Genomic DNA, 57,671 nt, shown 5'->3' on the forward strand with positions numbered 1-57,671 from the left:
AAAAGGGGTTATTTTCTTAGATATCGACAGTGGATTAAGAGAATATCCGGAGATCTTTAAAAAGTATTTTGATACGGTCATTCCTTATAACGATAATAAGTTTTCGGCATTGAACGGGGCAGTGTGGTCGGGAGGCTCATTTATTTATGTTCCGCCAGGAGTCACTTTAGAAAAACCCTTGCAGTCTTATTTCAGAATTAACTCTGAAAGAATGGCGCAGTTTGAAAGAACGCTGATTATTGTTGATAAAGGATCGGATATTCATTATGTAGAAGGGTGTACAGCACCGTCTTATTCAAAAGATTCGCTGCATGCCGGAGTTGTGGAAATTGTTGTTTTAGAGGGGGCAAAGTGCCGCTATACAACGATTCAAAACTGGTCAAAAAACATTTATAACTTAGTGACGCAACGTGCTAAAGTATATAAAAACGGCTCTATGGAATGGGTGGATGGAAACATTGGTTCCTTGGTGACCATGAAATATCCGACATGTATTTTAGCCGAAGAAGGGGCTAAAGGAACATGTATTACCATTGCCGTAGCGGAAGACTGCCAGATTTTGGATTCAGGATCAAAGATGATTCATCTTGCACCGCATACATCAAGTCAGATTATTTCTAAATCGATTTCAAGAACAGGCGGAAAAGTGAATTATCGTGGTTTGGTTCATCATGGCAAGAATGCATATGATGCGAAAAGTAAAGTGGAATGTGATACTTTGATCTTAGATGCCCTTTCAACAAGTGATACTGTGCCAATCAATGCCATGATGAATAATGATTCGATTATTGAGCATGAGGCAACCGTATCGAAAGTATCGGAAGATCAGTTATTTTATTTGATGAGCCGAGGATTGACCAAAGCTCAGGCAACGGAAATGATTGTGATGGGCTTCATTGAACCGTTCAGCCGTGAATTGCCAATGGAATACGCAGTTGAACTTAACCAGTTGATTAAATTGGATATGGAAGGCAGCGTTGGATAAAAAGATAATTCGTCAAGCGATGATCAAACAGCGCTTGGAAGTTCATGAGGAAGAATATCAGTCATACTCTTTGAAAATTATAGAGTCATTGCTGACTTCTTCCTTTTTTAATATGGAACAACCATTGGGAATATACATGCCAATCCGTCAGGAAGTGGATACTCTCCATCTAATTCATTATTTATTGGCATCGGGCAGTCGTGTTGCTTTGCCTAAAGTGGAACCGGATGGGATGCACTTTTATTATATCGATCATTTAGACCAGTTGGTTTTAGGGACTTTTGGGGTCATGGAACCTCAAAGCAATCATTTAGCGGAAAAAATTTCCACCTTGATTGTTCCTTTGGTCGCTTTTAATGAAAAAAAAGAACGGATTGGTTATGGCAAAGGTTATTATGACCGCTATATCGAAAAATATCATCCTCAAACGATTGGCATTGCTTTTGATTTTCAAAAACAGGAATTTGCTGGTGAAATACATGACCAGCCATTAGATTATATCATTACTGAAAAAAGAATTTATGAGTGAGCGGGGAGAGGGATTCCTCCGCTTTTTCTTGCTTAATCGGGCAACTTTCTTTATAATGAATGAGAAGAAAGGAAAATTTATGGGAAAAGATAAACAATTAATAAAAAATACCCTCATACTTGCAATTGGGATGGTGTTGCCAAAAATTTTCACTGTTCTTACGATCCCAATTTACAGCTCATACTTAAATGTTGAGGAGTTTGGTGGGGTAGATTATGTAACGACAATCATTTTAGGATTAGTCGTTCCGGTATTAACTTTACAATTGGAAAATGGGGTTTTCCGCTATCTGATTGACGCTAAAAATGAAGAACAGAAAAAGCGTTATATTTCTACAGGCTATTTTCTGGTTTTGCTTTTGTCATTGATATCGATGGTAGTGATGTATTTCATTCCGATTAATGGATTGAATACCCCAATGTTAAGAATCGTGCTTTCCGTTTACGTGGGGATTGAGACCCTGATTTTATTTTTTAGGAATGTGGTCCGTGGTTTAGGAAAGAATGCCCAATATGCATTAAATAGTATTATTTCGGTTGTTGTGAATTTTATCATGATGGTGATCACGATGATGGTATTAAAAGCCGGTGTAGATGGTTATATGCTATCTTTACTGGTGCCGGATATTGTTGCTTTGGCGTATCTGATCTGGCATGAAAAACTGCATCGTTATATCCGTTTGCGTTATTTTGATCAGGAATATCTTGGAAAACTGCTTCGTTATTCTTTACCGTTGATTCCCAATGCTATTTCTTGGTTTGTGATTAATTTTTCTGACAAAGTCATTATCGTGGCGATATTAGGTCAGGCGGCACAGGGTATTTATGCGACTGCCTATAAAATCCCGAATATGTTTAATATGTTTTATCAGGCGTTTAACTTAGCTTGGACAGAGTCGGCTTCAAGGAATGCCAATAAAAGCGGACAAGAAAAGTATTATTCACGGATGTTTGCCCAGTTGTTTAAATTATTATCCGGCGGGGTGCTGCTTTTGATTGCTTTTTCACCGTTTGTGTTTAAAGTCTTGGTAAGAGGTGCTTCTTATTTTGAAGCAATCAATTACATGCCGTTACTGATTGTATCCACCTATCTCTCTTGCATTGCTGCGTTTTATGGCAGTGTTTATGTCGTATGCAAGGAATCGAAAAAAGCGGGAGTAACTTCATTTATTGCCGCAGCTGTCAATCTGGTGGTGCATTTTGCTTTGATTACTTGGCTGGGTCTGCATGCCGCCGTTATTTCTACGTTTGTATCATTTTTGGTACTGACACTCTATCGTGCGTATGATATCAATAAACATTACTACAGAATTAAATATAATTATCGTCTGATTATTTTTGTGGCGATTATGACGATCTTACAGGTATGTTTGTATTATGTCGACAATCTTTATGTCATGCTTTTAAATATGCTGTTATCTGTCATTGTGGCATGGTTTATCAATCAGAAATTAATTAAACAAATATTAAGAAAACTAATACATCGATAATGTGTATTAGTTTTTTATTTGACATCATATACTTTAAAGGGAGGTCATATGAAAATAAAATTACTGATTGTTGTTATTATTATCAGTTTATTTGGTTATTATTTCTATGGACAATACTTGCAAATGATTCCTAAAGCAAAAGATTACGGAAAAATGGAAGTTGAAAAATTTGTTAATGTCGTTGTTAATCATGCCACTTTAAGCTATAAGGATGTCGATGAGGAAAGTTTGATCATTGTCGGACGTAATGAAACCGGAGATATCAGCAGTGTTGATTTTAACCTGGCGGGAGTCAATGAAATTGCCAATGAGCTGGTTTATCATATTGAAACAGATTTGAATTATATTATGCGAGGGACTTATGAGGATGATGGAGAGGATACATACAGTAGGATCATCAAAGAAGTAAGCGAGAATAAGGGAATCGTTTCCTATATTCCGGTGGCAAGCTTAATGGATGTACCGATTCTTTCTTATCTCAATGTCAAAGTTCCGCTAAAATATGAAATGATCTCTAATGTAAAATCAGAAGTAAAAACAGATGTCAAAAATTATGGAATCAACCATGTTGTTGTAAAAATCGTTATTGAAATCAGTGTTCAGCAAAATGTGGTCTCGCCATTTTTCAGTGAGCCTTGTATTTTTACTTATCAATATCCTTTGGTAGTAAAATTAGTGAATGGATTGGTTCCGGGGTATTACAGTGTTTATCAAAATCCCAATCAGAATCAGGGACAATACCAAAATAATATTTTGAATTAGGAGGACTATGAAAAATTTAATCTATGATTTTTATGGAATCTATGTCGAATATATCAATGGAAATTATTTTGAATATGAGAATATGCATTACTTTTGTTTGGAGTGTAAATTAGAAGAAGCGGCTTTCATCAAACAGTATCAATTGTATGAGCAGAGTTTTTTGAGTACCGGAGGGACACATCATCTTTATTTAGTTCAAAATCGTTATCAGCATTATATCTCTTCTAATAGAATTTTACTTTGTTCCAAGGAGAAAGAAGTGTATTTGACAGAATTGATCGAACAAAGCTTATTTCCTATTGAAACAGGTCGTTATGAAGAGATTATCAACAAGTGGATCAAAGAGATGGATGTTGTTGAAAACCGTGTTCTGCCGGCAATTATGGGGCAATCACATCAGTTTGAATATCTTTATGCACTGACAATCTACTATTTAGGGATGGCAGAAAGTGCATTGGCATATTTACAGGATAGTTTTAGTAAAACCATGACCTATCAAAAGTCTTTATCGCTGCATGCCAGACAGCTCGATACCTATTTAGACTGGCTGAATCCTTTTTGCTACAAAACCGATCATTATCTCAATTTCTTAGTCAGAATGTACGGACGTTCTTATCTAACGATCGATCAGATCAAGGAATATACGATTTCATTCCAGCCGGCGGATTTGATTTATATGTATAGTGCTATGTTGTATCCGGAAGATTTCTTTAGTGATATCCTATTATATGTTCAAGATCAAATTGATGAAAAGGCATTTGTTAAATATTACCAGCATATTGAAATCAATGAAAAAAGACTGAAAGATTTTTATACATTCATTGCTGAACCTACTCAATTAAGACCGTTAGAATGGCTTTAATGCTTAACAACATCCCTAATTTATGCTATGATTACAAAGAAAGTAGGGATGTCATGAAGAATATACAAACATTGATTGAGGCAATCAAAAATCATCAGGATACTAGAGCGATGGTCACTTTACTAAAAGATGCCGTAAAAGAAAATCCAATTGAATTGGAAACGGATTTTATTTTCAATCTATTAAAGAATGACGATAATAAAATAAGAAAAAATGCGGCGGTAATCGTACGCTGCTGCGGGCTTGAAGATCATGAACAGGAATTTATTGAGCTGTTTTTAAAGGAAGAAAACTGGATCGTAAAAAATGAGATGATCGAAGCGATTAAAACTTTTTCACTAAAAGATCATTTGTTGCAGTTAGAGGAATTTTACCAAAGTTTAAATACAACATTGGAAGATCCGAACTGGCGTCATAAAGAAGAAATGAAAGGACGTTTAATGGAAATTTTTCATTACTATGGAAGTGTTAAACACCCGCAGTTCATTGACTTATCTAAAAAGACGAAAGTGATCTTAACCACACTGAATACAAATCGCGAACTAGTATTTGATAAATTAGAAACAAAGAATAAAAAAATGACATCGATGGGCATTCTGCTGTTGGCAGATTCTGTTCGTGATCTTGAAAAGATCCGTGATTATAATGAATTATTATTGGTGCTGAAAGGTTTTAAGGAAATTAGCTTTGATATTGATGCAATTGCTAAACAGGTCATCAATTCGGGATTGGTGGAACAATTAAATCAGATGCATAAAGGAGATGGGCTTTATTCCTTTAGAATCGAAACATCTTCTTTAAAGAAAGATACGTTTAAAAATGATGAAATCAAACGCTTAGGACTCAGGATTCAAACGCTGTCAGAGGGAAAACTAATTAATAATGCCTCAGACTATGATATTGAATTAAGATTAAGAGAAACCCCGAAAGGGTTCTGTCAAGTCTTTTTAAAGCTTTATACGTATCATGATCCACGCTTTGAATATCGTAAGCATGCCTTGGCTACTTCTATGCAGCCTTATGTAGCGGCAAGTATTGCTGATTTGATTTTGCCTTTTGTAACGCCTAAGGCGAAAGTCATTGATCTTTGCTGTGGCAGCGGAACGCTGCTGATTGAACGTGATCATATTGAACCTTGTAAGTTTTTGATGGGAATCGATGTCTTTAATGAGGCTATTAAGATGGCAAAAGAAAACAGTGAACTTGCAGGCGTTAACATTCATTTCGTACAAAGAGACCTGAATCGTTTTACCCATGCTCATCAGTTTGATGAGGTGATGGCAAACTTGCCGATCCAATCTGCCAATAAAGATCGCAAAAGCATTGAAACACTCTATATGCAGTTTATGAAAAAAGCAATCGAGCTGACCGTTCCCGAAGGATTTATTTTTGTGCATACGAGTGATACAGAAATTTTTAAGAAAGCCATGCGTTTTTATAAAGATCAGATTGAACTGATCGATGAAAAGAAAATGACAATACGCAGAGGCCGAAGCGCACTCTTCATCATTCAGGTGAAGTAGTGCTTTTTTTGTCGATTTAATCTTGCTATAATGGGGATAAGAGATAGGGGATAGGGATATGAATGACGTGAAAGCAGTCTATGAAACGATGAGTGAACAAAAAGCATCACGCTATGCTTTTGTAGAAATGAATATTAAAAACTGGGACTATTTTGTTGCCGCTCATGGTTTAGAGACAGGAAATGAAGTTTTAGAAGAAATAACGAAAACTTTAGAACAATTTTTAAAGAATCGAGGATATCTGCAAAGAACTTATCGTGAAACTTATCATTTTTTTATATTATGTAAAGAAGATCCAAAAAAAGAATTGGATGATAAAGTGCTGGATACTTTTTTGATGGATTTAGTCGATCTGTTATTTGAGATCCCTCATCCACTGTTATTACATAATTTTTATACGTCATTTGGAATTCTATTGCCAAGCGAAGTAAATGGGCCCTATGATTTATTGGTCAACAAGGCATCGATGATGAGAACGAACTGTCCGGAATTAGCTAAACGCTCTTTTTGTTTTGAAGTTTATACGAAAGAAAAATATGATCGTTATATAAAGAAAATGGAACAAATGCGTAGTATTACTTTTGCCAGAATCCATGATCAGTTTACTTATTATATACAACCGAAGATTGATATTGCAACGGGTAAAATCATAGGCGGTGAAGTGCTTTTAAGGTGGAAAGATGAAACCGGCAATATTATTCCAACAGGTGAGTACATTCCGTATCTCAATACCTTTGGAGAAATCTATTTAATTGATTTAAAAACGTTTAGAAGTGTATGTACCTATCTTAAAGAGGGATTGGATCAAAAACAGGTACGTGTGCCGATGAGTTTTAATATTTGTGCGAATAACTTTGGTGACCATGCATTTGTAAGCGATTATTTAAGTATTACAAAAGAGATTGGGGTTCCTCATTCATATATAGAATTTGAGTTTATGGAAGATATAAAATTTGATCAAGGCAGCCGTGTCTTTGATATTATTCAAGGTTTTAAAGAGGAGGGATTTTGCTGTTCCATCGATGATTTCGGCAGAGGGAATTCTTCGTTTGCGGTGCTGATTAATTCTGCTTTAGATATCATTAAACTGGATCGTCTCTTTTTTAAAGAACCACTGAATGATAAAAGAAAACAGATGATTAAGCATCTTGTGAGCATGATTCAGGAAATGGGCATGAAAGTGCTGGCTGAGGGAGTGGAGACTCAGGAGTATGTCGATTTTCTAAAATCGATTGCCTGTGATTATATTCAAGGGTTTTATTACTATAAGCCCATGCCTTTAAAAGCGTTCCAACAGCTTTTGGACCGGCAATATGAGCAAGAAATCCTTTAATCAAGGATTTTTTATTTAAACAACAAAAAAAGATATCTGGCAGGATATCTTTATTTAAAGGTATTATTAAATTTGGAGCGGGTGATGGGAATCGAACCCACGTAGTCAGCTTGGAAGGCTGAAGTTCTACCATTGAACTACACCCGCATCTCATATGGTGCCCAGGGCCGGAGTCGAACCGGCACGGATTTTAAGGTCCGCAGGATTTTAAGTCCTGTGCGTCTACCAATTTCGCCACCTGGGCGTTCTTTTTTATATGAAATGGTGACCCGCAGGCGACTCGAACGCCTGACCCTCTGATTAAAAGTCAGATGCTCTACCGACTGAGCTAGCGGGTCAAATTTATATTGGCTGGGCCACCTGGATTCGAACCAGGGGAATGACAGAGTCAAAGTCTGTTGCCTTACCGCTTGGCTATGGCCCAATAAAAAAATGGTGGGGAGGGACGGATTCGAACCATCGAACCTAAAGGAACTGAGTTACAGTCAGCCGCGTTTGGCCACTTCGCTACCTCCCCAAGAAATATGGTGCCGACTAAAGGACTTGAACCCTCAACCTACTGATTACAAGTCAGTTGCTCTACCAATTGAGCTAAGTCGGCAAAAAAATGGTGGAGGTTAACGGGCTCGAACCGCTGACCCTCTGCTTGTAAGGCAGATGCTCTCCCAACTGAGCTAAACCTCCAATTTCTAGTGCCCATTTATAATACCATAGCTTTTTTTATACGTCAATGCCTTTTTTACAATTTTCTTTAAAAAAGAAACATGTCGGATCTTTGGCGAATTTGGTAGGTTTACTCTGATCATTGTATAGTTTGGTCGTATTAAAACGAAAATATACGTTTATTTTTTTCTGATTTTAATTATATCATTTTCATGAAGATGTCCGATCAATAAGGAAGAATCAGGATCATGACGAGCATAATGGTGAAGGACTTGTGCTTCATCATAATTTGCATAGCAATATTTACAGAAATGAAGACAGGTATTATAGGCAGAAATATCAACGGTTTGTAAACAATTACACAGCGGACGTTTGGTGTTGAGTGGATACTTTTTTAAAACATGCGTCAGTTGATACAAACTTTCATTGCTCGTACAGCCTTCATTTAAAAAGCCAAGATCACTAAAATCATATTTCTCTGCACAGGTTAAGATCTGCATCTGATGCTTTTGGGTAATCGTGACAAAAGCTTTGGCAATCTGCCACGCTTTTTCATCAGTGATCTCTTCTAAGTTTAAATCATAACTGTTTTTTAAGGTGTTCTTTTTTAAGTCAATAAAACTGATAATAAACTTTTCTGTATATCCTTCCAGCATGGTGCATAGTTTCTCAAACATTTTAATGTGATGTTCAATCGTATAAATCGGATTGAGCAAGATCGGATCATAACGAATGACAACACGTTCTTTCCCTATTTGATTCGAGAGTTTTTTGACTGCTTGAATAATCGTTCCCTTAGCCGGTACGTGGGGTTCAATATCTTTTAGATAAGGTGTGATCGTCACTTGAAACTGATAGGCAAAATCTTTTAAAAGGTACAGTCGATCCATCATTGGAATGGGATTTTTTGTGCAGAAAATGATAGCATCAATATGATCTCTATCAAGCAGGATCGTGCTGACTTGTTCTTTGTAAAAAGGATTACGTACCTGAACATAGCCTTCTTCTATTCGTTTGTAAAACCAATCTGCATAAAAGGCACAGATATCCGTACGTTCACTGACACTTAAAATCATAGCTTATTCCCCCTTTTATCATGTATAATGTAGTTATACTATACTAAATAAAAAAAGACCAGTATTTTGTCTTGAGGAGGGACTATGGACGATTTAAACTTGATTAACACCATAACAAAAGAATATGAATTAGGACCTCTGACTAAAGAACCAGAGCGATTGTATGGCGGTTTTATGCATAAAAACTATTTAGTTACAGCCAAACAGTCAAAATGGGTAATCAAATTCTTAATCCACAAATCATGGAAAGAACAGAAGCAAAGACTAATTTTGACATAGCAGAACAGTTGGAGGGAATATTAGAAGCAAACCATCTTCCAATTGTAAGTGCTCTTACGTTTTATCAACAAAAGCGTCAATGCCTGAATGGTTTTTATTTTTATATCTTTCCTTATTTTAATGGCAGTTCTCTACCGTTTAATGCCATTACAAAAAAGCATTGTTCTTTAATCGGACAAACATTAGCTCATATACACTCATTAAAAACAATTCATGAACCATTTTCGAAAGCAGAATTGTCGATAGATTGGCCGTTGTATATTCAGGATCAGCAAGCTTTAGCTAAACTTGGTAAGTGGCAGCAAGACTATGAAAAATCTTCAGAACTGCCGCCTTTAAAGACCATTTGTCACAATGATTTAGATCCAAAAAATGTACTTTGGCATAAATGGGATTTTAAAATTATCGATTTGGAATGTCTGCAAATGTCTTCCCCTTATCTTGAACTGTTGGAGACGGCTTTATGCTTTGCTGGTTATGAAGACACTTTTAAAGTAGAATTATTCGATCAGGTTGTGAAGGCTTACTATGAAATTCATCGATTGCCTATAATTGATTGGGAACATATTTATCATTATAATTTTAAAAATAAGTTGGAATGGCTTGCTTACAATCTGACTCGCCTGCAAAGTGACGAGCAAGAAGAAAGAAGCATCGGCAAATTGGAAGCAGAAAAAACATGGAATAATCTTCGTCGCTATGAGATATTAGAGAACACACTATTGATGCATTTAAAAACATTGACCCAATGATCAATGTTTGATTTTGCCGGCTAAACGAGACATGTCCCGATAAAGCCCTTTTTCTAGTTCTAAGCGGTATTCTTCAGGTTCCAAGTTCATTTCCAAATCATTCAATTCTTTATGGACAGCATAAGGCAGACTGACAAATTGGAAGCTAATGGCTCCATCGGAAGGCATTAAATCGCCCTCTAATATCAAATAATGGGCATGAACTGTTTCTTCCGTTTTTCCATCAAGGACAGGATCACGTATAAGGTCAAGCGAGTTGCCGACACTTCCAACGTTAATAAGAGTACGGCAGTATAGCTTTTCCATGATTTGATAATGGGTGTGCCCAAACAATACGATATCGGCAGTATTTTGCGATAAAGTATGAGGACTGGCTTCAAATTGCGTTCTTTTTACTGACAGGGGGTCTAAGTGGGAGATCGCTAAGTCATCTTTTAAAGGAGAAGCGTGAAAGAGACGGACTAATTGACCGCTCATATAAAACTCATAAGAAAAAGGCAAAGATTTTAGGTAAAGAAGATTTTCTTGTGTGAGTAAATGACGATTCCATTCTATTCGCTTTTTTGCTAAGTCATTTAAAGTAGATTCGTCGTGATCATCGCTAATGAAACGGTCTGTATTTCCACGCAGGACCACCTGACAATGTGCCTTTATCAGATCAATGCATTCATTGGGGTGACTGCCTTTTGTGACAAGATCACCTAAACAATAGATATCGCTGATACCGCGTTTTTTAATATCGGTCAATACGGTTTGAATGGCTTCTAAGTTGCCATGAATGTCAGAGATGACAGCTATTTTTTTCATTTATATGCCCCCATTTCATTATTATTTTAACATATTAAATACGATTATAGTATAAAGAAACAAGGAGAGTTTATGAGATCGTTAGATAGTTTAGCTTTAAAAGAGAAGAAAATATTTATTTTTGATATGGACGGAACATTGATTGATTCTATCGGTGTTTGGAACATCACCGACCAAAAGCTGATTGAAACTTTAGGAAAGCAAAAAATAGCGTTGGATATAATTCAGCAAGAACGTGACCACTTTTTACAACAGCACCAAAAAGAGGATATTTATCTTGCCTATTGTGGTTATTTAAAGCAGAAATACCATTTTAGTAGGGATGAGAAAGAAATCTTAGCACTAAGATGGGAAATCTCTGAAAACTATTTAAGGGAACAAGTCGATTATAAAGTACAGGCTGAACAGGTACTAAAAGAATTAAAAAAGCAGGGGAAAATATTAGCTTTGGTAACGGTCACGACACGACTTCAGTTAGATATTTATGAACATCTAAATCATAATATTCGCTCAAAAGCCATATTGTCCGAGACCTTTGATGTTATCCTTTCAAAAGAGAATCTGATTCATAAAAAGCCTCATCCGGAGATTTATCAGAGAATTCAAAAACATTTTCAAGTGAGTGAAAAAGAATGCCTGGTATTTGAAGATTCTTATTTAGGGGTTTTAGCGGCAAAGAATGCCGGGATGGAGGTAATCAATGTGTATGACCGATATGCCGATTTAGATCGAGAAAAAATTGATGCCATTGCGGATTATAAGATAAATCATTATGGTGAATTTTTAAACTGTTTGGAGTCCTTGTATAAAAAGTAAGACCGTGCTATAGTAAAGTAAGAAAGAGGCAGGAGGGATAAGATGAAAAAAAGCATGACTTATCTTTTTACTAATATTATGGTTATTTATCTTTTACCGTTATTGCTGTGTGATCGTTTTGGTCAGCCAAAATCTGTACTTTGGCTGATACTGCCTGCAGTGATTGTCTGTATCAGTTTCTATTTTTCAAAGCATTATCAGTTAAAATATGGATATTCTTTTTTGATTGCGGTCATCACCTTGCCAATGTTGATGCTATTGTTTTCCAGAACGAATTATCTGATTGTCCATCTGCCATTGTGTTTTATATATATGGCAAGTGCTTTGAGCGGACATCTTTTAAGTCTGGCATACCCTAAAATAATAAAAGATGAATGATGTAAACTGTGCTTGATGAAAATCAAGCCTTTTTGTTTTCATAATATAAAAACGGAGTCGAAATCTGTATTTCATAGTTGTATTTGTCATTAAACTATGCGATGATTTACTTATAGAAAAGTTAGACTTCTCAAAACTAACAATCCATACATGAAATTTAATACATATGATCATGAGTTCAAATACAAATCAGCATCATCATATTTTTTATTCATAATAAAGATGACAAAGCATTTATTTTAATATATACAGGGTTTATTGATTTGCTTTTTAAGCAAGCGGGAGGGAGTTAACGATGTATCATTGTAAATTAAAGATTCATATATTCAGCCATTCTTTTTTGTTGGAAGAAGTGTTAAAGAAAGTACCTGCAAAGGAGCGTTTTGAGCATGAATTTGAAACATTCTCAAGTATATCTTTAAAAAAATTAGGAGAGAGCGATATTGCGATTATTGACTTACCGTTATGTTATTTACCCTCTGAGTTGCGAGCAGCTTGCAAAAAAGAAGGTCGTTTGGTGTATTGTCTTAAAAGGGAAGAACATGAATCTGATTTAGATGCTATCTGCCAGTATTTTGATGATGTGTGGGAAAGCCCGTTCAATGAAGTTTTAACCGCTTTTTATTTTGAACGCCTGCTTGCTTTCATAAAGAGTCAAAAAGATCTCTGGCTGACGGAAAACTATTTAGAATCTGGGATCAATAGTATACCGGATTTGGTTTGGTATAAAGATATCCGTGGGGCTCACTTAAAGGTCAACGATGCATTTTGTCAAGCTGTGGGCAAAACCAAGAAAGAGGTTGAGGGAAGAGGACACTATTATATTTGGGATTTGAAGAAAGAAGAATATGAAAAAGGAGAGTATGTCTGTTTAGAGACGGAGGAAATCGTTCTTAGAGAACGTAAAACCTGTTTGTTTGACGAAAAAGTGAAAAGTAAACATGGGCTGCGTCAATTTAAAACGTATAAATCCCCTATTTTTGGAGATGATGGGGAACCGATCGGAACGGTTGGAGTTGCTCATGATGTGACAGATTTAGAGAATATGGGAACAGAAATGGAGATTATTCTTCGCAGTATGCCTTTTTCCATTTTAGTGGTTGACAGTGAAGGACTGATCATTAACGCAAATGAAAGATTTGAGGATTATTTTAAAGTAAAACGTGATGAAATTATTAACCACAATTATCAGGAATGGCGAACTAAAACATTAGTTGATTCGGTTTTGTCAGAAGATGGAAAAACCAAGGAAGTGACCATCTGTAATGATGGAAAAGAAAGCCTGCTTGAAATTCGTGAAGAACCCATTTATGATATTTTCTATAATCTAGTCGGCAGAATTTACATTTATCGTGATGTGACAGCAGAAAGGGCATTGGAAGAGCAGATTTTATATAATTCCAATACGGACTTTCTTACAGGACTTTACAACCGCCGTTACTTTTATGAATATGTTAATCAGTATCGAAATAATCAGCCTGTAAGTTTAATTTATTTGGATCTTGATCATTTTAAAGGCATCAATGACAGTTTTGGACATCAGACCGGAGATGAAGTATTGATTGCGACAGCAGAGCTGTTGAAAATTTGTTTCCCAGAAGCGTTTTTGACCCGTTTGGGCGGAGATGAATTTCTTATCATGATTCTTGGCAAATGTGATCTAAGGCAATTATCACAACGTGTAGAAGACCTTTTAAATGAGATTGATAATAAATTTCTGCAAGCCGAAAAAACTAATCTGCCGACTGCCAGTGTAGGAATTGCCCAAACTGATGATCCTCATCTTTCCATTGATCAACTGATGCGTCAAAGTGATTTGGCATTATATCAGGCAAAGGAAAGCGGGCGTAACCAATATCAGATCTATACTCCGGAAATGATGGAAAAGTAAAAACAAATAAACAAAACACTTCATTTTAGGTGAAGTGTTTTTATGTATTTGGGTTTATATTTTTAAATAGATAAATAATCATTGCGAATAAAAAGAAAATCAAGTTGTACACTATTTGAATGCTTAAATGTGTGTTTATATAACATTATATAAACATAATTGAGAAGTAAAGTCAAATGCTATTTATATAGGTGAATATCCTGGATTTTTATAAAAAACAAGTTAAAAAGAATTAAAATATGCTCGTTCATAAAGTGTACTATACGACCTTTATTTATGACAAAATGAAACCATCCACACAACAAGGGGAAAACTTATGAGAACTTCAAAACATTTAATAGAACAAATCGTCAATGACTTGGGCTGCGAATATATTTCTGATTTACATCGTCCGATATTTCTTATTGAAATTCAAAGATTGATTTATGGTTATGACAGTCAAAATTACTCACTTAAAGAATGGAGAGATGCGGCTGCCTATATAATCGGAAATCGTTGTGAACTGCATGAAGGCGAAGAGATCAAACAATATTTAATTTCATATAAAAAGAAGCAAACAGATGAAAATCAGCGCTAAAATTTGGCTTTAAATCAATAATAATACTCAAACAGCAAGTAGACAGTAAAAGCAGATTATGGTACGATATTAGAAATGGAAACGATAAAATAGCTAGATTAATTCTTAAATTATAAGAGTGAGGGGTAGCTGTTCGATCAAAACAGATGAATGGGGAGGATAGAATGAGACGTTATCGTTTGCGTGCAGATGTCTGGCTATGCTTATGTGTCGCTTTTTTTGCGGCTTGGGGAACGGGAAAAGCTGCGGATGTAGTGACGGAGCATACCTATGATAGTTATGTAGAGAGACATACAGTGGCTGCCGGGGATATTGGGGGAGTGGCAGATGACAGCATCTATCAGGCATATAGTGTAGAAGACGTGCTGTCACATCCTACTTTTACCGTAGTGTCGCCGGGGATTGAATATCGCAATAGAGGAGCCGGTTATTATAAATCCTATTATTTATATAGTTTAACCCTTCCCTCTGGGGAAAAAGTGGCGGCAGCGATTAATATGGATTCAGTTCAAACAGTGGGAGAGAATATTTATTTAGGGCTCTCCGTATTACCCGTTGGTAAAGTGGTGTATGAAGATTTATCGCAAAATCAAACGTTTTTGAATCAAATTGAGTTTAGTGAACCGTTAACACGTACCGATTTTTATATTGATATGCGTGGAAACGGCGGTACGATGAGCATGGAATCTTATCAGGAGCCATATCGGGATATAGTTCAAGTGGTAACTGTCTTGATTTGTTTTCCGTTATGTCATGCATTGGGAGCTAAAATTGGAATTTTTCCATATTTCTTTAGATTTAAAAAGAAAGAAACTGTATCAGAGTGGGATTAACTAAGAGTATGAAGGGGGAATATATTGATGGAAGAAGATAAAAAAATGAAAAAAGTAAATATTGGATACGTATTGGCTTATATATTTATTCCGGTTTTGATCGTCATAGCGTGTGGTGCTGTGGCGGCGGCAATGGATACTACAGGGAGTCTTGCAGTAGTCTTGTTGTTTGTGCCGATTGTGCTGGCAGTAGCTTGGTGGTCATTTGGCGGGAACTTTTTCTATGACAAAAAGAAAGAGGCGTTTGAAAAATCGTTGGATGCTCAGGGGTTTGTCCGTAATCAAACTTTCAATGGAGGGAATTGCTTGGTAGCTGTAGATATCGAGCATGGAAAGATTGCTGTTTTATTCCGCTGGAATATGTTTCAGCCTTATATTTTCTCCGCTAAGCGTATTCAAAAAACTTGGGTAGATGATGGCAGAGGGGGAGCCGGCTTTATGGAAGGAAGCAGCCGTGTAAGCTTTTTGTTTACTGTTGACGATATAAAAATAAGAGTGAATACCTTTACTTCGAATAAACGTTGGCGTATGGATAGCAATTATATTCTGACTGGTATTTCTAAAGCGGATATGATGGTTGAAATTTTAAACAGCGCTAAAGCTAAGGGGTAGTCCATGAGCCTTTTTAAGAAAATGAGAGCTGTCTTTCATGATGATTGGTGCAGTCAATGCCAAGCGGTTATGGAGGTTGTACATAAGCAATTATATGCATTGCCGACTATGACTGTAGGGCATTATCATTCCCATGATGATGCAGATTATTATAAAGCTAATTTAGTAAAAGTGAATAAAAAAGCAGAGATTCCTACAGGGATGTATGCGTGTGGCATGCATGTTTATCGCTGCAAAGAATGTGGACATCGTGCAGTAAAATTAACTGTCTTTCTGCCTGTTCGAGATCAAGAAAAACAAGAACAGCTGCTTTATTTTGATAACGGGGAAATGGATGATTTTATCTATCGTTAAGGATTGTTAGTCTGGTGAGAAGAAGTTTTCTAATCATCAGACTTTTTTTATTGCACATAATATAAAAAGATGATTTTCAAATAGAAAATCATCAATAGATATGAAACGATGGAAATTAGATTTATTATACAGAACCTCTGTTACTCCTATTCTAATTGTTCAATCGTTGTTGTTTTTACTATTTTCAAGAAAAGCAGACTGATGCAGCTGCAGATGATCTCGGTTATTGGAAATGCCCACCAACTGATATTAAGACCAAAAGTCATCGCTAAAATATAGGCACTTGGCAGCAATAAAATCATTTGACGCAGCAAAGTGATGATTAATGATTTCATCCCATGATCTAAAGCCTGAAAAATGGAGCATAAGATCATCGAAATACCGGCAAATACAAATGAATAACTAATCGTGCGCAGTGCTGGAACACCAATGCTTAACATTTCTTCTTCAGCATTAAACAGATACAATAGTTCTTTTGGGAAAAACTGGAATAAAAGCATTCCTGCAATCATAATGATACAGCTGATTTTCAAAGTAAATGAAATCGTAGCGGTTATACGTTCTTTTTTCTTTGCACCATAGTTATAAGAGACAATGGGGATTAAGGCGTTGATCATACCATTGACTGCCATAAATACAAATTGCTGGAGTTTGAAATAAATACTGAATACAGATACCGCTACTTCGGAGAAAGTGACAAGAATCATATTCATGAAGATAGTCATAAAACTCATAATCGACTGCATAAGAATTGCCGGAATTGCAATACGGTAGAAGTCTTTAATCATCTGCCATTGAAATTTGAATTGACTAAAATGAATTTGAACTTCTTTTATTTTTAATCGTGTAATGAAAATACCAAGAAGCATTGCCGCAATTTGACCGATCACAGTGGCAATCGCCGCTCCGGTGACTCCTAGTTTAGGGAAGCCGAACAATCCAAAAATAAAGATTGGGTCAAGAGCAATATTCACCAGTGCACCAAGACCTTGAATGATCATGTTGTAAATGGGGTTGCCTGTTGCCTGCATGATGCGTTCATAAGTAATCTGCATAAATACTCCAAACGAAAAGAGTGTACAGATTCTCATATAGGATATTCCCATTTTCAGAATTTCCTGATCTTGCGTAAACAAACGCAAAAATACATCGGAAAAGAAAATACCGATAATGGAAAAAATTAACCAATTAAAAAGGGCTAGAACAATCCCATGCAAGGCAACCTGATTAGCTTCCTGCTGCTTTTTTTGTCCTAAGTAACGTGACAGTAAAGCATTCAGGCCTACAGCTGTTCCACAGGCTACAGCAACAATAATCATTTGGATCGGATAGCATAAGGAGACAGCAGCTAATGCATTTTGGGACACTTTAGCAACAAACATACTGTCCACAATATTGTATAAAGCCTGTACCAACATGGAAATCATGATCGGGATAGACATTGTCATAATCAGCTTTTTGATTTCCATTGTTCCCATTTTGTTTTCTTTCATTTTCATACCTCTCTTTCACACAGAAAAAAGGAACCCGGGGTTCCTTTTTAAGTTCACTTCGATAGTTTCTTATGTTTTATGCAAAGCGAGATACAGCCGGTATGGGTCACCGCTGTATGATATTATTTTACCATCTCAATAAATAATTTCAAGATAAAATAAATAGAAAGAATAATGTTGTAAAGGTTTATAGGCAGCGGTGTATTAAACACTATTTTTTATCTAATAAGAATGGATTGACAGCGCCTTCTATAGAGGGATTTTATATTTTTCTCTCTATGAAAAGGAGAATGCGGAAAAAGAAACTTGAAGAAATTAAAATCTGCCTCTATATTTGTTTAAAGAAGGAGAGTAGGGGATAACAAATGAGCAATTTGTCGCATTGAAAAATATCAATGAATATATTAAATGCACAGTAAGTCAATAAAAAAGACAATGAAAAGTTATCCTTTGTAACATAGTCCTTGACGATGACATACATTATACTATATAATCTAATTACTCTTTGCACTGCATTACATTCCAAATGGAATGCGAGACCAACAGTACAAACTGAGCAGGCGATGAACCTTTAAGGTCATGGGGCCGGGCCACAATATGTGGCAGCAGAGTGTATGTATGCACCTGTGGGACAGTTGTATGTTCCATAGGTGTTTTTTAGTTTTATGGAACAGTACATCTCTAATGGGGTGCCAATAAGAGAAATCATTATTGCCATTTAAATGGACAAAGGAGGATTCTTTTATGACAACCAACAAAGAAAAACAGACTATTGTAAATACTGCACAATCAGCAGTAGAAGAAAAACGGATTATTCGAAAGTTGTCGCTGGTAAGTATATTTGGAAATACAATTCTATCAGGATTTAAAATGATTGCAGGGATATTTGGTCACTCCGGGGCAATGATTTCAGATGCAATTCATTCGTTCTCTGATGTGCTGACAACGGTTATTGCCTATTTTGGAGTGAAGTTTTCAAAAAAAGAAGCGGATAAAGCACACCCCTATGGACATGAGCGATTTGAGTGTGTCGCTTCATTAATTTTAGGATTGATGTTGTTGCTGACGGGAGTGGGTGTCGGTATAGCCGGCATGAAGAATATTCTCCAAGGACATTACGAAACCCTTGCTATTCCGGGAGCAATTGCCTTAATTGCAGCTGTTATCTCTATTTTTGGAAAGGAAGGAATGTATTGGTATACTCGCTATTATGCTAAGAAGATCAATTCTACTGCTTTCATGGCTGATGCTTGGCATCATCGTTCTGATGCGTTTTCTTCTGTTGGCTCATTGATTGGAATCGGTGGTGCCATGCTGGGATTCCCGGTGCTTGATAGCATGGCAAGTGTTGTAATCTGTCTGTTTATTTTGAAAGTGTCCTATGATATTCTTAAGGATGCTATTTCAAAAATGCTGGATACCGCTTGCGACGAGATCTTCGAAGACCAATTACGCCAGTTTATTGAAAATCAGCCGGATGTTATGCATGTTGATATGCTCCATACTCGAATGTTTGGAAATAAAATTTATATGGATTTGGAGATTGAGGTGGATGGTGATAAACCATTGTGGGAAAGCCACGCCGTTGCTGAACAAGTGCATGATCGTGTAGAGGCGGCGTTTCCTGATATTAAACACATTATGATTCATGTCAATCCGGCTGAATTTGCAGTGGATAAGGGATAAAAACGATGGATCTGAAAGAGCGGATGAAAAGGTTGAAATCGAATATTCCGGTGATATATTTTGCTTTAAAAGATAAAGAAACTCTGTGGTTAGCAAAGCTGTTGGCTGGAGTGACTATTGCTTATGCCTTATCGCCAATCGATTTGATTCCGGATTTTATTCCGATACTCGGTTATCTGGATGATGTTATTTTTCTTCCTGCAATGATTGCCTTAACTATGAAATGTATTCCCAAATCAATATGGGAACGCAGTCGGGTGACGGCCGAGATGCTATGGGCGAATAAGAACCATAAGAAATGGTATTATGCCATTTTGATTGTAGTGATTTGGATTTTGGTTATTTCATGGATAATCAAATGGATCCTTTGTTAATAGGACGTATATTGAAATTTAACTGTCTTAAGTAAATATGCGGCTAATAAAGGGAGACGAGGCACCTTTTATATATGAATATTGAGAAGTAATAACGGTAGAAGATAGTATGAGAGATAGCGTTAGACTATTTAATTTCATAAAGATGTAATGTAAGGAATAAGAGAGTCGAAAGTGTATGTGCTGTTTTGACTCTCTTTTATAATTTGAATAAAAATCGTTGTTTCTGAATCGAGAAATAGCTTTTAATCATGTAAAATTCTTAGAGAAATAGAAATGATAACTTTATAAAGCAATAGAACTCTCTTACAAGAAAAAGTGATTTTAAATACAAATCAACATTTTTTGAGTTTTGTGTGGTTCAGTTTAATGATTCTTTCAATTAAAATAAACTTGTATTAAGAAAGAGGAGGAGTTTTAAATGAATACAAACAAAATTTATGCTGAACATATTGCAAATGAATATTCGGTAAAGAAAGAATCAAAGGTTGTAGCATTAAAAAAATAGACAGAAAGGCAAAATTACCATCTGAGATATTTGCTTATTCCTTTGGGATAATTGCCTCACTTGTTTTTGGTTTAGGCATGTGTTTATCAATGAATATAATCGGTAATGGTAATTTCTTTTTATTAGGTTTGGTCATCGGAGTTCTAGGTTTAATTGGGGCAGGAATCAATTATCCAATTTATAAAAAAATATTAAATAATAGTAAAAATAAATATGCCAGTGATATAATGAGATTAGCAAAAGAAATATCAGAAGAATAATGAAGAAAGGTGCAGTGTGACGATGAATAAAAACGAAAGCAAATATTTTAACACTGCTATTTTAATGGATGAAGCACTTATAAGTTTACTTTATCAAAAAAATATTGAATACATTACAATTAAGGAGATTTGTGAAAAGGCGGGTGTAAATAGATCCACTTTTTACCTTCATTATGAAACTATAAATGATTTATTGAACGAAACTTTAGAATATATTAACAATAAATTTATAAATCATTTTAAAAGTATCCATTCTATTCCAATTGAAAATATTGACTTTATTCTAATAGAATCATTGGATTTTATTAAAGAAGACTATTTAGAGCCGTATTTATCCTTTATTCAAGAGAATAAAATTATATTTAAGGCATCTTTTAGCAATTCAATCGAGATGAAAATACAAGAAAAATATAGAAGTTTAGAAAAATACTTATTAAATCCTATATTGAAAAGATATGATGTTCCAGAAAATAAAAGAAAGTATATAAATAGTTTCTACATACAAGGAATAATAGGAATTGTAAAGCAATGGATTGAACATGAGTGTGAAGATGATATAAAGGATATTATTGACATCATCATTCAGTGTGTTAAAAAATAACGTAATATATTTATGTTATTTTTTTATATAAAAATGAGTCTGATTTTATCAGTATTCAATAATAAAAAAGATTTACTAAAAGAAGATTCAAATTATAAAAATAGAATGATCGTATTGTGTATGGTATGAATACTTAAAATAAAAAAACTTATGAACTTTTTACAGTCCATAAGTTATTTCTTAATTGGAGCGGGTGATGGGAATCGAACCCACGTAGTCAGCTTGGAAGGCTGAAGTTCTACCATTGAACTACACCCGCATCTCATATGGTGCCCAGGGCCGGAGTCGAACCGGCACGGATTTTAAGGTCCGCAGGATTTTAAGTCCTGTGCGTCTACCAATTTCGCCACCTGGGCGTTCTTTTTTATATGAAATGGTGACCCGCAGGCGACTCGAACGCCTGACCCTCTGATTAAAAGTCAGATGCTCTACCGACTGAGCTAGCGGGTCAAATTTATATTGGCTGGGCCACCTGGATTCGAACCAGGGGAATGACAGAGTCAAAGTCTGTTGCCTTACCGCTTGGCTATGGCCCAATAAAAAAATGGTGGGGAGGGACGGATTCGAACCATCGAACCTAAAGGAACTGAGTTACAGTCAGCCGCGTTTGGCCACTTCGCTACCTCCCCAAGAAATATGGTGCCGACTAAAGGACTTGAACCCTCAACCTACTGATTACAAGTCAGTTGCTCTACCAATTGAGCTAAGTCGGCAAAAAAATGGTGGAGGTTAACGGGCTCGAACCGCTGACCCTCTGCTTGTAAGGCAGATGCTCTCCCAACTGAGCTAAACCTCCAATTTCTAGTGCCCATTTATAATACCATAGCTTTTTTTATACGTCAATAATATTTTGCTAATTTTTAGTAGCAAATGATAAGTTTTTTTATAAAATGAAAAGCGATCTTATCAACAGACAGACCGCTTCAACTTTTAAATAAATTATGCCCCAGGTTTTCCTAATAATTTAAACATGTTCTTTTTATAAACTTCTACACCTGGCTGATTGAATGGATTTACTCCTAATAAATAAACGGATAAAGCACATGCTTTTTCAAAGAAGTAAACCATATATCCGAATGAATAAGGTGTCATTTCATCAAGCGTTACTAAGATGTTTGGTACATTTCCTGTATTAGAATGAGCATCAATAGTTCCTTCAGCTGCTTTTTTATTTACATAATCCACTGATTTTCCTGCTAAATAATTTAAGTTATCTAAATTATCTGCATCTTCAGGAATAGTAATGTCAGAAATTGGTTTTGTTACTTGTAATACAGTTTCAAATAATACTTTTGATCCTTCTTGGATAAATTGTCCTAATGAATGTAAGTCTGTTGAGAAGGTTGCAGAAGTAGGCAGTACCCCTTTGTTTTCTTTTCCTTCTGATTCACCGAATAATTGTTTCCACCATTCAGCAAGCATTGCATATTGCAGCTCATAAGTGACGAACATTTCTGCTGGGTATCCTTGGTTGTTCAGCATTTGTCTGGCAACACCGTATTTATAGCAGTCATTTGTCGCTAAATCAGGATTGTTGTAATCTTCTCTCGCTTTTGCTGCTCCTTCTAACATAGCTTCAATATCAATACCGGCAACAGCGATTGGGAATAGACCAACGGCAGTTAAAACAGAATAACGTCCACCGATATCATCTGGGATTGTATAAGTTTCATAGCCTTCATTATCAGCTAATGTTTTTAAAGCGCCTTTTTCTTTATCTGTTGTTGCGATGATACGTGTTTTTGCTTCTTCTTTTCCGTATCTCTTTTCTGCTAACTCTTTAAAAATTCTAAAAGCAATAGAAGTTTCAGTGGTTGTACCAGATTTTGAGATACAGTTGATAGCGAATTCTTTATCTTTAATAAATTCGACAACTTGAGCAATATAATTTGATGAGAATGTATTTCCAACATAAATAATTTTTACTTTATTTGTTGGATAGATTCCATTTAATGCTTCAATTGCAGCTCTTGCACCTAAATAAGAACCACCGATTCCGCAAACTAATAAGACATCTACTTTTTCAATGATTTCTTTACTTTTTGCTTTAATTCTTGCTACTTCGTCTTTATCATAATTCACTGGCCAGTCTAACCAGCCTAAGAAATCATTTCCTTTACCGGTTTTTTCATGAATCATGGTGTGTAGTTCTTTTACTTTATCACTGTATGATAAAATATCTTGATCTAACTTCGCATTTTCTAAGTTCAATTTAATCATGTGTTTTTTCCTCCAGTTTCATTAGTTCCTCTGTTATCCAAATAGGCAACATTTCTTTTAAGGGTTCAAAACCTTTTGGGGTCTCGCGAATTTGCTTCCTTTGATTTTTGTAACTGAGACGACGTTCGCGACGCTTCGATTTACTATCGATAGCTTTGAGACTCAGCTTAGCCTGATTGGTTGTGTTATCAATATCGATGACCTTCACTCGAACTTTTTCACCCTTATGAACAAAATTCTCAATATCTTTAACAAATCCTTCAGAAATTTCTGAAATATGAATCAATCCAGTCAGGTGATTAGACAATGTTGCAAAAGCGCCATAAGGCTGTACACCGGTAATGGTAACTTCTACAATATCGCCGATTTTAATCATTTTCATGATTATCCCCCCACTCCTAGCTATTATAGCATATAATTCTTTAAATGCATTAAAAATATGTTATAATATGAAAGAAATATTAAGCATATTGAAAAGGTGGTTAGAAATAAATTATGGAAAATTTAGAACAAAATATTATTAATGTTATTACTAAAATTCGCCCCTATTTACAGCATGACGGAGGGGATATTGAGTTTGTTCGATTTGCAGATGGTATCGTTTATGTGAAAATGCTTGGAGCTTGTGCAGGGTGCTCGATGATTGATGAAACATTAAAAGACGGGGTAGAGCAAATCCTGATTGAAGAAGTTCCAGGAGTTGTCGAAGTCGTAGCGGTTTAATGGAAAAGAACGAATCTATTACAGCTTTATTAGTCGATTGTGTAAATATAACGTATGATCTGCAAACACAAGAGTTGAAAAAGACAGTATTTTCGAATTTATCTGTTTCCGAAGTCCATGTGTTAGAGGCGGTTTCTTTAGAATTGAAGCCAACGATGACGAATGTGGCAAATCGTCTGCGCATTACGATAGGGTCTTTAACAACAGCAATCAATAAGCTGATTGAAAAAAAGATGGTGATGCGCTCACGTTCTGATGCGGATAAAAGAGTGGTCTATTTGGTATTAACATCAGATGGGAAAAAAGCAGTGGATGTACATAATGAAATTCATGCTAGCATTGATAAAATTGTGATGGATTGCATACCGGAGGAAAAAATGCAGTGGGTATGTGATACGATCAAGGAAATAAGCAGTCGAATGCAAAAAATGGCAAAATAAATTGCGATAAAGATGATACATTTTGTCTGTTAAAACATGTTAAAATAATAAAGTAGAAAATTATTTCTGCTTTTTATTTTACTTTAATTGTATTAAAGCTTGATTTATTCAGGGCTTTTAGTTATAATCAATTGCGTTGAGTTGGAAGTATAGTTTTGACATATTTCGCCAAAATATATTGAGGTGAAAAATATGGAGGACGAATACTTAAAAAAATTAATGGAAGTGTACAAGAGCGTTCATCTGTCTGATGATGTGATTGAAGCATTGGTCCATAATAAGGATAATTCAACTAAATATTGACAAGTAAAATAAAGCTCTTATTAAGAACCACTAGATGAGGATCGATAATGTGGTGGCAACCCTTTTGAAGAAGAAGGTGCCGTACCTAAGCGAGGTGAACTCGAACAATAAGAGGAAAATCTTTAGTATATAAAGCTTTCCTCTAGGAGGCTTTTTTATTTGCAGTAGAAAATAAGAATGGGGGAAAGACAAATGAGTGAAAAAATTTTATTTACATCGGAGTCTGTATCGATCGGACATCCTGATAAAGTGTGTGATCAAATTTCGGACGCTATTTTAGATGCGTGTTTAGCAGAAGATCCATACTCACGTGTTGCCTGTGAATGTTTTGCGACAACAAATCTGCTCATCATTGGTGGTGAAATTACAACAAACGCTGCGGTTGATTATGAAAAAGTGGCAAGAGATACACTAAAGAAAATCGGCTATACATCTGCGGATATCGGTATTGATGCCGATCATTGTGAAATTCGTGTGGTTTTAGATACGCAGTCTGCTGACATTGCTTTAGGAACCAATAAAGAAGTAGGCGGTGCCGGAGATCAAGGAATCATGTTTGGTTATGCGACAACGGAAACAGAGGGCTACATGCCTCTGGCTATTTCTATTGCTCATCAGTTAGTTCGTGTGGCGACAGAGAAACGTTTGGCAGGAGAATTTAAACATGCCCGTCCAGATATGAAATCTCAGGTAACAGTGGATTATACTGATCCTCAGAATATCAAAATCGATACGATTTTAATGTCTATTCAGCATGATGAAGATTATAATGAAAAGGAATTCAGAGATTACGTTAAGAATGAAATTATGATGTATGTTGTATCAAAATATGATATGAATCAGGATTTCCGTGTCATTATTAATCCGACTGGACGTTTTGTGATTGGGGGTCCGCACGGCGATACAGGGTTGACCGGAAGAAAGATTATTGTTGATACTTATGGTGGATATGCCCGTCACGGAGGCGGAGCTTTCAGTGGAAAAGATCCATCAAAAGTGGATCGTTCAGCGGCATATATGGCACGCTATATTGCAAAAAATATCGTGGCGGCTGGATTAGCCGAAAAAACAGAGATTCAACTTTCTTATGCGATTGGAGTGGCAGAGCCGACCTCTGTTTTTGTTGAGACATTTGGAACTGGAAAAGTGAGCCAGGAAGTTTTATTGAAAGCTATCAAAGAGAATTTTGATTTAACTCCAAATGGTATCATACATAGTTTGGATTTATTGCGTCCTATCTATTCAAAGACAGCAGCTTATGGTCATTTTGGTCGCGGAGACTTAAATCTGCCTTGGGAAAATTTAGATAAAGTGGAAGTTTTAAAGGCCTATTTATAGAGGTATCCGAAAGGATATCTCTTTATTTTTAAAACGCTTACATTAATTCATTTTTCTTCTCATTTTTGATGTAATCAAAAGCTAAGTAGTGTATAATAAAAGCATAGAAGGAGGGATTGTTATGAAAGTAATTGTAAGAGGAAAGAATATTGAAATTACTGAAGCAATCGAAAACAAAATCACTAAACAGCTGGCTAAATTGAATAAGTATTTCATCATCAGCGATGATGTGGAAGCAAAAGTATTAGCTAGAACCTATCCTTATGGTCAAAAGATAGAGGTGACTATTCCTACAGATTATGTGATCTTACGTGCAGAGGATGTGGATGATGACTTATATGCAGCAATTGATAAAGTCATCGAAAAAATTGAAGGACAAATCAGAAAACAAAAGACGAAATTAAGTCGAAGAAATAATAAACCAACATTTAATATGGAATCTATAGAAGATGTGGATGACAATGAAGAAGATGTTGTCGTTCGTACTAAAACCATTACACCTAAACCAATGGATTTAGAAGAAGCTATTATGCAAATGGAATTATTGGGACATAAATTCTATGTGTATAAAGATATTGAAACAGAATTGGTAAGTGTTGTATATGTTCGTCATGATGGCGGATATGGTCTTATTGAAACAGATGAATAAAAGAGGAGTGCCAGAAGGCACTTTTTCTTTAGCAAAAAAAGCGCTCTTACGAACGCTGATAACGCTGTCCTTGATAGGTATCCAAAGCTTTCATTCTTTTGGTAATATCATTTAAAATTGTAACTTTTTTAATAGACCAAAGCGGTCCGTAAAGTTCATCTTGTTTGCCATCACCGGTAAGACGCTGGATGACGATATGGGGAGGCAGTAATTCTAATTGATGAACAACTAAATCAATATAATCAGCTCGTTCCATAAAATTAATTTGATGAGCTTCCATATAGCGGGCAATACGACTGTTTTTTAATGCATAAAGCATATGAATCTTAATCCCTTGAATGTCTTGCTTAGCTAAATATTCTACGGTTTGAAGCATCATATTTGTGGTTTCAACAGGCAGTCCATTGATAATATGAACACAGACTGAGATATTATGCCTGCGCAGCTGATGCAGGGCTTTTTCAAATACGGGGAGAGAGTAGCCGCGGTTAAACCATTGTGCACTTTCTTCGTGGATTGTTTGCAGCCCTAATTCTATCCATAAATCGGTACGTTGATTTAAGTCGGCTAAATATTCGATGATTTCATCATTTAAACAATCCGGACGAGTCGCGATGTCGATTCCTACGACATCTTTTTTGTTGACGAAAGGTTCAAATGTCTCTTTAAGCTTTTCTACCGACCCATAAGTATTGGAATTGGCTTGGAAATAAGCAATATATTTGCAGTCAGGCCATTTTCTTTTCATCATCTGACTGACTTTTTCAAATTGCAGCTGCAGATTATCTTTTGGATCACCGGCAAAATCTCCAGAACCGCTGTCACTGCAAAATAAACAGCCGCCAACACCGGCAGTTCCATCGCGATTTGGACAAGTAAAATCTGCATTTAAAGAAATCTTAGCAATTTTCTGTTTATATTTTGTTTTTAAATAATAATTAAACGTATGATAACGTTTGTCATCTAAAGTATATTTGAAATTCATTTTATCACCGCAGTTATTATACCATGAATAGAGAGGAATACGTATGCTTTTACAATTATTTCATTTATCTTATCATTTAAAACAGACTTGTATATTAGAGGATATTGATTTGCAGTTTCATCATCCGGGAATCGTTTTGATTACAGGTCCATCCGGAAGCGGAAAATCCACTTTGCTGCATCTGATTGGCGGATTGATTATGCCTAGTCAAGGGGAAGTGGTGGTGCAGGGAATCTCCTATAATAATGAATATCGCTGTGATAAAGATCGGATACATCAAAATGATGTATCTTTTATTTTTCAAGGATACCATTTAATTGAAGCAATGAGTGTAGAAGATAACTTAAAGCTTTTTGGATTTGAGGAAGACCGGATTAAGAGGGTATTGAAAAAAGTGGAGATGGAAGAATTTATGAAGACACTTGTTCATCATCTTTCGGGTGGACAAAAGCAGCGCATTGCCATTGCCAGAGTTCTTTTGATTCGACCTAAAATTATTTTAGCGGATGAACCAACAGCGGCTCTGGATCAAAAAACAGCTAAGCTGATTCACTCTCTATTTGTGGACTTGTCTAAAGATACGTTGATTATTGTTGTTAGTCATGATACACAGCTGTTTAATGAAGGGATACAGCGTAAAATACAATTGGTAAATGGCAGGGTTATATCCGACGAAGAATTTGAAAAGCCAACAGTAAAAGTGTGTTCTAATAGCCATTCATATACATTCGATAAGAAGAACTATTGGAATTATATCAAATGGAATTTGTATTCAAAAAGGGGAAAACTGATCGTAAGTCAGATATCACAATTACTCATGATTGCCATTATGATGCTTATTTTTTCGTTATCCGGTGGGGTATCTCGTTATTTGCAGACATTGCAGTCTTATTCTTTTACACAGAATGAATTGACGGTCTATAAAAATGCCGATCCTAATCAAACGATATCGAAGGAAGATATTGAGTCAATGGAAAAGTGGGAAGGGGTGCAAGGCACTGAGCGAAAACGGGAAGTTCTTAATTTGGAAAATGAGAACAAAGATATTCATTTTCAAATTGTACCTGATGTAGAGTTGGTGAAGTTTGCCGGAGAGGTGCCAAAAACTAAAGAAGAAGTCATTTTATCGTATGACCTAGCAAAAGAAATAGATCCGACATTAAAGGATGTTATCGGGAAAACGGTTCGTTATTTGTTCAATGAAAAAGAGGAAGAATTTATTGTATGTGGCTATGCTTTAGATCCACTGTCTTATAAAAGTGTTTATTTTTCTTCTTTGCTTGAAGATTCTATTCAATGGTATGAAGAAAAAGGAATGACCGTATTTTTTGAAGATTACAGCCATGTGAAAAAGACGATTGAAACGATGAAGCAACAGGCCACCTATACACTTAAAAATGATTTTTATGAATTTGAAACCAATGTTCAGACCCTTGTTTCAATGATTAATGCTGTTTTAGGTATATTTCTTTTGATCACGATGGCAATGAATGTACTTATGAGCTATTTATTGAATTATGCGGTTTTTTTGCAGAAAAGAAAAGAAATTACGATGCTGCGCGTCTATGGCATTTCACGTTGGCAAATAGGGAAACTTTATTTATATGAAGGGACGTTAATTAGTTTTACTACATTATTTGCTGGGAGTGTCTTTGGTTCGGGGATTATTTTCCTATTAAATCAATGTCTTCCAAAATGGATTGATCCTTCCTTAAATCATTTGCTTGTCATTCCGTATGATCAGACATTTATTCCTGAATTAAACTTGCCGATGTTTGTTTATATCATGATTTTAGGTATGTTATTGATGGTGAATGGGACGGCTATCTTCATTTCTTTGCTAAGGATTTTCAAAAAGGACACGGGGCAGATTTTGAGGGAGGATGATTTATGTTAGAGTTGGTGAATATCGCTAAGAAGCATCACGATCAGTGCATACTAGATGGCATTAATTTAAAAATAGAGGGTCCAGTCTTCATTGGTATCCATGGACGAAGTGGTGCTGGAAAGACCACTCTATTAAATATAATAGGTGGATTGGATGAAGATTATCAGGGGATTGTTAAATTTAATGGGGTGAACATCAAAAAGAATCGACAACAATATCGTCTGCATTATGTCTGCAACTTGTACCAGCAAGTGGCGTTATTATCAAAATGGTCAGTAAAAAATAATCTCAATTTGTATTCTTATTTTTCTCATCGGCAAAGCCCGCTTGATGAAAAAGAACTTTTAGATAAGTTGAATATGAGGGAAATCAAGGTTAAATGCTGTGGTCAGCTTTCAGGTGGTCAGCAGCAGCGATTAGCACTTGTTCGCGGTTTAAAAAAAGATCCGGCAATTATTTTGTGTGATGAACCAACAAGTGCTCTTGATCAGGAAAATGCAGTGAATATGATGAAGCTTTTAAAAGAATTTTCCCAAAAAGCAATAGTCATTATGGTCAGTCATGATGTTCATTTATTGAGTCAATACTGTGATCGTGTTTTGTATTTACATGAAGGACGATTAGATCAAAGCCTTGTTGCGTCTAATTATCGTCTATCACCGATGAAAAAAAGAAGAAAGAGACGTGTCCTTATCGATTATTATCAGTTATTGAAGGAAAGTTATAAAAGCCAAAAAGAACGACATCTGTTATCTGTTTTTGCGGTGATGTTCGGTACCGTCTGTTTAATGCTGACATTGGTTGTGAGTTATGGTTTAAAACAGGAATCTTTTAAGGAAATTAAAAAACTTTTTCCGACTCAGTGTATTAGCCTGAAGTTTAAAGATCGCCATTGGTTAGATATTAAAGATGCCGCTACATTAATGGAAGCAAACGAACATATTCAGGGGGCTTATTTGAATCTTCCTTATGTAGATTTTTTGGGCATTGGCAAAGATAGCGGAGAAATTTTGTTTATTGGTGATAATACGCGATGTGCACATGACGATTTACGTCTCCTTTTTGGGAGAATGCCTGAAAAGGAAAATGAGATCATGCTGTCTAAAAATACCTATGAACGACTGTTTGGGGAAACAATGGGTGAAAAAACGGTTTACGGATATTATCAATATGAAAATCAGGAAAAACGTTATGGCATGCAAGTGGTAGGAATTGTTGATGAATATACAAGTATGGATACGATTTATCGGCGTAGTTTAGACGAATTGAAAATTATTGAAAATTTATTTAATCTGTCAAATGTGACAGGAGACTATTTAATGTTGTATAGTGATGGGGCTATTGAAGAACTGCTTACGTTTTATCGACATCAATTTCCGGAGTATGAGTATAAAGAAGTGGGAGCGGATATCAGTGATCAGATGATGGGGATTTTAAAGAAAGTCAGTTATTTTCTTTATGGGATTACAGGGGTAATGCTGGTGACTATTTTTCTGCTTTTAGGAATGACGGTCTATTTGAATATAACGGAAAAAATGAAAGAAATTGGTTTGTTCAGAATGATAGGTGCTTCTAGCCGCCAGATTCTATCTTTACAAGGACTGGATATCTTGATTATAAGTTTGGCAGGTGGAATAGGCGGGGTGATTTTTGTTCAGTTGCTTTTGTCTCAGGGAAGTCAGTTGCTTATTGAAACTTTAGGATTTACAGTGATTAAAGCAATTCCGACATTGTGGTCAGCAGGAGTCGTGCTTTTCATGGGTAGTCTGGGAATTTTAAGCGGCTTTTTACCTATGCATTTGCTGTCAAGGCTTAGTCTGTTGGATTGTTTAAAAGATCAAGGGTATTAATTTATGCTTAAATACAGCGACAATAATAAATTTTGTTGATTTTAAGAAGCAGTTATGCTATTCTTTAATAGAATTAAAATCTATGATCAGGAGTAGTAGTTTTGCGGTTTTAGTAGAGAGTCGATGGGTGGTGAAAATCGATAAAATCAAAAGATGAACTCGCCTGTGAGATGTATCTATGAATCAGTAGTAGATAACGTGAGTCTGCGTTAATGAATTGAGTGCACATGATTGATGTGAACTAAGGTGGTATCGCGATCAAAGTCGTCCTTAGAGGATGGCTTTTTTTATTTAGGAGGGAAAGAAAATGGCTTTTGATCACAGTACGATTGAAAAAAAATGGCAGCATTATTGGGAACAAAATAAAACATTTAAAACAGATACATTTGATTTAAGCAAACCCAAATACTATGCGTTGGATATGTTCCCATATCCATCTGGAAAAGGATTGCATGTTGGGCATCCGGAAGGATATACGGCAACGGATATTATCGCAAGAATGAAAAGAATGCAGGGATTTAATGTCTTGCATCCAATGGGATTTGATTCTTTTGGATTGCCGGCAGAGCAGTTTGCAATTACAACAGGAAATCATCCGGCTGAATTTACAACGAATAATATCAATACATTTAGAACTCAGATTAAATCATTAGGTTTTTCTTATGACTGGGATCGTGAAATTGCGACGTCTAATCAAGACTATTATAAATGGACACAATGGATCTTTACTAAACTTTATGATATGGGATTAGCATATATTGATGAAATTCCCGTGAACTGGTGTCCTGAATTAAAAGCGGTTTTAGCGAATGAAGAAGTGATTGATGGCAAGTCAGAACGTGGTGGGTTCCCGGTCATCAGAAAACCGATGCGTCAATGGGTACTGCGTATTACGGAATATGCAGAACGTTTGTTGGAGGATCTTGAAGATTTAGATTGGCCAGAACCGACAAAACAGATGCAGCGCAACTGGATTGGGAAGTCAAGCGGTGCTAATGTACAGTTTAAAATTACTGGAACAAATAAAGAATTCACTGTATTTACAACGCGTCCGGATACTTTGTTTGGGGCAACATACTGTGTTTTATCACCGGAACACCCGTTCGTAGATGAAATTACCAGTGAAAATCAAAAAGCAGCGGTAGCCGCATATAAAGAATCTATCGCTAGTAAATCTGATTTAGAAAGAACGGAGTTATCTAAAGAAAAAACGGGAGTATTTACAGGAGCATATGCCATAAATCCGGTAAATGGAAAAGAAATTCCAATTTGGATTGCAGACTATGTTTTGGCCAGTTATGGAACCGGTGCAATCATGGCTGTACCGGCACATGATGAACGTGATTATGAGTTTGCGAAAAAATTTGGAATTGAAATTATTCCGGTACTTGAAGGCGGAAATATTGAAGAAGCTGCTTTTACAGAAGATGGACTGCATATCAATTCAGAATTCTTAAATGGGTTAAACAAAGAAGAAGGAATCAAAACCATGATTGCATGGTTAAATGAGCATCATTGCGGTGAAGCCAAAATTACTTATAAATTAAGAGATTGGTTATTTTCAAGACAGCGTTATTGGGGAGAACCTATCCCTATTATTTATAAACCGGATGGTACAATGATCACAGTTCCGGTAGAAGAATTACCACTTGAATTGCCTGCAACCAATAACTTTAAGCCTAGTGATGACGGAGAATCTCCTTTAGCCCATTGTGATGATTGGCTGTATGTTGAAATTGATGGTCAAAAATGTCGTCGTGAAACGAATACAATGCCTCAATGGGCTGGATCATGCTGGTACTATATCCGTTATATTGATCCACATAATGATCAGGCAATTTGCGATCCTAGCATCATTAATGAATGGCTCCCGGTAGATTTATATGTAGGTGGAGCGGAACATGCGGTATTACACTTGCTTTATTCTCGTTTTTGGCATAAAGTTCTTTATGATTGCGGTGTTGTCAGCAGCAAAGAACCTTATCAACGTCTGTTCCATCAAGGTATGATCTTGGGCAACAACGGAGAGAAAATGTCAAAATCAAAAGGAAACGTCATTAATCCGGATGATATCGTAGAAAGTCATGGGGCAGATGCTTTAAGACTTTATGAAATGTTCATGGGACCTTTAGAGGCTTCTTTGCCCTGGTCAACAAACGGGTTGGATGGTGCTAGAAAGTGGCTGGATCGTGTTTATCGTTTATTTATTGAACAAGATAAATTGTCTGACCACAATGATGGTTCATTAGATAAAATCTATCATCGTACAGTTAAGAAAGTAACCGATGACTATAATACATTAGGGTTTAATACGGCGATTAGTCAAATGATGATTTTTATTAATGAAGCGTATAAATCAGAAACAGTGTATCGTCCATATGCTGAATCATTGATTAAGATGCTTTCATGTATCGCTCCTCATATTTGTGAGGAAATGTGGCAACAACTTGGACATACAGAATCTATTTCATATGCAGAATGGCCAACTTATGATGAAAAAATGTTGGTTGATGATGAAGTAGAAATTGCAATCCAAGTCAATGGAAAGCTTCGAGCAAAGATGACGGTCGCTAAAGATGAAGACGATGAAAAAGTAAAAGCAGATGCATTGGCACAGGAAAATGTCAAAGCACATATCGAAGGCAAGATTGTTGTGAAAGTAATCGTCGTTAAAAATAAGATCGTGAATGTAGTGATACGATAAAGAAGAGGAGATGTCAAAAAATATTGGCATCTTTTTCTGCTTTTTTATGTATTTAAAAGTTGATAGCAATTTTTAATTGTGCTATACTTTATGTGTACCGTTGGAAGGCTTGGGTAATGCCCTAATCCAAATATTCCATTTACGGGATTGAGAGTGGTATACCATTCTTTTTTTTTGGAGGTAAATACATTGTCACAACAAGATAATATACCGATTAATTTAGAAGAACAAATTAATTGGATGAAGAAGTATGTCAATTTCAGACAAAATAAAAAAATGAGAGAATATTTGAAGTGTGTGGGTTATTTTCGAGCTAGTAGATATGGCAAATATTTATTATCACATACAACGCAGTTAGGAAGAAAACCTGATCATAATTTGCTTTTTAACTTATATCGTTTGGATATAGAGTTGCGCAAATTATTTTTTGAATACTGTCAATATATAGAAATACAGACAAGAACTTATATATCTGATTTTATATCATTAGAGTTGAATAATGAATTATTTTATTTAGATGTCAATTCTTATACTCCATCTAAATCGGAGAAAAGTAAAATAAAAAAGCAAAAGAATCAACGTTATTTTCAAACTATGTTTAAAGATTTATTAAAAAGAGAAGGGGAAATAAGAAAAAATCAAAAAAAATATCCAGAATTAGCTGAATATCGCAAAGGTGGTATTAGAACGAATCAAAAATTACCATGTTGGGTATATTTCTCATATGCTGATTTTGGTAATATTTGTTTAATGTATTCGTATTTGAATATGAAATATAAGAAGATGGTATTAGATAAAGGTTATATAGGTAGGACTCATTCAAAGACGGATGTTGAGCAATATGTTACATGGTTAGATGCAATTAAAAATTTAAGGAATATATGTTGTCATCATAATATCTTGATTGGGAGAACATCTTCAATAGTTATAGAAGATAGGATTGATAATGGACTGCTTTTTTCAAATTCTGATTTATTCTCTAGAGTATATGCGTTGAATAAATTATTACATGATAAGGAAAGAACAGAATTTAAAGTTGCACTTAGTAAAATACTTTTAAGAAGTAAAGTAGATTGGAAATTACTTGAAATCTTACCGTCAGATTGGGAAAGTAAATATGACAAAATACACAAACTATAAATGATATAATTTCAATTGTATGCTATAATATATGTAGATAAAGTAGCATATAACCGTTGGAAGGCTAGGGTTGTGCCATAATCCAAATATTCCATTTGCGGGAAGCAGCAAACTACAAGTTTGCTGCTTTTGTCATATATTCTTTATAATTCTGTAAAACTTAATGTTTCAATTGGTGTAAAAATTGGTATAGTCACCATTCTAAAATAAAAAACGCCTTATTTTCAATGCTTTTTTGGAATTGACAATAATTTTGTCAATGTAGTGATACGATAAAGAAGAGGAGATGTTAGCAAAAAAGGCTGACATCTTTTTTTAGTTGAAAAAGGGACAGCTTTTTTAATAATATGCTGTGATATATTTAGGTGAAGCCGCAATAAGCTGTTAGATGGTCAGAGTGTATCGTATCCAAAATATTTCATTTTCTGCTTTTGTTAATGCATGTGATAGAATGCATGGTACTATATGTTAGGTGTGAATATGACTTTATAATTTGCTCTTTAACAAAGTGAAATGTTTTTATTATGTTATATTTTAAAATATATAACATAATGCTGGCAAATAGAAAGTTACTGTATTCAGTCATGAAGTTTTGGTAAGAAAAGCAAGGCTTTATCTATATTTTTGAAATCATTGAAAATGTATTTGCAAATATTGATTATAATACTTCAGTAAAACCTGAATGTTAATACGCGTTGCTTGTGGCAACAGGCAATTCAACATACAATATTGTCAGAAGATAAAAAGGAGGACATTTGCAATGTTAAATGAAAACATTAAAGCGATCAGAAAAGCAAAAGGACTTTCACAGCAAGAACTTGCGATTAAATTGAATGTAGTACGACAAACAATATCGAAATGGGAACAAGGATTATCAGTTCCTGATTCCGATATGTTGATTTCCATATCAGAGGTTTTGGAAACGTCAGTCAGCACTCTGCTTGGGGAAACGGTTGTCGAAACACAGGTCGATGATTTAAAAGCAATTTCAGAAAAATTGGAGGTTATAAATTTACAGCTCGCACAAAAAAAGGCGGTAAGACGAAAAATGATTCAAGGATTACTTCTTACCCTGTGTGCGGTTACAGTCATAATTTTAATACTCTTAATTACGTTAAATAGTCCTTATTTAACTTGGAATTATAATGATCCCGAAACTGCAGTTTTAGGTGTCGGGTTTCATATGTTTGAATGGGTATTTGTTAGGTTAGCACCGATTGTTCTTATTGGTGCAATAGCAGGGATTTTCTTGACAAGGAAAAAAATGTAACGATTATCTGTTTTATAGTATCGGTCAAACTTGTAAAATTAATTATACAACTTCATGTATACAAAAAAGATCAGTCAATTATAGAGTTGACTGGTTTTCTTTTTAATAATCATTGAAAATATTATTTACAAAATACATATTATTTTAAACATAAATTGTAAATGACATTTTATTTTCGCCACTAAGTATTTTTAATATCCTTTAGATTTAATAAGATGAAACTATAAAAATTAAAGGAGGAGATTCTTAGTGAACAATAGACATCAACAAGATGCAAAGCATTTACATGAAAATGGATATAACTGTGCTCAAGCTTTTTTGTGTACGTATAAAAATGAACTATCAATAGATGAAAAAACATTATTTCAGTTTGCAGAAGGATTAGGGAGAGGCGTTGCCGGATTAGAAGAAATGTGCTGCATTCCCATTATAATGGCAATGATTATCTCTTATTTAGAAACGAGTGATGCTAATCTGGAAGCCCCGAAATCAAAATTAAAGAGCTATGCTTGTGCAAAATGTTTAGCAATGGATTTTAAAGAGAAAATAGGATTATTAAAATGTCAGGAAATATTAGAAGAAAACAAAAAAAGAAGTGATCGCTGTTGTACAGACGTCATTCAATTAGGGATAAAAATTTTAGATGAATGTTTGAGGGAAGAGAACTAATATGAAAGATACATTGGCAAATCAAAAAATATCAAAATTGCTATATTCGTTAGCGGTACCGGCGATTTGTGCTCAAATTGTTTCCCTATTATACAATATGGTAGACCGTATTTATATTGGGCGATTACCTGATGGTAATTTAGCAATGGCAGCCATCGGGATCTGTGTCCCTTTAACAACAATCATTAACGCTTTCAATGGGTTATTCGGACGTGGGGGTGCCCCTTTAAGTTCGATTCGCTTAGGCGAGGAAGACTATGAAGAAGCCGATCATATTTTATCAAATAGTTTCATGTCTTTAATCGTATCTTCGCTTGTTATAACGCTTATTGTTTTCATTTTTCAAGAACCCATTCTCTATTTGTTTGGGGCAAGTCAAGAAACTATCCCTTATGCGAAAAACTATATTATGATTTATGCTTTAGGTACTATTTTTATACAGCTCACAGTAGGGCTCAATTATTTTATTAATACACAAGGGTTTACAAAATATGGGATGGCCACTATTCTTTTAGGTGCCGGGCTTAACATTATTTTAGATCCAATCTTTATTTTTTATTTCGATATGGGAGTTACGGGCGCTGCGTTGGCAACGGTTCTGGCGCAAAGTGTATCTTGTTTTTGGGTATTGCATTTCTTCTTTGGTAAAAAAACCATTTTACATATTCGCAAACATTATTTAAAACCAAAGTGGAGAATTATGAAACAAATTTTATCATTAGGAGCTTCACCTTGCTTTATGTCAGCTACCGAAGGATTATTAACAATATCGTTTAATCAGCAGCTATTAAAATTCGGAGGAAATCTTGCTATTAGTTCCATGACGATTATGACCTCCATGTTTCAGTTTATTCTTTTGCCTGTGGAAGGGATTGCTCAGGGCAGCCAGCCGATCATTTCTTTTAATTATGGAGCTAAAAATTATGAGCGTGTCAAACATACAATCTCTTTAGCCATGAAAGTCGCTTTAACCTATACGCTCATTGCCACGTTGACAATGGAAATTGTACCCCAATTTTTTGTCGGACTTTTTACATCTTCACCAGAATTATTGGATTTGGGATCGAAAATGCTAAGAGTTTATATCTTTGGTGCCTGTGTTTTGGGAATAAATTCAACTTGTCAACAAACCTATAATTCTATGGGAGAAGGTAAAAAATCATTTTTCTTTGCTTTTTATCGAAAAATTATTTTATTAATTCCATTAATTTTTATCTTACCGACATTTATATCCAATCAAATGATGGCAGTCGTATTAGCGGAACCTATTTCGGATTTATTAACGACGGGGACAAACTTTTTATACTTTAGAAAATTTGTCCGTAACAAATTAGAGAACCAAAATAATACGTAAATGTTATTTACAAAAATAAATATAAATAAGAGTCAAATTGTAAATGATATACCGTTTATCATTTCAAGGATTGAACAGGTGAACTATTTCATTTAATTTAAAACATGGAGGTAGGAACTATGGAAAAAGAAACATTTATGAAATTAAATAAGAAAAGAATATTCCCGCATTTTATGGAACGATTTAAGAACAGTTATCTCAGTTATTTCTTAATGTATAACTTTTATTATTTATCATGGGCATTATTCTCATCATTTATATCCGTTTATTTACTTGACAAAGGATTTAGACCAAGTGATGTTTCACTGGTTGTCTCTGCATCCTTTTTAGCGTCAATGATTTTTCAACCGATAATAGGGATATTAAGTGATCGATTCAGCCTAAAACTTATCAATACGATATTATTTGCTTTAGCCGGTCTAGGAGGTATTTACTTTGTAAATGCCACCCGGTTGATTGAACTGATTATCGGGTACAGTTTTGTCTTAACACTTATTAACGGAACAAATCCAATTATGGAAAGAATTGCAACCACAAGTCCCTATCCCTATGGACGTATCAGAATATGGGGAACGATTGGATATGCACTAGGATCTCAGCTTGCAGGATTGATCTATGATTTTGTTTCTCCATCAGCAATATTTGTTACTTTTGTATTTACGATGGCTATTTCAATCATCGGCTTGCTTGGAACAAGTCCTCATACAAAAGTAACCGAAAAAGATGAAAATGAACATCAAGATCATAGCTTCTTTAAAGCCATACTTACAAACAAGAAATATATATATTATTTACTTATTTCAGCGATCTTTTTTGGAGTTACGAATATGGGACATACATTTACGCCTGCTTATTTTCAATCAGAAGGTCTGAATATCTCCACGGTTTCAATTATTTTATCACTGGCAGTTGTTTGTGAAGCGCCTATAGTATTGCTCTCTTATAAATTTATGGATAAGATTGCCAATAAAAAATTGATGATTTTAGCTTTTTGCATGGTCATCACGTTGTATTCCATTTACGCATTTAATCTTTGGCTGCCTTTACAAGTCATTGCTACTTTTATCGTTAAGCATCCAGCTGGAATGCTATTTATTATGATTAACTTAAAAGTGGTCAATACATTGGTCGATGCAAAATATCAAATTACGGCATTGGCTTTCGTTCAAACATGTCGTAACCTCTCATCTGTAATTTTCCAAAATATTGGGGGTCAAATTCTCAATGTCACCACCTATCAAAACATGTTTTTATGTGCCTTAGGTGTCATTACGATTGGCTTGATTATGACAGTCTTATTTAAAATTCCCGCAGGTAATGATAAGGGATTATTTAATTAATGCTGTAAAAGGATTAGTATTTTAATGAAAAAAGGTTCAAGGATAAAACTTGAACCTTTAGTCTTCTTTAAGACCTTCTGCAATGATTGTATTGTCTATTGAACGAGTAATTTCAATACGATTTGATATTTTTAATTTGTAATCAAGATTAGCTTGATAATTTAATGAAAACAAACAAGAATAAAGTGTATTTAAAACTATAGAAATCGATTCTAAAGAAACAAAGCCACCTATTTTAGAGTATGATTTTTCTCTTGTGGAAATATGCAATGTTACATTAGCCATATCCGATAAACGATTATTTCCAACACTTGTAATGGCTATAATAGGGACATTGTTTTCTTTTAGGGTTGTCGCAACTTGTAAGATATGGGGTGTTTCTCCTGAATAAGAAATACAAATGGCACATTCTGTTGTTTCCATCATTGCTGCATCATGGAACATGAGATCTTGTACAAGAGCAATACTTGCTTTCTTTTGAATGCGATTTAATTTGAAAACAAATTCTTCACCAACATAATTTAAATTTGATATGGCAAAGACTCTTACCTCTTTACAACGTCTTAATATCTGAACAGCTTTTTGTAAGGCATCATGCTGCATAAGAGACAGAGTATCTTTGGCGCTTTCGGCATGCAAATTGGCAATTTTACTGGCAATAGTCATGATGGTGTCTTGATTCGTAAAGGGAAAGTTCGGATCAATATCCTGAAAGTGCTTATTTATGTAATCCACTTCTTCAAGATATGCCATTTTAAAATCATTCCAACCATTAAAACCTAATTTCTTTGATATCCTAATGAGAGTAGACGGTGAAGTGTATGTTTCATCGGCAATCATTTTGGTGGAATAGTCTTTTATTTCGTGTTGCTTTTCTAAAATATAATCTACGTTAATCCTTTCACTGTTAGAAAAAGGATAATTCATCATGCGTTCTTTTAATAACATGCGCTATCACCTCGTTTTTATTATATAAAATCTAAATCCTATTTACAAATTAAATCAAGAACAGTAACGAAATGTTAAGGATAATAAAGGAATGTATCGATAAAGTTTGCCTATTTTATTGAGAATTAATTATGAATAGAAAAAGACCGATTAAAATCGAGAAGCTTAAAAAAGCGATGAATGTTGCCTCCAAACATAGAATTTGTAAATCGCGTTTACAAGGGGATTGTCAAAACTAAAATAAAGTGTAAACGTTATTTCATTAGCCTCATTCCATATTATATTCGGTGATTTTTTATGATAATCTTCTTCATGATAAACAGTGGATATCGCAGGTATTGAGGAAAAAAGGAAGATAATCCACTTTGAATGGAGGGGAAAGAAAGATGAAAAAAGGATATATCTATTTATTATTGACGGCTTTATTTTGGAGCTTTGCAGGAATCTGTATTCGCTTTAACAATCAGTCGGCTCTTTTGATCAGCGTGACGAATGCCGGAATTGGAATAAGCTTTAATCTAATCTTTAATCATCAGAAGGTAAAATGGAATAAGACTATACTATTTGCTAGTTTTTGCCAGTTTATAATGGGAATAACGTTCATTTGTGCAAATCAGCTAACGACAGTTGGGAATGCAATCATTTTACAATATACATCCATGATTTTTGTTTTAATCTACCAGTGTATTGATAAAAGAAAATTACCGAAACTGCAGCAAATTGGAATTATATTTATGGTTATTCTGGGAATGATCTTATTTTTCTTTGACTCTATTTCCTTTAAGGGGATGTTAGGGAACATAATAGCGATCCTATCGGGGGCATTTTATGGTTTGCAATTCTATGTCAATACGAAAGAGAAAGCCGATCCATATTCTTCAATGATCATTAGTTTTATTTTCTCATTGCTTCTTATTGGTTTCGTGATTAAGGATTTCAGAAACGTTACAACCGTTGAATGGACAGCAATGGCGGGAAGCGGATTGATATGTGCCGGACTGGGAAGTTTATGTTTTGCCAGAGGGATTGTGAGGGTCAATGCGTTTACTGCTAATATTATTTGTATGTTGGAAATCGTGTTTGCTCCTATATGGGCATATCTCATATTTCAAGAAGTCCTTGGACCAATGTCTTTCATCGGTGCTATCGTCATGGTGACAGGAATAGTAGGTCATTTATATTTAGAAAATAAGAAAATTAAAAAGAAATCAGCAAAGTATGATATCTCTTTGAATCAGGTTGAATAACTATAAACAGAATGAAGACAGAGTCTTTTTATTAGAAAGTTTATGTTTTATTTTGAATACTTACCTGATGTGTTAAGAAGAAAATGAGAGAACTTTAAGTGAACATTATCAAGAGTGGGAATACTCAATGTTGTAAACATCGTTTCAAAAAAATGATAAGATGTCACAATCAATTTGTAAATATGATTGGTAAGTTGAAGAAGCAAATTTACATTTTCTATTCGATAGGTGATAATCATGCCAAGTTCAATAAAAAGGAGGTGATATTGATATGATCGGTACAATTGCAGCAATATTAACAACATTGTCTTTCTTACCTCAAGCTTATCAAGTTATTAAAACAAAAGATACTTCTGGTATTTCACTTGGGATGTATACAATGTTTGTGATCGGTGTCTTTTTATGGATGATTCATGGGTGGAACATTCAGGATTATAATCTAATTGGCGCAAATGCAATTACTTTTGTTTTTGCATCCATAATTTTAACCTATAAAATTAAATATAAATAAATGCAGCATTTTATTATTTTAGATGTTTCTAATATGGCCTGATTCTTCCGAAAATCTCTATATTTTGATTTTCGATTGGAGCTGGCAAATTGACTCCGAAAGATGAAGATTTGTTTTACATTTTTTCTTTATTATATAAAAGTATTCTTGTTTGGAACGGGCAATGCAAGAGCATCACTCAAACAGATGAAAGGAGCATATCAATATGAGTTCTAAAAAAATTATTTTTTTTGATATCGATGGGACTATTTTCTCACCATCTTCTAAAAAGATTTCCAGTGCAGTGAAAAAGACTATTAAAAAGACGATGCTGCAAGGACATCTTTGTTTTATTTCAACAGGCCGTCCATTTGCATATGTGAATTCGGAGATTAAAGAGCTTGGATTTGATGGTTATATCTTGGCAAGTGGAACACATGTTCAGTATAGAAATAAAAACTTAAAAATCCACGCTATTGAGTCACAGGTTATCAATGAGCTCTTTCAGTTATTAAAAAATAATCAAATAGAATATATTGCGCATTCACCCTATGACAGTTATATCCATCAAAATTTTATACATGCATCAGATTTATATAAAAATAACAAACAATATTTAAAGATCAGCACCGATGCTGTAGAAAAAGACATCATGAATGACATTGTGAAACTGGAAATACACTATGGCAATAAGCAAAATTTTAAACTATTAAAACCCTATCTGAATTTATTATCTTATGAAGTTTACGAGGAAATAAACAGTATTGATTTTTTCAAGAAAGGAAATTCAAAAGCCCTTGCTGTTAAGGAAATTTTGAATCAAGTAGGGGGATCGTTAGAAGATACTTATTGCTTTGGCGATGGGGAAAATGATATTGAAATGTTTGACCTCATTGCTTATCCGATTGCAATGGGAAATGCAATTCCGGAATTAAAAAATAAAGCAAAGGATGTTTGCAAAAGTGTCGATGATAATGGGGTGGCTGATAAACTAGAAGAATTATTTAATTTATAGTGGTCTATCTATTATTAGATAATGAAGCAATCGTTTCGCAATCTATAGAAATAACATTTACAAAAAGATAAACAAAAAGTTTGATATTTGCGAACAATATTTCAAACAGTCGGTTTCTTATTTTCTTTTTACCTATAAAAAGATAGACTCTATATGAAATAATCCATATCGATTATTTCAAAATGTACTCCATTTTAAGAGTATATCCCATTTAAGAGGAATATGAGAATTATCATGATGTATATGGATTTGAATCTCCATGTAACTCAAATTTTTCTTCCAAAAATGATGCTCAAAACAAACTTTCGTATTCCTCTTATAACTAACATATTTTATGATCGATTATACAGCCTGTTAAATAAAATGATATAAAAGGAGCAATATTATGAAAATACAAACAAAAGTGAAATTAAACAGTTCAAACGAAATGCCGATGCTGGCATTGGGAGTATGGCAAAGTGGAGAATTGACAAAACAAGCCGTTCTTACTGCCTTGAAAAATGGATATCGTCATATCGATACTGCTGCCGCCTATGGGAATGAAGAAGCAGTGGGGGAAGCCATTAAAGAAAGCGGTATTGCAAGAGAAGACCTATTTATAACAACAAAATTATGGAATGAAGATGTTCGCCAAGGAAAAACGGAAGAAGCATTAAAATCGAGTCTAAAAAAATTAGGGCTTGATTATGTGGATTTGTATTTAATTCATTGGCCCGCAAAGGGATATGTTGATGCATATTTGGAAATGGAAAAACTGATGCAGGCAGGATATATTAAAAATATTGGGGTATCTAACTTTAAAAAACACCATTTAGAACATCTGTTAGCCCATGTGCATATTATACCAGCAGTTGATCAAATGGAATTTAATCCCCAAATGCAAGATGAGGAATTATATCAATTTTGTAAAGAAAATGGTATTGTGTTAGAAGCATGGTCACCATTGGGAAGTGGGGCATGTTTGAAAATACCGGCTATTATAAGCATAGCCGAAAAATATCGTAAATCACCCGCACAAATTATTTTAAGGTGGTTATTACAAAAAGGGATTGTTATTCTTCCTAAATCAGTGCACGAAGAGAGAATTATTGAAAATGCCCATCTCTTTGATTTTAAATTACAAGAGGAAGATATGGAGACTATGAATAGCTTAAATCAAAACTTAAGAACTGGACCGGATCCAGATAATTTCCACTTTTAGAGGTTAGTTATGAATAAAGAAAAAAGGAATTATTGGGCTTATGTGCTGATGTATTTATTTTACTTTTTCTCATTGGCCCTCTTTTCCGGGCTTATCTCCATTTATTTAATGGATAAAGGGTATACAGCTTCACAAGTTAGTTTTGTTGTTTCAAGTTCGTTTGTTGTCTCTATGCTTTTTCAGCCATTGATAGGGTATCTGAATGATCGTTATGCTCTTAAGAAGGTCAATAGCCTTTGTTTATTCCTTTCGGCATTACTGGGAATAAGCTTCATATGGATGAAAAACATCTATCTGATCGCACTTGTTTATAGTTTAGCACTTGCTTTATTTAATGGAACGAATCCGGTGATTGAAAGAATGGCAACGTTTTCCCCTTTTACATATGGACATATCCGAATTTGGGGAACCATCGGGTACGCTTTAGGATCACAAATAGGAGGAATTATCTATCGCTATATTTCTCCCGAAAGTATGTATATATGTTTTGCCATTTCCTTATTATTTTGCCTTTTAGGGATTTATGGAACCCGCGATATCAAAAGAAATGAGAAATCAAAGCCAACATCCAAAGGGGCATTCAAAAGTATCTTCTTAAATAAACCGTTTGTCACCTATTTGCTCATTGCCTCAATGTTTTATGGTATAACCAATATTAATTCCACCTATTTGCCATCGATGTTTCAAAATGAAGGAATCGCTGTAAATATTGTGTCCACAATCATTTTCTTTATCACGTTATCTGAACTTCCGATTATATTTTTTTCACATAAATATATGGATCAGTTAACCAACAAACAATTACTTATTGGGGTTATGAGTTTATTAGTTATCCAGTTTTTTACATATAGTATCATACATGTAGAAATGGTTCAGATCATGGTTGCCATATTAACAAAAGCAGTTGCTACAATGACATTTATCATGCTGAATATGAAAATTATTGCTTCTCTTGTGGATGCATCCCATCAAATGACAGCATTAGCCATTGTTTCTACGTTTAAGAGTTTTACTTCTATTTTATTTCAAAGTGTCGGCGGAATGATCTTAGATCATACAAATTATCAAATATTATTTATGTTTTTATTGATAAGTTCTGTTATTACACTTTTAATTTGTTGTATTATGAAATTACCTAAGGGGAATACGAATCGTTTATTTCAATGAAAGGAAGGATAACATGAATTTTAAAAATAAAGTTGTGGTGGTAACAGGTGGAGCAAGCGGTATAGGGAAATGTATCGTGGATATGTTTAAATCACAAGGAGCAAAGACAGCGGTCTTTGATTTAAAAGAGAATGACTATTTTCAAGGAGATCTTGCCGAAGAAACACATATACAAGATTTTTGTCAAAAGGTCGTTCATGATTTTGGTCATGTGGATTATATCATTAATAATGCCAAACCATTATTTAAAGGGATTGATACATGTTCTTTTGAAGAATTCAACTATGCGTTAAAAGTCGGGGTAACAGCCCCTTTTATGATGGTAAAACTATTAAAGCCTTATTTGAATGAAGGTGCTAGTATTGTCAATATTTCTTCATCAAGAGATCATATGTCCCAACCTCAAAGTGAAAGTTATTCCGCAGCAAAAGGAGGAATAGCCGCTTTAACTCATTCGCTAGCCATTTCATTAGCAGGAACTGCACGTGTTAACGCTGTTTCTCCGGGATGGATTCATTTAGGAGAGCAATCTTTAAGTTTACCGGATCTGCATCAACATCCTGTAAAGAGAGTTGGTACAGCAGAAGATATTGCCTCATTAGTACTGTTTTTATGTAGTGAACATGCCGGATTTATCACAGGTGAAAATATAACAGTGGATGGCGGAATGAATAAATTGATGATCTATCATGGGGAAAATGGCTGGGAATATCAAATATAAAATAAAGTATTAAATTTTGGCGTACACTCTTATACGTTGGATTAAGAGGAAGTGAAATTATGGTGAAAGATATGACAAAAAAAGTATAGATGCAAAAAGCTTTGAATTTGCAGCCGCCTGTTTTTTGTCAGCCTGCATAGTTATTAGCGGATTTAATCTTACTTGTAACGTTCATTATTAAAATGAAGCAGCTAATCAAACACTATAGCAAAAAAACTTGGAATGCACCGATAAGGCAGTTCCAAGTTTTTGTTTTATAATTTTTATGTATGATGTGATTTGTGATAAATGATTGCACTTAAAGAAAATAGTGCTGATGATAACATCCAATGAATAAGGGCCGGCAGTACGGATGGTTTAATGATCTTCTTTAATAATATTTAATGTTGAAAAGCGGCCGTTCTCAATCATTTTTGAACTTTGTATTTTTAAATTTAAGTTGTTATCATAGTCAAGAGCAAAGATACATGAATAGATAACATTTAATAAATACACGATGGCCGTATCGGTTGAATAGGTAGAAATTTTAGAATATAGTTTTTCTCTTGTACAAATTTTCAATACACAGTCCGATAAACGAGCAGTGGTGTTATTACCAATATTTGTAATTGCAATAATCGGGACCGAATTTGCTTTTAAAGCACGAATACAGCGATTAAGAATATCCGTTTCACCAGAATAGGAAACAATTAAAGCACAAGAAGTGGGCTCACTTAAACAAGCATTAAAAACAATTTCACTTTGTAAGGCATGGATTTCAACCCTTTTTTTAATTCTTGACATTTGCTGTTTAAATTCTTGAGTGATAAGTAAATTATTGCTTACGGCAAACAAATGAATACAGTCCGCTTTTCGAATTATCTGAATCGCTTTTTGTAAATCATCATGGACAATCAGTGATAATGTATCATCAATCGATTCCTTTTGTAATAAGGCGATTTTCTTAGCGATGTTCATAATAGGCTCATTACGTCGAAAGGGGATATTAGCATCAATATCCGATACTTGAGATTCTAAGTATTCTGTTTCTTTTAAATACGCTTGTTTTAATTCGTTCCATCCATCAAAATTCATCTTATGGGCAATTCTTATCAGGGTGGAAGGCGAAGTATACGTTGCTTCAGCAATCGCTTTAGTAGTCATATTCGCGATTTCTGATTTTTTTTCAAGGATATAATCAATGATTATTCGTTCACTGTTTGAAAAATCGCATTGTTCTAAACGTTCTGTTATAAGCATGGAATAGACACCTCCTGTGAATTATTATATCATACGGATCATGTAAATCGCATTCTAAAAATCGATCGCCAAAAAACAAAAAAATGTAAATGATATTTCAAATGGTTGTTTCTTACTTGTTCATCTGTATAGGTCATTATATATTGAATACAGAAAAAGGAGGCAGGCATTATGATTAATTTTGAATATCAAAATCCAACTAAAGTTATTTTTGGGAAAGGAGTCATCGATAAGTTAAGCAATGAAATTTTAAATTATGGAAATCGAGTGTTACTTGTTTATGGTGGAAACAGTATTAAGGATAATGGGACATATGATTGTATTGTAACACAATTAAAAAAACATTGTATTTCTATATTTGAGTTAGGCGGAGTGAAATCTGCTACCCTCGATCGAGTTTATGAAGGCATTGAAATATGTAAACAAAACAAAGTGGAGCTTGTTGTTGGGATCGGGGGTGGAACCTGTATTGATGTTGCTAAATCGATAGCATTGGGGGCAGCTAATCAGGTTGATATTTGGGATGTCTTAACCGGAAAAATCCCATGGGATGATCTTGAGGCTTTGCCGATTGGAGCCGTTGTGACAATAGCAGGAAGCGGCAGTGAAATGGATGGAAATAGCGAGATTGATCATGACGTTACAGGTGTTCATGGAAGCATTGGTTCATTTATAAAAACATATCCTTCATTTGCAGTTTTAGATCCGGAATTAACCTATTCCATCCCGTTTCAAAAGACAGCCTATCATGGTGTAGAAATCATGATACAAGCTTTGGAGCAGTATTTTTGCGATACTCGTAATACACCGATCCAAGATGGATTTATCGAAACCATTTGCAAAGTCGTAATGGAAGCATTGAAAGATTTAAAGCATAATCAAACAGATTACAACGCAAGAAGTCAGTTGATGTGGGCAAGTGCATTGGTTACAAATCGAATCCTCGGACGTGGAAAAGGAGCTAAGTGGATGGCAGGTCCATTAAGTGGCATCATTGATGAAAAGGCAGAGTTAAATTATACAACAGCGATTGCCATTACCTTTCCTAAATACATGATGGTATGTTGTAAAGATCACTTGTCTTTATTTAAGCAATTTGCAATAAATGTCATGGGAGTGAATCAAGAGGGAAAAACGTGTTTGGAAATAGCTTATGAAGGAGCTTTAAAATTACAAGAATTCTTTGATGATCTTGGATTAGTTCACTGTTTAAAAGATATGGACATGCCGTTTACCACTTATCAAGAATTTGAAAGTGAGATTGAGAAAGTCGCGAAAAGAAATATCATTTCAAAAGAAGATTTACAAAGAATTGTTCAATTATCGATAGGAGGAAAATAAGATGTTATCATATTCAAAGTTAGGATTTGGGCTGATGCGTTTGCCAAAAGATGATGAGGGAACCATCAAGCAGACAGAAGTCAATCGGATGGTCGATGCTTTTATGGCAAAAGGGTTTAATTATTTTGATACCGCATATGCATATGCAGGAAGTGAAGCCGCAATGAAAGCGGCACTTGTAGACCGCTATGACCGCGCTTTGTTTACCATTGCAGATAAACTTCCCGCTTGGAGTTTAAAAAGTGAAGAAGATGTAGAACGTATCTTTAATGAATCGTTAAAGTTATGTGGAGTGGATTACTTTGATTTCTATTTACTGCACAGCATTGAAGAAAGTCATTATTCGACTTATGAAAAATATCATTGTTTTGAATTTGTTTCTGAAATGAAAAGACAAGGGAAGATAAAATATATCGGTTTTTCATTTCATGATAGTGCTGAGTTTTTAGATCAAGTATTAACAGAACATCCGGAAGTTGATTTCGTTCAGCTTCAATTAAACTATTTAGATTGGGAGAATGGTGTAATTCAATCACGAAAAAATTATGAAGTAGCGCTAAAACATCATAAACCGATTGTAGTGATGGAACCGATCAAAGGAGGAACTTTAGCGGCATTTCCAACGGAAGTAGAAGCTATATTAAAAGATTACAATGCGAATGCTTCTATTGCTTCATGGGCATTGCGATACATTGGTTCTAAAGATGGAGTCATGACCATTCTTTCGGGTATGTCTAACGAAGAACAAATGAATGACAATTTATCCACCATGTCAGATTTTAAACCTTTGAACGTTGAAGAAAATAATCTGATTAATATGGTAACAAAAAAGGTATTGTCATACCCGACGATTCCATGTACGGCTTGCCGCTATTGTGTGCCTGGGTGTCCTATGAAGATCAGGATTCCTGATTTGTTTACCGCCTATAACAGTGCCAAAACATATGGTGCAAATAGAAGGTATGAGACATATTATAAAAATCATACATCGGGTCAGCATCATAGCGCGAGTGCCTGTATTGAATGTGGACAATGTGAAGGGGTCTGTCCGCAGCATCTGGAAATCATGTCCTTATTAAAAGAAGTTTCTAAGGAGTTTGATCATTAGGTAAAATGTTTTCTTGGTCAAGGGAACATTATCATTAATAGTTTTTTATTAACATATTGGAAGGAGTAGGGTTATGAATATATTAGTGGTTTCTTCATCAGGGAGAACGAAGGGAAATTCAGATTTGTTATGTGACGAATTGATTAGAGGGGCAAAAGAAAAAGGAAATATTGTCAGCAAGGTTAGTCTGCATCAATTAAATATTCATCCTTGTAAGGGGTGTGATTATTGTCAAGAACACGATGGATGTATTCAAGATGATGATATGAAAGATCTATCAAAAGTCATTCAGAACACAGATGTCTTGGTGATGGCGACACCGGTTTATTTCTATAATCTTTCATCAAGTTTAAAGTTGCTGATCGATAGAACCTATGCCTTTTATAAAAAGAAACATTTTAAAAAGACAATATTGATTGCGACTTCAGCTGATCCAAGCCCCGAAGCAATGAAAACTACAATAAGTGGATATGAATCTTACTTAAGTTGTTTGGATGGTGTAGAAAATTTGGGGATGATTTTAGCTGCCGGGGTTGAGAAAATGGGAGATGTTTTAGGGCACTCTGCCTTTAAGCAAGCATATGAACTTGGAAAGTCACTTCAATAGGACATTCCTATTTTCAAAAGTAAGGAGAGAAGCAAGGCTGAATGTTTTTACCATAGCCATTGCTTCTTAAAAAAATGTAAAGGGGACACATATAATGAAACTAATCATTGCCATTATCCATCATGAAGATACTAAAAATGTTGAAATGCATCTAAGAGAAGCCCATATTTATCTGACAAAAATTGCGAGTGTAGGCAGCTTTTTAGAAAAAGGCAATACAACTTTGCTCATTGGAACAAATCGAGTGGATGAAGTTATTCGCATCATTTCATCTTACTCTCAAAAAAGAGTAGTGAAAAAACCGATTGTTCCATTAAATGAATTCGCTGACCTCACTTCTCAATATGTAGAAGTGGAGGTTGGGGGTGCAACTTTGTTTATATTGGATTTGCAAGAATTTAGGAAGATGTAATTTTTTGGGGATTTAAACTGGAAGATCGTTCCAGTTTTTTTAGATGAATGAGTCCTGTTTAAATTTAAAAACGCTTGATTTCTATTAATCATATGTAGGATGCTTAAAAAATATAAAATATCACAAAGGTGTTACGCAAAAAAACAAATGCAATAAACAACGAATATTCCGATTGGCTTCATGAATATTATTGGGGTGAGGACAAGATTTGGCTAGGCAAAGATTCTGATCAAATAGAAAAAGGCAAGTGATAGCTTGTTAATTTCTTTGATATTGATCGGTCTTTGCCAAAGGATAACAATTTATTAAAATCTAAAGCGCTTACTCTTATTTGTTGTGAATAAAAGCGCCAATGATACTAGAATACCCCTAAATAGTGTGCTATACTGTATTACAGTACTTTATTATGGCGGATATTAATATTTTATTTTACAACGATCTAATGTTTTTAAACGGGGGAATGCGGTTATGAAAATCATGGCTTTAAATCTTAATTCTTATCAGGAAGATAATCAGGAAGAAAAATTTCGTCGAATTGCCGATAAAATTATTGACGAAGAGATTGATGCTATGTGCTTTTCAGAAGCATCGCAAAGAATTAATACACCTTATGCACATGACCATATTCGTGAAGATAATGCGTTAAAGATTATATGCGATATGGTGAATGAAAAAGCGAAGGATACGTATCATTATGCCTGGGATTTTTCTCATTTTGGTTTTACCATTTATGAAGAGGGAATTGGCATCATTACCCGTTGTCCAATTGAAAAAGTAGAGTGCCGCTACATTTCTAAAACAGCGGATACTTTCAGCTATAAAAGCCGTAAAGTGATGAAAATCACGCTATGGGATCATGATCAAAAAATTAATGTATACTCTGTCCACTTAGGATGGGGGGATGATGAATATGAACCCTTTGAATATCAATTTCAACAGCTAGATCAATGGATCAAAGAAGAACCGGATGTTTTTACTGTCATTAGTGGTGACTTTAGCAATGATTACAATACACGTTATTATGACATGGTTGTATCACAATCTTATGTTGACCAGTATTTGCAGGCGAATCCGGAAGGGATGAATGACTATACATTTATTAATCCCAGCGGAATTGAATTCAGACATGCTGAAAAATTGAGATTAGATTATATCTTTACGAATACGAACGATTATCGTGCCATTGATGCGAAACGTTTTTTCTTAGAAGGAGATCGGGTATCGGATCATGTAGCGATTTATGTGGAATTGGAAAAAGCAGCCTAGGCTGCTTTTTTTAATGAATACGTAATTATAAATAAAAAAACGGTCATGAAGACCGTTTCGATTAACCCAATCTGTTGTAGTACTCAACGATTAATGATTCATTGATTTCTTGATTTAATTCAGATCTTTCAGGTAATCTTACATATTTACCTTCTAATTTATCTGCATCAAATTCAACGAATCCTGGGATATGTGTAGTTGCTTCTACAGCGGCTTTGATCACTGCTAAGTTTCTAGATGATTCTTTAACAGAAATCACATCTCCAACTTTTACTTGGTAAGAAGGGATGTTCGCTTTTTTACCGTTAACTAAGATATGTCCGTGGTTAACTAATTGTCTAGCTGCTCTACGAGTAGTTGCTAAACCTAATCTGTAAGTTAAGTTATCTAATCTTGATTCTAATAAGCAGAAGAAGTTAGTCCCTTTAACCCCAGACATTTTACTTGCTCTAAAGAATGTGTTACGGAATTGTTTTTCACTCATTCCATACATATTTCTTACTTTCTGTTTTTCAGCTAACTGAGTTCCGTATTCAGTTAATTTTCTTCTTTTTTGACCATGTTGTCCTGGAGCATAAGCTCTTCTGTTTAATTCTTTTCCTGTTTCTAATGTAGAAAATCCTAAACGTCTAGAAATTTTCCATTGTGGTCCTGTGTAACGTGACATTTGTGTTCCTCCATCTAATTTCATTATTTTTGCTTTGAAATAATTAGACGCATGTTTCATATCAGAAGTGTTCATATTAAGTATTTCTCATTTGCAGCCAGATACTTTACAAACGTGGGTTTTCGCCTGGTTATGAACGCTTTTTTGATAACAACATGTGCTGCCTCTTTCTAGCACCATTACATATTACATGATTTAAGTATTATTTGCAAGAAAAATAATGAAAAAAACAAAAAGTATATAATGAATTCAACAAGGAACTATGCTATAATTTAAAAAGAAATCAATTAGGGGTGTGAGTATGCAATCAATCATGGACTTTGTCAATAGTTTTGGAAAATCTAAACTTATTATTATATTGGTCGTTTTAATCGCGTTGATTATTACTTTTTTTGTATATCGATCAATGAAATTAAAGAAATATCGCAAAGAGGTATTGGAATTGGATGGGGAAATCAATTCAATTAAAAGTATGCCGATTCAATACCGTTTGGGACGCGTAAAAAAGATTGCTTTAAATGATGAAGGATTAGTCGAAAAATACGAACAGTTCTTAGAAAGAAACGATGCGTTGAATACATTATTGAAAGAAGAAGTTGCTTTTGCGATTAATGAAATCGATGAACAGCTCTACTTTAGAAGATTAAGTAAAGTAAAAGGCAAGCTGGTCAGCTTAAAACTACTGGTAGAAAAATATAAAAAAGATGCAACGGAATTGCTGGCAGATATTGAGACAATTACAGAAATTGAAAATGAACAGCGTGTTGTCATTATTAAGTTGAAAGAGAAATACCGTGAGCTGGCAGCTAGTTTTGAAAATGTGAAATACAAGATTGATGAATATGTTCCGGCAGTAGGGGAATCTCTAGTCACTTTGGAACAGGAATTTTCGGAATTAGAGGAAATGATGAATGCACAGCTTTATGCAGAAGCAAATGAAAAATGTGCGAAGTTAAGAGAAACGATAGATTTCTTAGCGGTTAATGTACGTGATTTACCTACATATGTTTCTATTTCAAGAAACTATATTCCTAAACGCTTTTCTGAAATTACCAAGAGAATGGAAAGCATGAACGAAAATGGATTCTGTTTGGAGCGCTTGAATGCAACGACACGTTTTAATAAAATGCAGATGGAATTAGAATCGGCATTGAAAGATATGCAGGATTTAAAAATTGAGGCGGTGGGGTCCACTTTAGAAGTCATTACCACAGAAATCAATGAATTAATGAAAGATTTTGAGCAGGAAGAAGCCGCTCATAATGAATATTTAACGATTTGGAAGGATATCTTCAATAAAATCAGCGAAGTACATGAAGATTATAAATATGCGATTACCGAGTATAAAAAACTGCATGAACGTTATATGATCGAAGATCTTCATTTAGATATCGAACAGTCTTATCCGGAATTGGAAATCATTTTAGATGAAACAAAAAGTTTGGAACATCTGATTCAATCGAAAGATTTCAGTTATGCGGTCGTAGTGGAACGCTTAAAAGACTTACTGGCTAAAAGTGAAAAGTATGAAGATACCTTACGTTACTTCTTTAGTAAGCGTGATGAACTTTACTTGACAGAACAAAGAGCGATTGATGAATTAGATAATGTCAATATCGTTTTATTGGAAATTAAATCAGAAATTAAAAATACTCATTTGCCTTCAATCTCGGAGAAATATATTGATTATATCGATGAAGCATATGAACGTGCGAATGCCATTCAAATTTTAAGAAACAGTCTGCCTATTGATTTGAACGTTCTGACAAAGCAAGCAGATGAAGCAAGAGATATCATTTATCAGCTTTATGAAAATGTCCATAATTTGGTGATTACAGCCGATATGGTGGAAGAAACGATTGTCTATGGAAATCGTTATCGCTCTGCATTTTTAGAGGTGAATACGGAGTTGACGAAAGCAGAATTATTGTTTAGAAACGGAGAATATTCAGAAGCGCTGAAGATTGCGGTGGATATTGTCGAAAAGATTCAGCCCGGTTTTAATGAAAGACTTACAACAAAAAGTGTTAAAAATCCTACCCTGTAGTAGGGTTTTTCATTTAATTATTGATTTTATTTTATGAGTTTGCATATAATGTCTATGAAAGAAATGAGGGAGTAGATTGATCTATTTAGATTATACAGCGACAACACCGCTAAACCCAGAAGTGACCAAAACGTACACAAAGTTATTAAATGAATTATTTGCGAATCCGGATTCCATTCATAAATTAGGGTTGGAAACGGAAAGCTTGATGAATAAATCCCGTCAGTTGATTGCAGACATGCTGCACGTTAAATATGATGAAGTTTTGTTTACCAGCGGGGCTAGTGAAGCTAACAATATGGCAATCAAAGGCGTGGCATTTCAATATGCTAATCGTGGCAAACATATTATTACAAGTACCTGTGAACATTCATCTGTGTATGAAACCTGTCATCAGCTAGAAAAAGTATTTGGTTATGAAATCACTTATATCAATGTCGACAGCTATGGAAAATTAGATTTGGAACAGTTAAATCAGGCGATTCGTAAGGATACGATATTGGTATCAATCATGCATATAAATAATGAAGTAGGATTCATTAATCCTGTTGATCAGATCGTAAAGATTGTCCGTGAAAAAAATCCACTGACTAAAATCCATATTGATATGGTACAATCTTTAGGAAAAGTACCGATTGATTTAAGTCAGATCGATTTAGCCAGCTTTTCAGCTCATAAAATATATGGTCTCAAAGGCAGTGGTATTTTAATGAAAAAAAACAGCTGTCAGATCGTTCCGCTCATTAGTGGCGGACAGCAGGAATTTAATTTGAGAGCAGGAACCAGCAATGTGCTGACAAATATTGTGCTGGCAAAAACGATGCGTTTGGCATTGGAGAATTTGAACGATAAGCTAATGAAAGTCAAGCAGATGAATCACTATTTAAGAGAACGTTTGATTTTAAATGAAGGAGTGGTCATTAATACACCTTTGACCAATGGGTCTCCTTATATTATTAATGTTTCCTTTGTAGGCTATAAACCGGAAGTGTTTGTTCATGAATTGGAAAAATATGAAATTTACGTTTCTACTCGTTCTGCCTGCTCGACCAAATCGAATCAAATGTCACGTACTTTAGAAATGATGAAAGTTGATCCGGCTATTGGCAGCAGTGCGATTCGCATCAGTTTATCCGCGTTAACATCACAGCAAGAATTGGACACATTTATCAATGCGGTCCAAGAAACCATGAAAAATTTAAAGAAACAGAGGTAGAAGAATGCAGTATGACCATATCTTAGTTCGCTTTGGTGAACTCACAACAAAAGGAAAGAACCGTAAGCTCTTTATTGGGAAATTAGTTCAAAATGTTAAAGCGGCTTTAGCTGAATTTAGTCATTTGGAATATCAGAGAACTTACGATCGTTTATATATTCTGCTTCATGATGAAAATCAGGAAGCGGTTGTTGAAAAATTGAAAAAGGTATTTGGCATCCACTCTTTTTCATTGGCAATCAAAGTGAATAGTGATTTAGAAGAAATAAAGAAAGCAGTAGAATACATCGTAGAAAATTGTGAAGGAACAACCTTTAAGATCGATACGAAAAGAAATGATAAAGCGTTTCCGCTTAGCTCACAAGAAATAAATCGGGTATTGGCAGGACATGTTTTTAATCATACAACCAAAGATCTTAAAGTGGATGTGCATCATCCGCAAATTCTGGTAAAAGTAGAATTGCGTAAAGAATACACATATATCATGAATGATGTGGTCAAAGGAGCAGGGGGATATCCCGTTGGTATCGGCGGTAAAGCGTTATTGATGCTTTCAGGTGGGATTGATTCCCCGGTAGCCGGTTATCTGACATTAAAAAGAGGCGTTATGATTGAATGTATTCATTTCTCCTCTCCTCCTTATACAAGCGATCGAGCACGTGA

54 protein-coding genes, 14 tRNA genes, 1 pseudogene, 2 riboswitches and 1 other annotated feature (2 of these 72 cut by a window edge) are annotated in these 57,671 nt (G+C 34.9%); of the genes and pseudogenes, 46 read left to right on the forward strand and 23 right to left on the reverse strand.

The window, feature by feature from the left end; translation table 11 throughout:
• The 7 genes in view from sufB to BN1225_RS03105 are tightly spaced (at most 58 nt apart) and all read left to right on the forward strand, a layout consistent with a single transcriptional unit that may run on beyond the window.
• Positions 1-985: the 3' portion of a Fe-S cluster assembly protein SufB gene (sufB, locus tag BN1225_RS03075; RefSeq protein ID WP_041138342.1), read on the forward strand. 419 nt of this gene lie to the left of the window's left edge; the window shows 985 of its 1,404 coding nt (coding positions 420-1,404); the start codon falls outside the window, past its left edge; the stop codon is at positions 983-985.
• Positions 978-1,514 (forward strand): 5-formyltetrahydrofolate cyclo-ligase, encoded by a 537-nt coding sequence (locus tag BN1225_RS03080; RefSeq protein WP_052466280.1) that lies wholly within the window; start codon positions 978-980, stop codon positions 1,512-1,514. The genes sufB and BN1225_RS03080 overlap by 8 nt, the downstream gene beginning before the upstream one ends.
• Positions 1,515-1,569: 55 nt before the next feature.
• The gene (locus BN1225_RS03085; protein ID WP_187117526.1) at positions 1,570-3,003 is read left to right on the forward strand and encodes a lipopolysaccharide biosynthesis protein; all 1,434 of its coding nucleotides are present in this window, start codon (positions 1,570-1,572) and stop codon (positions 3,001-3,003) included.
• Positions 3,004-3,051: 48 nt separating this feature from the next.
• Complete coding sequence (locus BN1225_RS03090) at positions 3,052-3,765, forward strand: sporulation protein YunB (protein WP_041138344.1); 714 nt, start codon at positions 3,052-3,054, stop codon at positions 3,763-3,765.
• 7 nt (positions 3,766-3,772) lie between these two features.
• On the forward strand, positions 3,773-4,627 hold the full coding sequence (locus tag BN1225_RS03095) for a hypothetical protein (RefSeq protein WP_041138345.1): 855 nt from the start codon (positions 3,773-3,775) through the stop codon (positions 4,625-4,627).
• 53 nt (positions 4,628-4,680) lie between these two features.
• Positions 4,681-6,150, forward strand: coding sequence for a methyltransferase (locus BN1225_RS03100; RefSeq protein ID WP_041138346.1), 1,470 nt, complete (start codon positions 4,681-4,683; stop codon positions 6,148-6,150).
• A 58-nt stretch (positions 6,151-6,208) separates the two neighbouring features.
• Positions 6,209-7,483: an EAL domain-containing protein gene (locus BN1225_RS03105; RefSeq protein ID WP_052466284.1), complete on the forward strand. Its 1,275-nt coding sequence runs from the start codon at positions 6,209-6,211 to the stop codon at positions 7,481-7,483.
• Between the two features lie 73 nt (positions 7,484-7,556).
• On the opposite strand, the gene BN1225_RS03110 is transcribed toward BN1225_RS03105, so the two are convergent.
• The 8 genes from BN1225_RS03110 to BN1225_RS03145 all read right to left on the reverse strand — a co-directional run bounded on the left by BN1225_RS03110 (position 7,557) and on the right by BN1225_RS03145 (position 9,222).
• A tRNA-Gly gene (locus BN1225_RS03110) sits at positions 7,557-7,630 on the reverse strand.
• A gap of 8 nt (positions 7,631-7,638) precedes the next feature.
• Positions 7,639-7,727 (reverse strand) — tRNA-Leu (locus BN1225_RS03115).
• 18 nt (positions 7,728-7,745) lie between these two features.
• Positions 7,746-7,821, reverse strand: a tRNA-Lys gene (locus tag BN1225_RS03120).
• Between the two features lie 10 nt (positions 7,822-7,831).
• Positions 7,832-7,907: transfer RNA gene (locus tag BN1225_RS03125), tRNA-Gln, on the reverse strand.
• A gap of 9 nt (positions 7,908-7,916) precedes the next feature.
• Positions 7,917-8,000: transfer RNA gene (locus tag BN1225_RS03130), tRNA-Tyr, on the reverse strand.
• Positions 8,001-8,008: 8 nt separating this feature from the next.
• Positions 8,009-8,084 (reverse strand) — tRNA-Thr (locus BN1225_RS03135).
• Between the two features lie 7 nt (positions 8,085-8,091).
• A tRNA-Val gene (locus BN1225_RS03140) sits at positions 8,092-8,167 on the reverse strand.
• A 158-nt stretch (positions 8,168-8,325) separates the two neighbouring features.
• The gene (locus tag BN1225_RS03145; protein WP_041138348.1) at positions 8,326-9,222 is read right to left on the reverse strand and encodes a DUF1848 domain-containing protein; all 897 of its coding nucleotides are present in this window, start codon (positions 9,220-9,222) and stop codon (positions 8,326-8,328) included.
• Between the two features lie 84 nt (positions 9,223-9,306).
• On the opposite strand from BN1225_RS03145, the gene BN1225_RS14705 reads away from it, so the two are divergent.
• On the forward strand, positions 9,307-9,501 hold the full coding sequence (locus tag BN1225_RS14705) for a hypothetical protein (RefSeq protein WP_041138349.1): 195 nt from the start codon (positions 9,307-9,309) through the stop codon (positions 9,499-9,501).
• A complete protein-coding gene (locus BN1225_RS03155; RefSeq protein ID WP_187117527.1) occupies positions 9,465-10,253 on the forward strand; it encodes a phosphotransferase in 789 nt (262 codons plus the stop codon). Before BN1225_RS14705 ends, BN1225_RS03155 begins: the two co-directional genes overlap by 37 nt.
• Here the strand turns inward: BN1225_RS03155 and BN1225_RS03160 are convergent, their stop codons facing one another.
• A complete protein-coding gene (locus BN1225_RS03160; protein WP_041138351.1) occupies positions 10,254-11,060 on the reverse strand; it encodes a metallophosphoesterase family protein in 807 nt (268 codons plus the stop codon). It abuts the gene before it with no gap.
• 72 nt (positions 11,061-11,132) lie between these two features.
• On the opposite strand from BN1225_RS03160, the gene BN1225_RS03165 reads away from it, so the two are divergent.
• The 7 genes from BN1225_RS03165 (at position 11,133) to BN1225_RS03195 (ending at position 16,521) form a co-directional block, all read left to right on the forward strand.
• Positions 11,133-11,876 (forward strand): HAD family hydrolase, encoded by a 744-nt coding sequence (locus tag BN1225_RS03165; protein WP_041138352.1) that lies wholly within the window; start codon positions 11,133-11,135, stop codon positions 11,874-11,876.
• Between the two features lie 42 nt (positions 11,877-11,918).
• Positions 11,919-12,254: a hypothetical protein gene (locus BN1225_RS03170; protein WP_041138353.1), complete on the forward strand. Its 336-nt coding sequence runs from the start codon at positions 11,919-11,921 to the stop codon at positions 12,252-12,254.
• A gap of 295 nt (positions 12,255-12,549) precedes the next feature.
• Positions 12,550-14,145 carry a sensor domain-containing diguanylate cyclase gene (locus BN1225_RS03175; protein ID WP_041138354.1) on the forward strand — a complete coding sequence of 532 codons (1,596 nt, stop codon included), beginning with the start codon at positions 12,550-12,552 and terminating at the stop codon, positions 14,143-14,145.
• A 316-nt stretch (positions 14,146-14,461) separates the two neighbouring features.
• On the forward strand, positions 14,462-14,722 hold the full coding sequence (locus BN1225_RS03180) for a hypothetical protein (protein WP_041138355.1): 261 nt from the start codon (positions 14,462-14,464) through the stop codon (positions 14,720-14,722).
• 164 nt (positions 14,723-14,886) lie between these two features.
• A complete protein-coding gene (locus BN1225_RS03185; RefSeq protein ID WP_041138356.1) occupies positions 14,887-15,555 on the forward strand; it encodes a hypothetical protein in 669 nt (222 codons plus the stop codon).
• A 27-nt stretch (positions 15,556-15,582) separates the two neighbouring features.
• Complete coding sequence (locus BN1225_RS03190; protein WP_041138357.1) at positions 15,583-16,167, forward strand: hypothetical protein; 585 nt, start codon at positions 15,583-15,585, stop codon at positions 16,165-16,167.
• 3 nt (positions 16,168-16,170) lie between these two features.
• A complete protein-coding gene (locus BN1225_RS03195) occupies positions 16,171-16,521 on the forward strand; it encodes a hypothetical protein (RefSeq protein WP_041138358.1) in 351 nt (116 codons plus the stop codon).
• Positions 16,522-16,667: 146 nt separating this feature from the next.
• Here the strand turns inward: BN1225_RS03195 and BN1225_RS03200 are convergent, their stop codons facing one another.
• Positions 16,668-18,014: an MATE family efflux transporter gene (locus tag BN1225_RS03200; RefSeq protein ID WP_242857685.1), complete on the reverse strand. Its 1,347-nt coding sequence runs from the start codon at positions 18,012-18,014 to the stop codon at positions 16,668-16,670.
• Positions 18,015-18,556: 542 nt separating this feature from the next.
• Positions 18,557-18,651, forward strand: a riboswitch (NiCo riboswitch).
• Positions 18,652-18,758: 107 nt separating this feature from the next.
• Between BN1225_RS03200 and BN1225_RS03205 the strand changes: the two genes are divergently transcribed.
• The 4 genes and pseudogenes from BN1225_RS03205 to BN1225_RS03220 all read left to right on the forward strand — a co-directional run bounded on the left by BN1225_RS03205 (position 18,759) and on the right by BN1225_RS03220 (position 21,443).
• On the forward strand, positions 18,759-19,700 hold the full coding sequence (locus BN1225_RS03205; protein ID WP_041138360.1) for a cation diffusion facilitator family transporter: 942 nt from the start codon (positions 18,759-18,761) through the stop codon (positions 19,698-19,700).
• Positions 19,701-19,777: 77 nt separating this feature from the next.
• Positions 19,778-19,895: pseudogene (locus BN1225_RS15155) on the forward strand (YkvA family protein); the annotation flags it as partial.
• 776 nt (positions 19,896-20,671) lie between these two features.
• The gene (locus BN1225_RS14905) at positions 20,672-20,842 is read left to right on the forward strand and encodes a hypothetical protein (RefSeq protein ID WP_242857686.1); all 171 of its coding nucleotides are present in this window, start codon (positions 20,672-20,674) and stop codon (positions 20,840-20,842) included.
• A gap of 22 nt (positions 20,843-20,864) precedes the next feature.
• Positions 20,865-21,443, forward strand: a complete 579-nt coding sequence (locus BN1225_RS03220) for a TetR/AcrR family transcriptional regulator (protein WP_041138362.1) — start codon at positions 20,865-20,867, stop codon at positions 21,441-21,443.
• Between the two features lie 185 nt (positions 21,444-21,628).
• Here BN1225_RS03220 and BN1225_RS03225 read toward each other — a convergent pair.
• The 9 genes from BN1225_RS03225 to BN1225_RS03265 all read right to left on the reverse strand — a co-directional run bounded on the left by BN1225_RS03225 (position 21,629) and on the right by BN1225_RS03265 (position 24,045).
• A tRNA-Gly gene (locus BN1225_RS03225) sits at positions 21,629-21,702 on the reverse strand.
• An 8-nt stretch (positions 21,703-21,710) separates the two neighbouring features.
• A tRNA-Leu gene (locus BN1225_RS03230) sits at positions 21,711-21,799 on the reverse strand.
• An 18-nt stretch (positions 21,800-21,817) separates the two neighbouring features.
• Positions 21,818-21,893 (reverse strand) — tRNA-Lys (locus tag BN1225_RS03235).
• A gap of 10 nt (positions 21,894-21,903) precedes the next feature.
• A tRNA-Gln gene (locus BN1225_RS03240) sits at positions 21,904-21,979 on the reverse strand.
• 9 nt (positions 21,980-21,988) lie between these two features.
• Positions 21,989-22,072, reverse strand: a tRNA-Tyr gene (locus BN1225_RS03245).
• Between the two features lie 8 nt (positions 22,073-22,080).
• Positions 22,081-22,156, reverse strand: a tRNA-Thr gene (locus tag BN1225_RS03250).
• Between the two features lie 7 nt (positions 22,157-22,163).
• Positions 22,164-22,239, reverse strand: a tRNA-Val gene (locus BN1225_RS03255).
• 143 nt (positions 22,240-22,382) lie between these two features.
• Positions 22,383-23,663: a glucose-6-phosphate isomerase gene (locus BN1225_RS03260; protein WP_041138363.1), complete on the reverse strand. Its 1,281-nt coding sequence runs from the start codon at positions 23,661-23,663 to the stop codon at positions 22,383-22,385.
• Complete coding sequence (locus BN1225_RS03265; protein WP_041138364.1) at positions 23,656-24,045, reverse strand: CvfD/Ygs/GSP13 family RNA-binding post-transcriptional regulator; 390 nt, start codon at positions 24,043-24,045, stop codon at positions 23,656-23,658. The genes BN1225_RS03260 and BN1225_RS03265 overlap by 8 nt, the downstream gene beginning before the upstream one ends.
• 113 nt (positions 24,046-24,158) lie before the next feature.
• On the opposite strand from BN1225_RS03265, the gene BN1225_RS03270 reads away from it, so the two are divergent.
• From BN1225_RS03270 to hpf, 4 genes are all read left to right on the forward strand, one after another.
• Complete coding sequence (locus BN1225_RS03270) at positions 24,159-24,386, forward strand: NifU family protein (RefSeq protein ID WP_041138365.1); 228 nt, start codon at positions 24,159-24,161, stop codon at positions 24,384-24,386.
• A complete protein-coding gene (locus BN1225_RS03275; RefSeq protein ID WP_041138366.1) occupies positions 24,386-24,826 on the forward strand; it encodes a MarR family winged helix-turn-helix transcriptional regulator in 441 nt (146 codons plus the stop codon). The genes BN1225_RS03270 and BN1225_RS03275 overlap by 1 nt, the downstream gene beginning before the upstream one ends.
• 317 nt (positions 24,827-25,143) lie before the next feature.
• Positions 25,144-25,243: riboswitch (SAM riboswitch) on the forward strand.
• Between the two features lie 78 nt (positions 25,244-25,321).
• Positions 25,322-26,467: a methionine adenosyltransferase gene (gene metK / locus BN1225_RS03280; protein ID WP_082029267.1), complete on the forward strand. Its 1,146-nt coding sequence runs from the start codon at positions 25,322-25,324 to the stop codon at positions 26,465-26,467.
• Positions 26,468-26,588: 121 nt separating this feature from the next.
• A complete protein-coding gene (gene hpf, locus BN1225_RS03285; protein WP_041138368.1) occupies positions 26,589-27,116 on the forward strand; it encodes a ribosome hibernation-promoting factor, HPF/YfiA family in 528 nt (175 codons plus the stop codon).
• A 46-nt stretch (positions 27,117-27,162) separates the two neighbouring features.
• Here the strand turns inward: hpf and BN1225_RS03290 are convergent, their stop codons facing one another.
• Complete coding sequence (locus BN1225_RS03290) at positions 27,163-28,101, reverse strand: tRNA modification radical SAM protein MnmL/YtqA (protein ID WP_041138369.1); 939 nt, start codon at positions 28,099-28,101, stop codon at positions 27,163-27,165.
• A gap of 43 nt (positions 28,102-28,144) precedes the next feature.
• Here BN1225_RS03290 and BN1225_RS03295 point away from each other — a divergent pair, with 43 nt between their 5' ends.
• The 8 genes from BN1225_RS03295 to BN1225_RS03330 all read left to right on the forward strand — a co-directional run bounded on the left by BN1225_RS03295 (position 28,145) and on the right by BN1225_RS03330 (position 40,316).
• On the forward strand, positions 28,145-29,998 hold the full coding sequence (locus tag BN1225_RS03295; RefSeq protein WP_041138370.1) for an ATP-binding cassette domain-containing protein: 1,854 nt from the start codon (positions 28,145-28,147) through the stop codon (positions 29,996-29,998).
• Complete coding sequence (locus tag BN1225_RS03300) at positions 29,992-31,839, forward strand: ATP-binding cassette domain-containing protein (protein WP_041138371.1); 1,848 nt, start codon at positions 29,992-29,994, stop codon at positions 31,837-31,839. The genes BN1225_RS03295 and BN1225_RS03300 overlap by 7 nt, the downstream gene beginning before the upstream one ends.
• A 73-nt stretch (positions 31,840-31,912) precedes the next feature.
• Positions 31,913-32,114 (forward strand) — a binding site (T-box leader).
• A gap of 32 nt (positions 32,115-32,146) precedes the next feature.
• Positions 32,147-34,543 carry a leucine--tRNA ligase gene (gene leuS / locus BN1225_RS03305; protein WP_041138372.1) on the forward strand — a complete coding sequence of 799 codons (2,397 nt, stop codon included), beginning with the start codon at positions 32,147-32,149 and terminating at the stop codon, positions 34,541-34,543.
• 189 nt (positions 34,544-34,732) lie between these two features.
• Positions 34,733-35,683: an Abi family protein gene (locus BN1225_RS03310; RefSeq protein ID WP_041138373.1), complete on the forward strand. Its 951-nt coding sequence runs from the start codon at positions 34,733-34,735 to the stop codon at positions 35,681-35,683.
• Positions 35,684-36,443: 760 nt separating this feature from the next.
• Positions 36,444-36,953, forward strand: a complete 510-nt coding sequence (locus tag BN1225_RS03315; protein ID WP_041138374.1) for a helix-turn-helix domain-containing protein — start codon at positions 36,444-36,446, stop codon at positions 36,951-36,953.
• A 249-nt stretch (positions 36,954-37,202) separates the two neighbouring features.
• On the forward strand, positions 37,203-37,622 hold the full coding sequence (locus BN1225_RS13995) for a C-GCAxxG-C-C family protein (protein WP_052466285.1): 420 nt from the start codon (positions 37,203-37,205) through the stop codon (positions 37,620-37,622).
• A gap of 1 nt (position 37,623) precedes the next feature.
• Positions 37,624-38,976 carry an MATE family efflux transporter gene (locus BN1225_RS03325; RefSeq protein ID WP_041138375.1) on the forward strand — a complete coding sequence of 451 codons (1,353 nt, stop codon included), beginning with the start codon at positions 37,624-37,626 and terminating at the stop codon, positions 38,974-38,976.
• Positions 38,977-39,095: 119 nt separating this feature from the next.
• Positions 39,096-40,316, forward strand: coding sequence for an MFS transporter (locus BN1225_RS03330; protein WP_197066527.1), 1,221 nt, complete (start codon positions 39,096-39,098; stop codon positions 40,314-40,316).
• 57 nt (positions 40,317-40,373) lie between these two features.
• Here BN1225_RS03330 and BN1225_RS03335 read toward each other — a convergent pair whose 3' ends face one another.
• Positions 40,374-41,264, reverse strand: coding sequence for a MurR/RpiR family transcriptional regulator (locus tag BN1225_RS03335; RefSeq protein ID WP_041138376.1), 891 nt, complete (start codon positions 41,262-41,264; stop codon positions 40,374-40,376).
• 386 nt (positions 41,265-41,650) lie between these two features.
• Between BN1225_RS03335 and BN1225_RS03340 the strand changes: the two genes are divergently transcribed.
• The 6 genes from BN1225_RS03340 (at position 41,651) to BN1225_RS03365 (ending at position 47,105) form a co-directional block, all read left to right on the forward strand.
• Positions 41,651-42,511, forward strand: a complete 861-nt coding sequence (locus BN1225_RS03340; protein ID WP_041138377.1) for a DMT family transporter — start codon at positions 41,651-41,653, stop codon at positions 42,509-42,511.
• 271 nt (positions 42,512-42,782) lie between these two features.
• Positions 42,783-43,022 carry a SemiSWEET transporter gene (locus BN1225_RS03345; RefSeq protein WP_041138378.1) on the forward strand — a complete coding sequence of 80 codons (240 nt, stop codon included), beginning with the start codon at positions 42,783-42,785 and terminating at the stop codon, positions 43,020-43,022.
• A 205-nt stretch (positions 43,023-43,227) separates the two neighbouring features.
• Positions 43,228-44,016, forward strand: coding sequence for a Cof-type HAD-IIB family hydrolase (locus BN1225_RS03350; protein ID WP_041138379.1), 789 nt, complete (start codon positions 43,228-43,230; stop codon positions 44,014-44,016).
• Positions 44,017-44,401: 385 nt separating this feature from the next.
• A complete protein-coding gene (locus BN1225_RS03355) occupies positions 44,402-45,217 on the forward strand; it encodes an aldo/keto reductase (protein WP_041138380.1) in 816 nt (271 codons plus the stop codon).
• 9 nt (positions 45,218-45,226) lie between these two features.
• On the forward strand, positions 45,227-46,384 hold the full coding sequence (locus BN1225_RS03360; RefSeq protein ID WP_041138381.1) for an MFS transporter: 1,158 nt from the start codon (positions 45,227-45,229) through the stop codon (positions 46,382-46,384).
• 13 nt (positions 46,385-46,397) lie between these two features.
• Positions 46,398-47,105, forward strand: a complete 708-nt coding sequence (locus tag BN1225_RS03365) for an SDR family oxidoreductase (RefSeq protein ID WP_041138382.1) — start codon at positions 46,398-46,400, stop codon at positions 47,103-47,105.
• Between the two features lie 357 nt (positions 47,106-47,462).
• On the opposite strand, the gene BN1225_RS03370 is transcribed toward BN1225_RS03365, so the two are convergent.
• On the reverse strand, positions 47,463-48,344 hold the full coding sequence (locus BN1225_RS03370) for a MurR/RpiR family transcriptional regulator (protein WP_041138383.1): 882 nt from the start codon (positions 48,342-48,344) through the stop codon (positions 47,463-47,465).
• Positions 48,345-48,515: 171 nt separating this feature from the next.
• Between BN1225_RS03370 and BN1225_RS03375 the strand changes: the two genes are divergently transcribed.
• The 5 genes from BN1225_RS03375 (at position 48,516) to BN1225_RS03395 (ending at position 53,078) form a co-directional block, all read left to right on the forward strand.
• Positions 48,516-49,685 (forward strand): iron-containing alcohol dehydrogenase, encoded by a 1,170-nt coding sequence (locus BN1225_RS03375; RefSeq protein WP_052466287.1) that lies wholly within the window; start codon positions 48,516-48,518, stop codon positions 49,683-49,685.
• Between the two features lies 1 nt (position 49,686).
• Positions 49,687-50,793, forward strand: coding sequence for an aldo/keto reductase (locus BN1225_RS03380; protein WP_041138384.1), 1,107 nt, complete (start codon positions 49,687-49,689; stop codon positions 50,791-50,793).
• A gap of 73 nt (positions 50,794-50,866) precedes the next feature.
• Entirely contained in the window at positions 50,867-51,400 is a 534-nt protein-coding gene (locus BN1225_RS03385) for a flavodoxin family protein (RefSeq protein WP_041138385.1), read from the forward strand.
• A 94-nt stretch (positions 51,401-51,494) separates the two neighbouring features.
• Positions 51,495-51,812 (forward strand): cyclic-di-AMP receptor, encoded by a 318-nt coding sequence (locus BN1225_RS03390; RefSeq protein ID WP_041138386.1) that lies wholly within the window; start codon positions 51,495-51,497, stop codon positions 51,810-51,812.
• A gap of 468 nt (positions 51,813-52,280) precedes the next feature.
• Positions 52,281-53,078 (forward strand): endonuclease/exonuclease/phosphatase family protein, encoded by a 798-nt coding sequence (locus BN1225_RS03395; protein ID WP_041138387.1) that lies wholly within the window; start codon positions 52,281-52,283, stop codon positions 53,076-53,078.
• A 61-nt stretch (positions 53,079-53,139) separates the two neighbouring features.
• Here the strand turns inward: BN1225_RS03395 and rpsD are convergent, their stop codons facing one another.
• On the reverse strand, positions 53,140-53,745 hold the full coding sequence (rpsD, locus tag BN1225_RS03400) for a 30S ribosomal protein S4 (RefSeq protein ID WP_041138388.1): 606 nt from the start codon (positions 53,743-53,745) through the stop codon (positions 53,140-53,142).
• A 301-nt stretch (positions 53,746-54,046) separates the two neighbouring features.
• On the opposite strand from rpsD, the gene BN1225_RS03405 reads away from it, so the two are divergent.
• The 3 genes from BN1225_RS03405 to thiI form a co-directional block, all read left to right on the forward strand.
• Entirely contained in the window at positions 54,047-55,792 is a 1,746-nt protein-coding gene (locus BN1225_RS03405; protein WP_041138389.1) for a septation ring formation regulator EzrA, read from the forward strand.
• Positions 55,793-55,868: 76 nt separating this feature from the next.
• Entirely contained in the window at positions 55,869-57,008 is a 1,140-nt protein-coding gene (locus BN1225_RS03410; RefSeq protein WP_041138390.1) for a cysteine desulfurase family protein, read from the forward strand.
• Between the two features lie 4 nt (positions 57,009-57,012).
• A protein-coding gene (thiI, locus tag BN1225_RS03415; protein ID WP_041138391.1) for a tRNA uracil 4-sulfurtransferase ThiI crosses the window boundary here: on the forward strand, positions 57,013-57,671 show its 5' portion. The gene runs 535 nt beyond the window's last position; 659 of the gene's 1,194 nt are visible here — the first part of the coding sequence; the start codon lies at positions 57,013-57,015; its stop codon lies off the right edge, out of view.

The organism is Beduini massiliensis (assembly GCF_000829905.1).
GTDB lineage: Bacteria > Bacillota_I > Bacilli_A > Erysipelotrichales > Coprobacillaceae > Beduini > Beduini massiliensis.

Coding starts and splice junctions, on each gene's coding strand:
- BN1225_RS03085 (WP_187117526.1), top strand. CDS start 1,570: ATGAATGAGAAGAAAGGAAAATTTATGGGAAAAGATAAACAATTAATA.
- BN1225_RS03090 (WP_041138344.1), top strand. CDS start 3,052: ATGAAAATAAAATTACTGATTGTTGTTATTATTATCAGTTTATTTGGT.
- BN1225_RS03095 (WP_041138345.1), top strand. CDS start 3,773: ATGAAAAATTTAATCTATGATTTTTATGGAATCTATGTCGAATATATC.
- BN1225_RS03100 (WP_041138346.1), top strand. CDS start 4,681: ATGAAGAATATACAAACATTGATTGAGGCAATCAAAAATCATCAGGAT.
- BN1225_RS03105 (WP_052466284.1), top strand. CDS start 6,209: ATGAATGACGTGAAAGCAGTCTATGAAACGATGAGTGAACAAAAAGCA.
- BN1225_RS03145 (WP_041138348.1), bottom strand. CDS start 9,222: ATGATTTTAAGTGTCAGTGAACGTACGGATATCTGTGCCTTTTATGCA.
- BN1225_RS14705 (WP_041138349.1), top strand. CDS start 9,307: ATGGACGATTTAAACTTGATTAACACCATAACAAAAGAATATGAATTA.
- BN1225_RS03155 (WP_187117527.1), top strand. CDS start 9,465: ATGGAAAGAACAGAAGCAAAGACTAATTTTGACATAGCAGAACAGTTG.
- BN1225_RS03160 (WP_041138351.1), bottom strand. CDS start 11,060: ATGAAAAAAATAGCTGTCATCTCTGACATTCATGGCAACTTAGAAGCC.
- BN1225_RS03165 (WP_041138352.1), top strand. CDS start 11,133: ATGAGATCGTTAGATAGTTTAGCTTTAAAAGAGAAGAAAATATTTATT.
- BN1225_RS03170 (WP_041138353.1), top strand. CDS start 11,919: ATGAAAAAAAGCATGACTTATCTTTTTACTAATATTATGGTTATTTAT.
- BN1225_RS03175 (WP_041138354.1), top strand. CDS start 12,550: ATGTATCATTGTAAATTAAAGATTCATATATTCAGCCATTCTTTTTTG.
- BN1225_RS03180 (WP_041138355.1), top strand. CDS start 14,462: ATGAGAACTTCAAAACATTTAATAGAACAAATCGTCAATGACTTGGGC.
- BN1225_RS03185 (WP_041138356.1), top strand. CDS start 14,887: ATGAGACGTTATCGTTTGCGTGCAGATGTCTGGCTATGCTTATGTGTC.
- BN1225_RS03190 (WP_041138357.1), top strand. CDS start 15,583: ATGGAAGAAGATAAAAAAATGAAAAAAGTAAATATTGGATACGTATTG.
- BN1225_RS03195 (WP_041138358.1), top strand. CDS start 16,171: ATGAGCCTTTTTAAGAAAATGAGAGCTGTCTTTCATGATGATTGGTGC.
- BN1225_RS03200 (WP_242857685.1), bottom strand. CDS start 18,014: ATGAAAGAAAACAAAATGGGAACAATGGAAATCAAAAAGCTGATTATG.
- BN1225_RS03205 (WP_041138360.1), top strand. CDS start 18,759: ATGACAACCAACAAAGAAAAACAGACTATTGTAAATACTGCACAATCA.
- BN1225_RS14905 (WP_242857686.1), top strand. CDS start 20,672: ATGAATATAATCGGTAATGGTAATTTCTTTTTATTAGGTTTGGTCATC.
- BN1225_RS03220 (WP_041138362.1), top strand. CDS start 20,865: ATGAATAAAAACGAAAGCAAATATTTTAACACTGCTATTTTAATGGAT.
- BN1225_RS03260 (WP_041138363.1), bottom strand. CDS start 23,663: ATGATTAAATTGAACTTAGAAAATGCGAAGTTAGATCAAGATATTTTA.
- BN1225_RS03265 (WP_041138364.1), bottom strand. CDS start 24,045: ATGAAAATGATTAAAATCGGCGATATTGTAGAAGTTACCATTACCGGT.
- BN1225_RS03270 (WP_041138365.1), top strand. CDS start 24,159: ATGGAAAATTTAGAACAAAATATTATTAATGTTATTACTAAAATTCGC.
- BN1225_RS03275 (WP_041138366.1), top strand. CDS start 24,386: ATGGAAAAGAACGAATCTATTACAGCTTTATTAGTCGATTGTGTAAAT.
- metK (WP_082029267.1), top strand. CDS start 25,322: ATGAGTGAAAAAATTTTATTTACATCGGAGTCTGTATCGATCGGACAT.
- hpf (WP_041138368.1), top strand. CDS start 26,589: ATGAAAGTAATTGTAAGAGGAAAGAATATTGAAATTACTGAAGCAATC.
- BN1225_RS03290 (WP_041138369.1), bottom strand. CDS start 28,101: ATGAATTTCAAATATACTTTAGATGACAAACGTTATCATACGTTTAAT.
- BN1225_RS03295 (WP_041138370.1), top strand. CDS start 28,145: ATGCTTTTACAATTATTTCATTTATCTTATCATTTAAAACAGACTTGT.
- BN1225_RS03300 (WP_041138371.1), top strand. CDS start 29,992: ATGTTAGAGTTGGTGAATATCGCTAAGAAGCATCACGATCAGTGCATA.
- leuS (WP_041138372.1), top strand. CDS start 32,147: ATGGCTTTTGATCACAGTACGATTGAAAAAAAATGGCAGCATTATTGG.
- BN1225_RS03315 (WP_041138374.1), top strand. CDS start 36,444: ATGTTAAATGAAAACATTAAAGCGATCAGAAAAGCAAAAGGACTTTCA.
- BN1225_RS03325 (WP_041138375.1), top strand. CDS start 37,624: ATGAAAGATACATTGGCAAATCAAAAAATATCAAAATTGCTATATTCG.
- BN1225_RS03330 (WP_197066527.1), top strand. CDS start 39,096: ATGGAAAAAGAAACATTTATGAAATTAAATAAGAAAAGAATATTCCCG.
- BN1225_RS03335 (WP_041138376.1), bottom strand. CDS start 41,264: ATGTTATTAAAAGAACGCATGATGAATTATCCTTTTTCTAACAGTGAA.
- BN1225_RS03340 (WP_041138377.1), top strand. CDS start 41,651: ATGAAAAAAGGATATATCTATTTATTATTGACGGCTTTATTTTGGAGC.
- BN1225_RS03345 (WP_041138378.1), top strand. CDS start 42,783: ATGATCGGTACAATTGCAGCAATATTAACAACATTGTCTTTCTTACCT.
- BN1225_RS03350 (WP_041138379.1), top strand. CDS start 43,228: ATGAGTTCTAAAAAAATTATTTTTTTTGATATCGATGGGACTATTTTC.
- BN1225_RS03355 (WP_041138380.1), top strand. CDS start 44,402: ATGAAAATACAAACAAAAGTGAAATTAAACAGTTCAAACGAAATGCCG.
- BN1225_RS03360 (WP_041138381.1), top strand. CDS start 45,227: ATGAATAAAGAAAAAAGGAATTATTGGGCTTATGTGCTGATGTATTTA.
- BN1225_RS03365 (WP_041138382.1), top strand. CDS start 46,398: ATGAATTTTAAAAATAAAGTTGTGGTGGTAACAGGTGGAGCAAGCGGT.
- BN1225_RS03370 (WP_041138383.1), bottom strand. CDS start 48,344: ATGCTTATAACAGAACGTTTAGAACAATGCGATTTTTCAAACAGTGAA.
- BN1225_RS03375 (WP_052466287.1), top strand. CDS start 48,516: ATGATTAATTTTGAATATCAAAATCCAACTAAAGTTATTTTTGGGAAA.
- BN1225_RS03380 (WP_041138384.1), top strand. CDS start 49,687: ATGTTATCATATTCAAAGTTAGGATTTGGGCTGATGCGTTTGCCAAAA.
- BN1225_RS03385 (WP_041138385.1), top strand. CDS start 50,867: ATGAATATATTAGTGGTTTCTTCATCAGGGAGAACGAAGGGAAATTCA.
- BN1225_RS03390 (WP_041138386.1), top strand. CDS start 51,495: ATGAAACTAATCATTGCCATTATCCATCATGAAGATACTAAAAATGTT.
- BN1225_RS03395 (WP_041138387.1), top strand. CDS start 52,281: ATGAAAATCATGGCTTTAAATCTTAATTCTTATCAGGAAGATAATCAG.
- rpsD (WP_041138388.1), bottom strand. CDS start 53,745: ATGTCACGTTACACAGGACCACAATGGAAAATTTCTAGACGTTTAGGA.
- BN1225_RS03405 (WP_041138389.1), top strand. CDS start 54,047: ATGCAATCAATCATGGACTTTGTCAATAGTTTTGGAAAATCTAAACTT.